The organism is Mesorhizobium sp. WSM4847 (assembly GCF_055811335.1).
Genome location: NZ_JBVVPY010000034.1, coordinates 1 through 57,671, shown reverse-complemented (window position 1 = coordinate 57,671; position 57,671 = coordinate 1). Strand labels below are relative to the sequence as shown.

Here is a 57,671-nt window from a genome sequence, read left to right as displayed (position 1 = left end):
ACTTGCGCTGCGGCCGGGCAAGGCCTGGGGCCGCAGCAGGTTCAAAGGACTGGACGATCTGCACGGCACGCTGGCAAAGGTAAGCGACAAGGCCCCTGTTATCCTGCTGGCACATGAGCCGGACATTTTCCCGAAGGTCCCGCCACGGGTATCGTTGACCCTTTCGGGTCATACCCATGGCGGACAGGTGCGGTTGCTCGGCTATTCTCCGGTCGTGCCGTCCCGCTTCGGCAACCGTTTTGCCTATGGCCATGTCGTGGAGGAGAACTGTAACCTGATCGTCTCCGGAGGCCTCGGTTTCAGCATCCTGCCGGTGCGTTTCGGGATGCGCCCAGAGATTCTTTCGATCGACCTGGGTTCAGCACTTCAATGAAGTGACCTGATCGCGTCCATCACATCCGGCTCGGCCTTGTCGCCATCAAAAGCGTCTACGATGCCGAAGGCGCCGCCATAGCTCCAGACCGACCATGCGAAGCCATGGGCTTCGGCGCGCGCGATCATGTCCCTGACATAAGCGGCACGGTATTCGGCCGGCATCACGTAGGGATTGCCGTATTCCTGGCGGATCATGCCGAATTCGCCGAGCGTGATGTTCTCCGGCTTTATCCCGTTGGCCTTTGCCCAGGCCTCGACCCTGGTGAACGGCGCCTCCATCGTCTCGCGCAGCTCCTCGTCCGTGTCCAGGCTGGCGACCTGCTCGTCGAGATAGGCAAGCAGGCCGCTCTGGCGCGCCCATGGCGCCTCGGCCTTGATCCTTGCGCGGATCGTATCGAGCGCAGCATCCAGCTGGGCGCGCGGGACGGCGCTGAGCGGATAGGGCAGGCCGGTGACATAGGGGATGAAGTCGCCGGCCCAGGTCGCGCCCTGATGGGTCAGCAGGAACGGGTCGTAGGAGTGAAAGGTCCAGATGATGTTGTCGTCGGGGATCGCCTTCGGATCGATCTTTGCCAGCGATACCGCCTTGGAATAGCAGGCGCCGGTCAGGATCAGGGTGAGCCTGGTGGCTGACGAACGCGCCGCCGCGAACAGTTTCTGCTGGCGCTCCGGCCACAGGCCGGTGCCGTCGGCGTCGCAGTCGATGACCGGCTCGTTCATCGGCTCGAAAGCGACTTGGCGCGGATCCTCATCGGCCAGCGTGCGCGCCATCTTGCGCACCATTTCGACATAGGCGTCGAACATTTGTGGATCGTGCATCACCTCGCCCATGCCGATCTTGCGGCTGCTGCCGCTGGGGATCAGGTGCATGTCGACGATCACCTTCAAGCCGGCGCGGTTGATCATGCGCACCGAGGCCAGCACGCTGGCATAGAGCTCGTCGCGCAGCGCCAGCGTCTCGCCGGACAGGAACGGCGACGGATCGACGGGCATGCGCAGGAAATCGAAGCCGGCGCTCTTCAGCGCCTTGAGGTCGTCGTCGTTGAGGAATTTGCGCCATTCCGGATAGGGCAGGATTGCCCGCCGGTCGCCCCATTTGTCCTCGCCCGGCCATGTCGTCCATTGGTCGAGATTGAGGCCGCGCTTCATCATAAAGCTCGCCGCCTGGCCCGGCGGCACCAGCGCGGCCAGCGCAAGCAGCGCTGCCATCGAGGTCTTGATCATCGCCGTCAACAGTGCCATCGGGTTCATGCGCCAAGTTAATGCGTGTCGCCCAAAACTGTGCAGCGGTTTTGCGACAACGACGCGCGCCCGCAAACATCACCTGAAGCGCGTCGCGCTTTAGGTGCCCGGCCAGGCCAAGAAAGGAAAGCGCGATGGACGATCATGGTGAATCGGCGGCGCTCTGCGCCGGGCTTTCCGGCGCGCTGACCGAATTCGGCCACCGGCTGATGGCGCGGGTCTACTATGCCGACACCGATTTCTCCGGCGTCGTCTATCACGCGCGCTATCTCGAATTCTTCGAGCGCGGCCGTTCCGATTATCTCAGGCTTGCCGGCGTCCACCACACCGAGCTTGCCGACGGCAAGCACGGCGAAAGAATAATCTGGGTGGTGCGGCGCATGGAGATCGACTTTCGCGGCTCCGCCCGCATGGACGATGTCTTGACCATCGAGACGCGCACCGAGGACATTTCGGGCGCCCGCATCTTTATGGCGCAGCAGCTGAAGCGCGGCGGCGAGGTGCTGGTCGAGGCGCGGGTCGAGGCGGCGATCATCGGCGAGAACGGCCGGCCAAGGCGCTTTCCGAAGGAATGGATCGCAACCTTCATGCCCAAGACAAATCGATAGTTCAAATCGGCAAGTTACCGATCCCAATGATCCGCTGACGATGCCAGGCGGCTCGCCCAAGGCGCGGCAATGCGCCGCGCTGTGCGTCCTAACCCATCCTTAACCATAACAGTTCATGAAGAGAGTGGTGAAGATTGGAGGAATCCAGCGCCTTCCTTTCACCAAGATTTGCCCTGAAAAGGCCGCCTACGGTGCATTTTGGGGTTATTCCGCAAGCTTTGCGCGAACGGATTATAAGGGATGCCTATGGGCCAGCCGCCAGCCGTGCCCGGAAAATTCTTAAGGACGTAACCATGGAAAATATCGCACTCGCCGAACCGGGCGCGCATTTGTCGATTTGGGCGCTGTTCACGCAGGCCGGCTGGGTGGTCAAGCTGGTCATGATCGGGCTGCTCTGCGCCTCGATCTGGACCTGGGCGATCATCGTCGACAAACTCGTCGCCTATGGCCGCATGCGGCTCGCGCTCAATCGCTTCGAACAGGTGTTCTGGTCCGGGCAGTCGCTGGAAGAGCTCTATCGCACGCTCGCCGACCGCAAGACGTCAGGCATGGGCGCCATCTTCGTCGCCGCCATGCGCGAATGGAAGAAGAGCTTCGAGAAGGGGGCGAAATCGCCGCTTGGCCTGCAGACCCGCATCGACAAGGCGATGGACCTGGCGCTGACCCGCGAAATGGAAAAACTGGAAGGACGGCTTGGCTTTCTCGCCACCACTGGCTCGGCGGCGCCGTTCATCGGCCTGTTCGGCACCGTGATCGGCATCATGACCTCGTTCCAGGCGATCGCGGCATCGAAGAACACCAGCCTGTCGGTGGTCGCACCCGGCATTGCCGAGGCGCTGCTGGCCACGGCAATTGGCCTGCTGGCGGCTATTCCCGCCGTCATCGCCTACAACAAGCTGTCGTCGGACGCGAGCAAGATCGCCGTGCGCATGGAAGGGTTCGCGGACGAGTTCTCCGCCATACTCTCGCGCCAAATCGATGAAAAAGTCGCGCAGAAGACCTGAGGAACAATCATGGGAATGTCTGTAGGCGCGGGTGGCGGGGGACGCGGTGGTCGCGGCCACAGGCGGCGCGGCCGCCATCACGCGATGATATCGGAAATCAACGTCACGCCGATGGTCGATGTGATGCTGGTGCTGTTGATCATCTTCATGGTCGCCGCGCCACTGCTGACGGTCGGCGTTCCGGTCGACCTGCCGGAAACACAGGCCAAGGCGATTGCGGCCGACACGCAACCGATCGAGGTATCCATCAACTCCGCCGGCCAGATTTACATCCAGAAGACCGAGATCCCGATCGAGGAACTGGTGGCAAAGCTGCAGGCGATCTCGAAGACCGGCTATGACGAGCGCATCTTCTTTCGCGCCGACAAGGCAACCAATTATGGAGCGGCTCTGCAGGTCATGGCCCGTGTCCAAGCCGCTGGCTACAAGAATATGAGTCTCATCTCGCTGCAGGAACAGGACCAGTAGACAAGAACATGCGGACCGGCCTCACCACATCGGTGATCTTGCATGCGACGGCGATCGCCTTCGGGCTGTTCACGCTGTCGGCGCCGGCTGCGCTTCCGTCGTCCGAAGTCGAGTCGGTCGCAGTCGAGATCGTGCCGATGGAAGCGATCGCGCAGATACAGAAAGGCGACAAGAAAGCTGCGGTGAGCGAAAAGCCGACTCCATTGCCGACCCAGCGTCCGGACATCGTGGCCGACGCAAAGACGGTCGGTGACAACACCATCGATACCGACAAGCCGCCGACGCCGGAACCCAAGCCCCAACCGGTCGATATGGCTGAGGCGCCGCCGCCCGCGCCGACGCCGAAAGAGAAGCCGAAGCCCGAGGACGTGCCGAAGCCGAAGGAAGAGCCGAAGCCTGTCCCGGCGACGGAGGTCGCTCCGGTGCCGCAGCCGAAGGAAGAGGTCAAGCCCGAACCGGTCAAGCAGGCGGAGCCAAAACCGACACCGGCCAAGGAACCGGCGCCGACGCCGCCGCAGGACAAGACCGCCGCCATCGACCCGAAGCCTGAGGTCAAGCCGGATGCCGTCGCCGAGGCCATTGCCCAGGAGCCGCCAACCGAGACGACGCAGCTTCCGGACTCGGCGCCCGCCCCGCAGGCACGGCCGAAGCCGCAGCCGGCCCAGGCCGAAAGCGCCAAGGCGCCCGAGCGCAAGGACGCCGACAAGCCGGTCAAGGAAGCCTCGTCCAAGCCGAAATCGGAAGACAAGCAGTTCAACGCCGACGAGATTTCGGCGCTGCTCGACAAGCGCAAGCCGTCAGGCGGCGGCGCCAAGCGCTCGACCCAGCAAGCATCGCTCGGCGGGGACAAGGATCAGGGCCAGAAGCTTTCGAGATCGGAACAGGGGGCGTTGGAGGCCCAGCTTGGTGGCTGCTGGACCTTGCCGGTAGGGCTTGAAGGCTCCGAGAACTTTGTCGTCGTCGTCCGGTTCAACCTCGACGCCTCCGGCAAGCTGGATGGACGGCCATCCGTCGAAACGTCGAGCGGCAACCGCCCGTTCGACGAAAGTGCCGTGCGCGCGGTTCAGAAATGCGATGTGGCCGGCCTGCAGGTTCCCGCGGGCAAACAAGACATCTGGGCCGACGTTCGGGTCACGTTCGATCCGAGGGAGATGCTGGGCCTGTAGGCTTGGCGCCCCGTAGAATCATTGAAGAGAAGCGAGAAGACATGAAATCCATCCTCAAGCCGCTCCTGATGATCGTAGCGATGGCGCTGGGCATGACTGCCGCCGCCACCTTGCCGGCGCGGGCGCTCGTTGAGCTCAACGTCAACAAAGGCAATGTCGAGCCGCTGCCGATCGCCATCACCGATTTCCAGGGCGGCGATGCGTTGGGCGCGGAGATTTCCGGCATCGTCAGCGCAGACCTGAAACGCTCCGGCCTGTTCGCGCCGATCGACAAGAGCGCCTTCATCGAAAAGATCTCGAACCCGGATGCCACGCCCCGCTTCGAGGACTGGAAGGTGATCAATGCCCAGGCGCTGGTCACCGGCAGCGTCAGCAAGGAGGCCGATGGCCGCGTCCGCGCCCAGTACCGGCTGTGGGACACCTTTGCCGGCCAGCAGATGTCGGGCGAGCAGTTCTTCGCCAACGACGCCAACACGAGGCGCGTCGCCCACATCATCGCCGACGCCATCTATGAGCGGCTGACCGGCGAGAAGGGCTATTTCGACACGCGCGTCGTCTTCATCGACGAATCGGGTGCAAAGAACGCGCGCAAGAAGCGCCTCGCCATCATGGACCAGGACGGCGCCAATATCCGCTACCTGTCGGACGGCAGGTCGATCGTGCTGACCCCGCGTTTCTCGCCAAACCGGCAGGAAATCACTTACATGTCCTATGAAAGCGGCCAGCCGAAGGTCTATCTGCTGCAGATCGAGACCGGGCAGCGCGAACTGGTCGGCGATTTTCCCGGCATGACCTTTGCACCGCGCTTCTCGCCCGACGGCCAGAAGGTGATCATGAGCCTGCTGCGCGACGACGGCAATTCCAACATCTTCGCCATGGATTTGAGAAGCCGCTCGACGACCAGGCTCACCAATTCGACGGCCATCGACACCTCGCCGTCCTATTCGCCGGATGGCAGCAAGGTGGTGTTCACCTCCGACCGCGGCGGCCGCGCGCAGATCTATGTGATGGGCGCCGACGGTTCTGGCCAGACCCGCATCTCCTTCGGCGACGGCGTCTATTCGACGCCGGTATGGTCGCCGCGCGGCGACCTCATCGCCTTCACCAAGCAGACCGCCGGCGAGTTCCAGATCGGCGTCATGCGCGTCGACGGTTCGGGTGAGCGCATCCTTTCAACCGGCTTCCAGCAGGAGGGGCCGACCTGGGCGCCCAACGGCCGGGTGCTGATGTTCTTCCGCGATTCTGCCGGCGGCCCGAAACTCGTTTCGGTCGATCTCACCGGCCGCAACGAACAGTCGATCCCGACCTCGAATTTCGCTTCGGACCCGGCCTGGTCGCCGCTGCTGGAATAGGCTGGAAGGGGAATTGAAGAATTGAGGAACTGACGAGTTGAAGAACTGAAGGATGGAGAAGGCAGCGGCCTATATCGAGCACGCGAGGGATTTGGAAGTCTATAAGCGTGCCTATGCAGTTTCCCTTGGGGTACACAGAGCCACGCTTGCTTTTCCGAAAATGGAGCAATACGCGCTCGCCGATCAACTACGTCGTTCCAGCAAGGCGATCTGCGCCAATTGGCTGAGGGTTTTGCCAAACAGACCCGCTCCAAGCCCGAATTCGCACGGTTCATTTCGATGGCGATAGGGTCATGCAGTGAAGTGGAGACGTGGATTTCGTATGCGTTCGATCTGGAGTATATCACCCAGGTGCAACGCGACGAGTGGTTGCAATCCTATGCCCGCATATACGGAATGCTGGTCAACCTCAGAGAGAAGCTGAGGTGACCTCTTTCCTCAATTCCTCAATTCCTCAGTTCTTCAACTCTTCAATTCGCTCTTTCCACGGCTTGGTCGCGTTTCAGCCGCATTTCTGCCTACGGTCCGCGCGCATTGTTGCCTCCTCGGATTCCCCTTGGGCAAAACGGCTGTGGACGGCAGCCGAAACCAAATTTTAACCGTGTTTCTTGAACGCCGGTTAACCCAAACGTGGTTACTGGACGATCAACGAAATCACTCGAATTGCGAAGGAGAGGCGGCATGGGCCGTATCGCAGCACTTACCAGAAACCCGGCGATGATCGCGCTGGTGGCGTTGCTCGCCATCGCCGGCTGCGCCTCGAAGAAGAACCTGAACAGCGCCGCCGATCTCGGTCTCAGCGGCGCCGGGGCGGCAACGCCCGGATCGGCCCAGGATTTTACCGTCAACATCGGCGACCGCATCTTCTTCGACACGGATTCGTCCTCGATCCGCGCCGACGCGCAGACGACGCTTTCGCGCCAGGCGCAATGGCTGAACCAGTACAGGCAGTATGCCATCGTCATCGAAGGCCATGCCGACGAGCGCGGCACGCGCGAATACAATCTGGCGCTCGGCGCCCGCCGTGCCGCCGCCACCCGCGACTTCCTCGTCGCCAGCGGTGTTTCCGCCCAGCGCCTGAAGACCATTTCCTACGGCAAGGAGCGTCCGGTCGCGGTTTGCGACGACATCTCCTGCTGGTCGCAGAACCGCCGCGCCGTCACCACGATCAGCGGCGCCGGTTCCTGATCGGCAATTTTCCGATCGGCAGAAATGCAACACCTACGTGTGAAAGGCGGCTGCGGCCGCCTTTTTCATGTCCGGCGCCCGGATGTGGGACTTGAAACAAAATTTGGCCGAAGTCCTGCGTCCTTGATAATAACCGAGGCGCCTGACGGTCCACTCCGATCGGAAGGCATGCAACAGGCAAACAATCCACGGCGAGAGGCACATGCATTTCAGATCGGTCTTGAGCGGCACGCTTGCGTTGCTGCTCGTATCAAGCGTCGCTGCCCCGGCAGTAGGCAATGAGCAAGGCACAGAAAAAAGCGGTTTTTCCTTCCGCCTGCCGACGCTCGGCATTTTCGGTGAAAAAAAGAAACCGGATCAGGTGCAATTTGCGCAGGATGGCACCGGCACTACGGGGCTGGAGGAACAACTCCGGCAAATGAACGGCAAGATCGAGGAGCTCAACTTCCAGGTGCTGCAGATGCAGGAGCAGATCCGCAAGCAGCAGGAAGATAACGAGTTCCGCTTCCAGCAGTTGGAAGGCGGCTCACAAGGTGCGCAGCAGCCACGCGAGCAGAAGAAGTCGGACGCCACCACCAACACCGACAGCAGCGTCGCCGAGGCTCCGGCGACGCATGCGCCGGCCGATGCGGGCACACCGCCCGCCGGCGGCCAGAGCGGCGAGGTCATCGTCGAATCACCGACAGGTGAACCCGGCGCGGTGATCCCGGGCACGCCGCCGAAGACGTTCGGCACCATCACCGTCGACAAGAACGGCAATGTGATCGACGCAGACGGCAAGACGCAGGCACATGCACCGGCGCAGAACACCGCGCCTGTCCCCGGCGACCAGGCCGCTGGCACGCAGGCCGGCAAGTCCGACGATACGGTGGTCGCGGCGCTGCCCGCCACCGACGACCCGGAGGAGCTTTACCGCAATTCCTATCAGTTCATCCTGTCGGGCGACTACGGCACTGCCGAACAGGGTTTTCGCGACCACATCGCCCGCTTCCCCAAGGACGCCAAGACGGCGGACGCGCATTACTGGCTGGGTGAGTCGCTGCTCGGCCAGCAGAAGTATCGCGACGCGGCCGAGACTTTCCTCGCCGCCAGCAAGGACTATCCGAAGGCCAAGAAGGCTCCCGACATGCTGCTGAAGCTCGGTGTGTCGCTGGTCGGATTGAACCAGCGCGACGTGGCCTGCGCCACTTTCGGCGAGATCGGCAAGCGCTATCCGAACGTTTCCGGCGCGCTCAAGGAACGCGTCAAGCAGGAAAGGGCGCTCGCGGCGTGTTAGTGTTTCTCTTGCATGTCGTTGTCCCAAGACTTGTTGCCCCAGATCCGGGGCCACTTCTGGGCGACATGCATTGACGCCCGAAACCGAGCCCGACCGTTCGGTTTTTTCGCAGATCGACTTTACCAGCGGCGCTGTTGCGGCCGTGTCCGGCGGCAGCGACTCGACCGCCCTTCTCCTTCTCCTCAAAGATCACCTCGACCGCACCGCGCCGGCAACGAAATTGCTGGCTGTGACGATCGATCACGGTCTGCGGCCGGGCTCGGCAGCGGAAGCGCAAGCCGTGGCCAGGCTTTGCGCCGGGCGCGGCATTGCCCACCGCATCCTGGTCTGGTCCGAACGCAAGCCGTCGACCGGCCTGCCGGCTGCCGCGCGAGAGGCACGCTACCGGTTGCTGGTCGAGGCGGCGCAGGCGGAAGGTATCGGCCTGATCCTGACCGGCCACACGGCCGACGACCAGGCCGAGACCGTGCTGATGCGGCAAGCTCGCCAGGAGGAGGTGCGAGAGCCAGGGCGTGGCCTAGCCGGCATGGCACCGGCCACCCTCTATGACTGGCGGATCTGGATCGCACGGCCGCTTCTCGGCACACAGCGTGCTGCGCTGCGCGAAGTCCTGCGGCGCGCGAATGTCGGCTGGACCGAAGACCCGACCAATGAAGACGAGGCTTTCGAGAGGCCACGTATCCGCGCAGCGCTTGCCGACCGCAATGGTGCGCGGGAAGACGCGTTGGCGCTGGCCGCGCGGGCTGCGGTGGAGCGCGAGCAGCTTGGCCATCGCGCCGCCGCGCTGATCCGTGGCTTTGCCAGCAGGCCCGCAGCCGGCCTTATCCGTCTCGATCCGGGCTTTGCGACAGCCGTCGACGAGGCGGCGGCCGTCTACGCGCTGCGCGTCCTGCTGGCGACTGTCGGCGGCGTTGCCTTTCTGCCCGAGCAGGCTCGCAGCGAGGCGCTGCTCAACCGGCTGAGGCCCGGACCACCTGGCACAACCTCATTTTTCGCTACCCCGTTTTGCGCCACATTGTCGCGGACGGTGGTCGATGCGCGGCGTGCCGGCATTTTTCTGCGTCGCGAAACCCGCAACCTGCCGCCCGCTGCGCCTGCCGTGAACAATGCCCTCTGGGACGGTCGCCGGAGGATCACATTGGCGGACAGACCGGGTGAATTTTTGATCGCGCCGCTCGGCGCGGCGCGTGCCGCAAGACAGGCAATTGCCGAAAATGGCACGCCGCCGAGCCTTGTCCGCGCGGCTCTGGCGGCCGAGCCGGTGCTGTGGCGCGCAAGCGAACATCCGGGCGACAGCCCGGTCTTGCCGGGAATGGCGGTATGCCCGGTCGTCGCGCCCTTTGCCCGCTTCCTGCCGTCCTTCGACCTGGCGCCGGCCGGAACTGTCGCCGCGCTGATCGGCGCGCCGCGACTTCCTGCCCCGCCTTTCGGCGGCCACACTGCCGGTTGATCATGGGCGAAAGCTTAACCGCGACGTGCTGTTCTGCTTGGCAATGAAGGGCGCCATCCCTATGTTAGACCCAAGTTTCCTCTCACGACGCGTGTCCGCTGGCGGACACCAACGGGACAATTGATGAATCCGAATTATCGCAATCTCGCGCTCTGGGCGATCATAGCGGTCCTGCTCATCGCTCTCTTCAATCTGTTCCAGACGCCGCAGACGCGCGGAGCAGCGAGTGACGTCCCCTATTCGCAGTTCCTGCAGGACGTCGCGGCCGGCCGGGTCAAGACGGTGACCATCGCGGGCGCCCGCATCTCGGGCACTTATACCGACACCTCTACCGGCTTCCAGACCTATTCGCCGGGTGATCCGTCGCTGGTTTCGAGACTCCAGGACAAGAACGTCACCATCAACGCGCGCCCCGAATCCGACGGTTCCAATTCGCTGTTCAGCTATCTCATCTCCTGGCTGCCGATGATTCTCATCCTTGGCGTCTGGATATTCTTCATGCGCCAGATGCAGTCCGGCTCCGGCCGTGCCATGGGCTTCGGCAAGTCCAAGGCCAAGCTTTTGACTGAAGCGCACGGCCGCGTCACCTTCCAGGATGTCGCCGGCGTCGACGAAGCCAAGCAGGATTTGGAAGAGATCGTCGAATTCCTGCGGGATCCGCAGAAGTTCCAGCGGCTTGGCGGCAAGATTCCGCGCGGCGTGCTGCTCGTCGGCCCTCCCGGGACCGGCAAGACGCTGCTTGCCCGTTCGGTCGCCGGTGAGGCCAACGTGCCGTTCTTCACCATTTCCGGCTCGGACTTTGTCGAGATGTTCGTCGGCGTTGGCGCCAGCCGCGTCCGCGACATGTTCGACCAGGCCAAGAAGAATGCGCCCTGCATCATCTTCATCGACGAAATCGACGCGGTCGGCCGCCATCGCGGCGCCGGCCTCGGCGGCGGCAACGACGAGCGCGAGCAGACGCTGAACCAGTTGCTGGTCGAAATGGACGGCTTCGAATCCAACGAAAGCATCATCCTGATCGCTGCCACCAACCGGCCGGACGTGCTCGATCCGGCGCTGCTCAGGCCCGGCCGTTTCGACCGCCAGGTGGTGGTGCCGAACCCCGACATCGTCGGCCGCGAGAAGATCCTGAAGGTGCATGTGCGCAACGTGCCGCTGGCCCCCAATGTCGACCTCAAGGTGATCGCACGGGGCACGCCGGGGTTTTCCGGCGCCGACCTGATGAACCTCGTCAACGAATCCGCCCTGATGGCGGCGCGGCGCAACAAGCGCCTTGTCACCATGGCCGAGTTCGAGGACGCCAAGGACAAGATCATGATGGGCGCCGAGCGCCGCTCGTCGGCGATGACCCAGGCCGAGAAGGAACTCACCGCCTATCACGAGGCCGGCCACGCCATCCTGGCGCTGAACGTGCCGTCGGCCGATCCGCTGCACAAGGCGACCATCATCCCGCGCGGCCGGGCGCTTGGCATGGTCATGCAGTTGCCGGAAGGCGACCGCTATTCGATGAGCTACAAATACATGATCTCGCGCCTTGCCATCATGATGGGTGGCCGCGTCGCCGAGGAGTTCAAGTTCGGCAAGGAGAACATCACCTCGGGTGCCTCCTCGGACATCGAGCAGGCAACCAAGCTGGCGCGCGCCATGGTCACACGCTGGGGTTTTTCCGACAAGCTTGGCCACGTCGCCTATGGCGACAACCAGGAGGAAGTGTTCCTCGGCCATTCGGTGGCGCGCACGCAGAACGTCTCGGAAGAGACGGCGCAGATCATCGACGCCGAAGTGCGTCGGCTGATCGACGAGGCCTATTCGACGGCGAAATCCATCCTGACCAAGAAGAAGAAGGAATGGATTGCGCTGGCGCAGGGGCTTTTGGAATATGAGACGCTGTCCGGCGACGAGATCAAGCAGCTGATCGCCGGCCACAAGCCGGCACGCGATCTCGGCGACGACACGCCGCCGAGCCGCGGCTCGGCCGTGCCGAAGTCCGGCAGCCGCCGCAAGAAGGGCCCGGAGCCCGAAGGCGGCATGGAGCCTCAGCCGTCAAGCTAGGGTCCGGCTCAGGAGATTGATTTCGAAAACGCCGCGGCTTGGACGCGGCGTTTTTGTTCAGGAGGTGCCGACAGCCGATCGCGGCCTGAAAAACTCAATCACTTCACCCAAGTGCCGGGGACTTCTCCACATGGGAAATAGACGTTGAAGGTTTGCGGATGCCGTGATGAGGGCTGATCTCCCCGCAAGGGGGAGATTGGCAGCGGCGCCGACAGCGCCTCGCTTGCAGCGCAGATACGGCATATCCTGGCCCTGCCTGCCACCGCCAGCAGCAAAAGGCCCGCGAACCTTCGCGAGCCTTGCTATCTTCGAATGTTAATGTCGATCAGCTCTTCAGCGCGGCATTGCAAAGACTGTAGAAGCCGCCACCGGTCTGGATCCACTTGAGGCCGCCCAGCGTCCCGGCCCCCTTGTTGGCTTGGTACTGGTCGCGGCAGGTGTACATGCGGGCCTTGGCCGGAGTTTCGCTGCTATATTTGTCCGAGATCGCCTTCGGAAACGTCACTCCCTGGGGAGCGGTCACGGTCGGCTTTTTCGGCTGGCTGGTGAGGCTTGCCTGATCGGCTGCCGGCTTGGTGTCGTCGTCGAAGGCACTGGCACCGCACTGGCTCATGCGGAAGTCGTTCCACTTCATGCCGTTCAGCGTGTTGCCGGCCTTGGCCGCCCGATATTTGGCGCCGCACTCCGCCCTGCTGAGGCCGCTGCCTGCATTGGCAGTTGCCGCTGCCTTGGTCGTCGCTGCGGCGGCCGCATCGGGCGTTGCAGCGCTGGTGCTGTTCGCCTTGGCTGGCGTGGCGTCGGTTGCGGCGGCGACGGTGGCGCATTCTGCCTTGCGGAACTGGTTCCAGTTCTGCCCGCCAAGTGTTCCGGCGTCCTTTGCCGCGTTATACTTGGTGCTGCATTCAGCCATGGTCAGCGCATTGGCGGGCGCTGCCAGGAATAAAGTCACGACGGCAAGACCCGTCAAAGTGGCAAGTCGATGGATGAGCATGTGTCTTTTCCCTCTGGATGTTCACGTTATGTCCCAAGTAAGCAATAACACTCAACGAATGGTTGCGCCAGAGGCTAAATGGCGTGAAAGCTGTCGGAAAGTGCATTATTTTTATGAAATGGGTGCCAGCCTCCGTTCGCCGGGCGATTTGCCCGCGCGCATTTGCACGGAAAACTTGTATAGGGCGGACCAGTATCAGGAACTGCCTCACATGGCGGGCCGATCGGGTCGGCCAGTGCGGCGGACCTGAATGCCCGGTCCAGAGCAACACGACGCGCGGGTTTCGAATTCAATGCCTATCGACGCGCACATGAAACAATCCAGATGCGGTCAGAAGTTCCTGAACGCTGTGCTGCAACCAGGGCAGGCAAAATCAAAGCACTGACGTGACACAAAACACACAAGACAACAGTTTTCTAAGGATTGGTGCCCTATAATCATGAATTGTGATGATAGGGCTCGGGCCAATGTGTGGCATGACGTGCCGGCAATGAACCATCGGGAAGCTGACTAGCATGGCAGGAAGTTATTTCGGAACGGACGGCATTCGCGGACGCGCTAACAGATTTCCAATGACGGCGGAGGTCGCCATGAGGGTCGGCATGGCCGCCGGCCTTTCGTTCCAGCGCGGCAACCATCGTCACCGCGTCGTGCTCGGCAAGGACACCAGACTTTCCGGCTACATGATCGAGAATGCGATGGTATCGGGCCTGTGCGCCGCCGGCATGGATGTGTTCCTGCTCGGCCCGATTCCGACGCCCGCGGTCGCCATGCTGGTGCGCTCATTGCGCGCCGACATCGGCGTGATGATCTCGGCCTCGCACAATCCTTACTACGACAACGGCATCAAGCTGTTCGGTCCCGATGGCTACAAGCTTTCCGATGAGATCGAGGAGCGCATCGAGGGCATGCTCGACAAGGATATCGAACTGGCGCTCGCCGACTCGGACGGGCTCGGCCGCGCCAAGCGCGTCGACGGCGTTCATGACCGCTACATCGAATTTGCCAAGCGCACGCTGCCGCGGTCGATGTCGCTGTCGGGCCTCCGCATCGTTGTCGATTGCGCCAACGGCGCTGCGTACAAGGTGGCGCCCGAGGCGCTGTGGGAACTCGGTGCCGAAGTTGTCGCCATCAACGTCGAGCCCAACGGCTTCAACATCAACAAGGAGTGTGGCTCGACCCATCCGGCCGGCCTGCAGAAGAAGGTGCACGAAGTGCGCGCCGATATCGGCATCGCGCTCGACGGCGACGCCGACCGCGTCGTCATCGTCGACGAGAATGGCGCGATCGTCGATGGCGACCAGATCATGGCGCTGATTGCCGAGTCCTGGCATCAGAGCGGACGGCTGGCCGGCGGTGGCATCGTCTCGACGGTGATGTCCAATCTCGGCCTCGAACGCTTCCTCGGCGACATGAACCTGCAGTTGCACCGTACCAAGGTCGGCGACCGCTATGTCGTCGAGCACATGCGTGCGCACGGCCTGAATGTCGGCGGCGAACAGTCGGGCCACATCGTGCTGTCCGATTTTTCCACCACCGGCGACGGCCTCGTCTCGGCACTCCAGGTGCTCGCCTGCATCAAGCGGCAGAACCGACCGGTCAGCGAACTGTCGAAGAAGTTCGCGCCGGTGCCGCAATTGCTGAAGAACGTTCATATTTCCGGCGGCAAGCCGCTCGAGGAAGCGCTGGTCAAGGCGGCGATCGAAGATGGACGCCACCGCCTGGGCCAGGCTGGCCGCCTGGTCATCCGGCCGTCCGGCACGGAACCGCTCATCCGCGTCATGGCGGAAGGCGACGATCAGCAACTGGTCGAGGCCGTCGTCAACGACATCGTCGAGGTCATTTCGGAAACCCGCAGCGCTGCCTGATCCCCCAGTTTTTGCCAGGTGAAAAGCCCGCCCTCCGGCGGGCTTTTTTCGTGTGTCCGCACGCCAAATCGTTGGCGGACAACGCGAAAATCCTGAAAGATTTAGAGATTCATGGTTAAGCGATAGGGTTAAACGGCTTTTAACTTTTCCAATTCATTATCCACGACTGAAACCAATCAGATTCGGACGCGTTCGCTGTGCCGAGGGTTCTCAGGGGTGACAAGCATGTTCAATACAGCAAGAATGGGCCTCTTTGCCGCGCTGCTCGCGGGCGTGGCCGGACCAGTGTTGGCCGCCGACTTCGTCGAGCCGCCCGTGGTCGAGCCGGCCCCGCCGCCGCCCGTCTACGAGCAGCCGGTCGAATATGGCGGCTGGTACATTCGCGGCGACATCGACTACCACTGGTCGAAGTTCCGCGGCGGCGACTACATCACCTACGGGGTGGTTCCAGGCACTGGCAGCTTTGACAGCGGCAAGCTGGATGGCGCCTTCTCGGCCGGCGCCGGCGTCGGCTACCAGATCAACCGGCACTTCCGCACCGACCTGACCGCGGACTGGTTGAGCAAATCCGATTTCCGCGGCTCGACCAGCGGCTTCTGCGGCGTTAATCAGACGCCCTGCACTTCGACCGACCACTCGTCCTATACGGCGCTGCTGCTGCTCGCCAATGCCTATGTCGATATCGGCACCTGGCACGGCGTCACGCCTTATGTCGGCGCCGGCATCGGCGGCGCCTGGGTCAAATGGGACACGCTGCAGAACAATGACATCGACGGCGAGTTCGAGCATCATGGCGGCAAGGGCTGGCGCTTTGCCTATGCGGCCATGGCGGGCGCCTCCTACTGCCTGACCGATCGCGTCAAGCTCGATCTCGGCTACCGCTTCAGCCATATCGAGGGCGGCAAGATGTTCGACTACGCTTCAGACAGCAATGTCGGTCCCGGCCGTGACAAGGGCATCAATGTGCACGAAGTGCGCGGCGGCCTGCGCTACCAGTTCGGCAACTCGGACTGCGCCCAGCCGGAGCCGATCGCCTACGAACCCGAACCGGTTTACACCAAGTAATCGCTTCGAGAGCAGGTTTGCGGACCGCCCGGCAAAAGCCGGGCGGTTTTTTCGTTGTGGCGGCAACGCGCATCAAAATCAATTCGCTAACGCCCTGTTATCCTTAACCGGCACTTAACCACTATGGTTAACAATGCCCTGAAACGGCGCTCGCGATCGCGAATGGCGCCACCTTCGGGAGCCGGGGATCATGACATTCAAATCGCGCATAGTACTGGCGCTTGCAGCAATCGCCCTGACGCCGTTGTCGCAGGCGCTTGGCGCCGACTACGATCCGCCGATCTATGTCGACCAGGCGCCGGACTATGTGCCGGTCGAAGTCGGTTCGGGATGGTATCTGCGCGGCGATGTCGCTTATCTGCCGGAAGAGAGCTACAGGAATGTGGACTTCGCTTTCACGCCTCCAGGTTTCAGCTATAAGGAAAGCGAGGATCCGGTTTTTGCCAGTATCGGCTTCGGATATCATCTGAACGACTACCTTCGAGCCGAAGTGAATCTCGGCTATCTGCCCGGCAACAAGATTAACGTCAGATACAACGATGGAACCGTTGCTGCTTCCGCGAATGTGAAAAATTCCGCCATGACAGGTATGGTGAACGGCTATGTCGACCTGGGAACCTATGTCGGCTTCACGCCCTATGTCGGCGCAGGTGTCGGCCTTTTTCGAAGCAAACGCAGCTTTTCGGCGAGTTATGCCGATGCTAACACCCCGGCAGACAACTTTGCCCTGCGTGACAACAAAACCCAGTATTCCTTTGCTTATTCGCTAAATGCCGGTGTTGCGTACCAAGTGTCCAAGAACGTCTTCGTTGACTTGGGCTACCAGTACCTGTCGTCGCCGGATGCCGAATATGCCACCCTGGCTGACCTGGATGACTCTCCAATCCGCAAAGGGATCGACTCACATCAGATCAAGGTCGGGCTGCGCTACGATCTCTGGTAGGCACGGCGAAAGCCTCGGGGATGCCAGCGGCGGTCTTCGGTCCGCCGTTCTGTTTTTGGTCTGGGATGCGACCAGTATCCCGTCAGCGACAAAAACTTTCCTCTTGACGCCGGAAGCCTGAACGCATATCGCCGTCTGTGGGCCACCCCTCCCCAACGAGGGGCCACTATCTGGAAGGATAGACCACGATGACGATCCATACGAAGCCCGGACTGCGCCCGGCAAATCCCAATTTTTCCTCAGGTCCCTGTGCAAAACGCCCCGGCTGGTCAGTCGAGGCGCTGGCCAATGCCGCGCTCGGACGCTCGCACCGCGCCAAGATCGGCAAGACCAAGCTCGAACAGGCGATCGAGCTGACGCGGGAAATTCTCCAAATTCCGGCGGATTATCGCATCGGCATCGTGCCGGCGTCGGACACCGGCGCGGTCGAGATGGCGCTGTGGTCGCTGCTCGGCGAACGCGGCGTCGACATGGTCGCCTGGGAGAGTTTCGGTTCCGGCTGGGTCACCGATGTGGTCAAGCAGCTGAAGCTCGCCGACGTGCGCAGGATCGAAGCCGGCTACGGCGAACTGCCGGATCTGACAAAAATCGACTTCGACCGCGACGTGGTCTTCACCTGGAACGGCACGACCTCAGGCGTGCGCGTGCCGAACGGCGATTTCATCCCGGCCGCCCGCAAGGGCCTGACCATTTGCGACGCCACGTCGGCGGCCTTTGCGCAAAAGCTCGATTTTGGCAAGCTCGACGTCGTCACCTTCTCCTGGCAGAAGGTGCTGGGCGGCGAAGGTGCGCATGGCATGCTGATCCTCAGCCCACGCGCCGTCGAGCGGCTGGAAAGCTACAAGCCTGGCTGGCCGCTGCCGAAAATCTTTCGCCTCACCTCGGGCGGCAAGCTCATCGAAGGCATTTTTAAGGGCGAAACCATCAACACGCCGTCGATGCTGTGCGTCGAGGATTATCTCGACGCGCTGCGTTGGGCGAAGTCGATCGGCGGTCTCGACGCATTGATTGCCCGCGCCGACGCCAACGCCGCCATTATCGACGGTTTCGTCGATAAATCCGCATGGCTCGGCCATCTGGCCACCGACCCGGCGACGCGGTCGAACACGTCCGTCTGTCTTTCCTTCACCGACCCGGACGTCGCCGCGCTCGATGCCGACGGACAAGCGGCGTTCGCCAAGGGCATCGTCTCGGCGCTCGACAAGGAAGGCGTCGCCTACGATATCGGCGCCTATCGCGATGCACCGCCGGGCCTGCGCATCTGGTGCGGCGCAACCGTCGAGACTTTCGACCTCGAAGCGCTGCTGCCGTGGCTCGACTGGGCCTTTGCCGCGCAAAAGGCGTCGCTCAAGGCGGCCGCCTGATCCCTCCCCTTCGAGGGGAGGGTGGCCCGAAGGGCCGGGTGGGGTCGCCTCCACCCAACTCAACGGTCCGCCGTCCAGAAGAAAAAGATTTCGGCCACGCCCGGCCGCAACCACCCCACCCCGGCACTTCGCGCCGACCCTCCCGTCAGGGGAGGGGCGCCAATCGCAAAGGATGAAGCCCATGCCCCGCGTTCTCGTCTCAGACAAACTCTCCACCACCGCCGTGCAGATCTTCAGGGATCGCGGCATCGAGGTCGACTACCTGCCCGATCTCGGCAAGGACAAGGAAAAGCTGCTCGAAGTGATCGGCCAGTATGACGGCCTCGCCATCCGTTCGGCGACCAAAGTCACCGAAAAGCTGATCGACGCCGCCACAAGGCTCAAGGTGGTCGGCCGCGCCGGCATCGGCGTCGACAATGTCGACATCCCGGCGGCGAGCCGCAAGGGCATCATCGTGATGAACACGCCCTTCGGCAATTCGATCACCACCGCCGAGCATGCCGTCGCCATGATCTTCGCGCTGGCCCGCCAGATACCGGAAGCTAATGCCTCGACCCATGCCGGCAAGTGGGAAAAGAACCGCTTCATGGGCACCGAGATCACCGGCAAGACGCTTGGCATCATCGGCTGCGGCAATATCGGCTCGATCGTCGCTACGCGCGGCGTTGGCCTGAAGATGCACGTCATCGCCTTCGATCCGTTCCTGTCGGACAGTCGCGCCGAGGAGCTCGGCGTCGAGAAGGTGGAACTCGACGAGCTGTTCGCCCGCGCCGATTTCATCACCCTGCACACGCCCTTGACCGACAAGACGCGCAACATCATCGACGCTTCGGCGATCGCCAAAATGAAGACCGGCGTGCGCATCATCAACTGCGCCCGTGGCGGGCTGATCGTCGAGGCCGACCTGATCGCGGCGTTGAAAAGCGGCAAGGTGGCAGGCGCCGGCATCGACGTGTTCGAGGTCGAGCCGGCGGAGAAAAGCGAGCTGTTCGGCATGGAGAATGTGGTGGCGACGCCGCATCTCGGCGCATCGACGATGGAGGCGCAGGAGAATGTCGCTCTGCAGGTCGCCGAGCAGATGGCCGACTACCTGATCAAGGGCGCCGTTTCCAACGCCATCAACATGCCGTCGATCACCGCCGAGGAAGCGCCGCGCCTAAAACCCTTCGTCAAGCTGGCCGAAGTGCTCGGCGCCTTTGTCGGCCAGGTCACCGAGGATCCGATCAAGGAGGTCGAGATCCTGTTCGACGGCTCGACCGCGACGATGAACACGCGCGCGCTGATCAGCGCCACACTTGCCGGGCTGATCCGGCCGCAGGTCTCCGACGTCAACATGGTTTCGGCGCCGATCATGGTCAAGGAGCGCGGCATCATCGTCGCCGAGGTCAAGCGCGACAAATCGGGCGTGTTCGACGGCTATATCAAGCTGACGGTCAAGACCGAGCACAAGACACGTGCGATCGCCGGCACCTGCTTCTCGGACGGCAAGCCGCGCTTCATCCAGATCAAGGGCATCAACCTCGACGCCGAGGTCGGTCAGCACATGCTGTACACGACGAATGCCGACGCGCCCGGCATCATCGGCCTGCTCGGCACGGTCTGCGGCGAGAACGGCGTCAACATCGCCAACTTCCAGCTCGGCCGCAACCGGCCTGGCGGCGATGCCATCGCGCTGCTCTATCTCGATGCGCCGTTCCCGGAGAAGGTGCTGGAACAGGTGCGGGCGCACAAGTCGATCGACTCCGCCAAGCGGCTGCATTTCGACGTCGGCGTCGCCTGAATCATGCGCGAGCGCCCCGCGGGCCTTGTAAGCCCACGGGGCGTTTCGACAATGGCGTCGAAATATCGACAGGGTTCTTTCACGGCCCGTCACAGGTTTCCGGCTGTCAAGTCGCCATTTTACGTCCGCTGTATTCGGCCAGGCTGATGCCGCCGAGCACCAGCACGAGGGCCACGCCCTGATAGAGCTGGAATGTCTCACCGACGATCAGCACCGACAGCAGCGTGCCGAAGATCGGCACCAGGTTGATGAACAGGCCGGCCCGGTTGGCGCCGATCAGTTCGATGCCCCTGATATAAAAAATCTGTGAGACGACCGAAGCGCCGATCGCAGTGTAGAACGCTATCGCCCAGCCGCGCGCATCGGGGATGATGACCTTGCCGGCAGCCACCTCCCAGAGGAAGAAAGGCAGCGAGGTCACCAGTGCGGCAATCGACAGCGCCAGCATCAGGCTTTGCCAGCGTATGGCCGGCTTCAGCCGCAACCCGACCGAGTAGAAGCTGTAGCAAAGCACCGCGATCAGCATGATGGCGTCGCCGAAGTTGAGGTCCAGCTTGAGAAGCTGGCGCAGATCGCCGTGGCTGGCGGTCAGGGCGACGCCGATGATCGTCAGCACGACACCGGCGATCTGCACCCGGTTCACACGCAGGCGAAACAGCACGAAATTGGCGAGGATGATGACGATCGGGATTGCCGCCTGCTCGATCGAGACGTTGATCGCCGTCGTGTAGTTGAGCGCCGTGTAGAAGATCGCGTTGAAAAAGGTGAAGCCGCAAGCGCCGAGCCCGCCAAGCAGCAACCAATGCCTGCGCACCACCGGCCAGTCCTCGCGCAGCGTTCGCCAGCCGATCGGCAGCATGATCAGAACGGCCAGGACCCAGCGCAGGAAGACCAGCGTCATCGGCGAAATATGGTCGACTGCCAGCTTGCCGGCCACGGAGTTGCCGCCCCACAGCAAGGTGGTGAACAGCAGGAACAGATAGGCGGTTCGATGCATCGCGAAATTCCAGCCGGGGTGGGCAGGGTCATTGCCGACCTATTGTGGTGGTTCGCCCAAGTAAATGATGTCAAACGCGAAAATTGTTGTGCCTGAGGGCGCTTTCGGCGGCAAAGAATGGTCGCGCTCGCCGGGTGTTGACGTTATAGAACGACGTACGTCCACCTGGACGCACAAAGTACGCGTCTCAAGGCTTTGAACGTTCGCGTCGTGCTATCCGAAAATCGATTCCGATTTTCTGGCCGATGCGATAGAAGCCTGTCGTTTCGAACCATTCAAGCCGCTCGGAGCGGCGCCTCAAGGGAAAAGAAACATGGCCAATGTGGTGGTCGTCGGCTCGCAATGGGGCGACGAGGGCAAAGGCAAGATCGTCGACTGGCTGTCGGAACGCGCCGACGTCGTCGTGCGCTTCCAGGGCGGCCACAATGCCGGCCATACGCTGGTCGTCGACGGCAAGGTCTACAAGCTGTCGCTGCTGCCGTCCGGCGTGGTGCGGCAAGGCAAGCTGTCCATCATCGGCAATGGCGTCGTCTTCGACCCGCATGCCTTCGTCGCGGAAGTAACGAAATTGAAGGCGCAAGGGGTCGAGGTGACGCCGGAGCGCCTGAAAATAGCCGAAAACACCGCGCTTATCCTGTCCTTGCACCGGGAGTTGGACGGATTCCGCGAAGACGCCGCCTCCAATTCGGGAACGAAAATCGGCACGACCCGTCGCGGCATCGGCCCCGCTTATGAGGATAAGGTGGGCCGGCGCGCAGTCAGGGTGATGGATTTGGCGGATTTGGAAACGCTGCCCTTGAAGGTCGACAGGCTGCTGACGCATCACAATGCGCTGCGCCGCGGGCTCGGCCACTCCGAAGTCACGCATGGCGCAATCATGAGTGAGCTGATTTCGGTCGCCGACGAGATCCTGCCCTATATGGACCGCGTCTGGAAGATCCTCGACGACAAGCGCCGTGCCGGCGAACGCATCCTGTTCGAGGGCGCGCAGGGCACGCTGCTCGACATCGACCACGGCACCTATCCGTTCGTCACCTCGTCCAACACGGTGGCTGGCCAAGCGGCCGCCGGATCCGGCGTCGGCCCGGGTGCCATCGGTTATGTGCTCGGCATCACCAAGGCCTATACGACGCGTGTCGGCGAAGGTCCGTTCCCGACCGAACAGAAGAACGAGATCGGCGAGTTCCTGGGCACGCGCGGCCACGAGTTCGGCGTCGTCACCGGCCGCAAGCGCCGCTGCGGCTGGTTCGATGCCGTGCTGGTTCGCCAAGCCGTCGCCGTAAACGGCATCAAGGGCATCGCCCTGACCAAGCTCGACGTGCTCGACGGGCTGGACGAGATCAAGGTCTGCACCGGCTACCGCCTCGATGGCGAGGCGATCGACTATCTGCCGGCCAGCCAGGGTGCGCAGGCGCGCGTCGAACCGGTCTACGAGACGCTGGAGGGCTGGAAAGGCACCAGCGCTGGCGCCAGAAGCTGGAACGATCTGCCGGCCCAGGCAGTCAAATATGTCCGTCACATCGAGGAACTGATCGGCGCGCCGGTCGCACTCCTTTCCACCAGCCCTGAACGGGACGACACAATACTTGTGACCGATCCGTTTCAAGACTAGATTCCAAGCTGTTCCGGGCATCGCGGCCGATTTGCGGGGGCCGGCCCAGAAACGAAATGCAGGTCGACTGAAGCATGGCAGATTTTGTTGGTGCTCTGAAAAAGACGCTCGACGGTCTTGGAAATCCGACGCCGGAGATACGCGCCAGGGTCTATGACAAGGCCCGTTCGACAATCGCGGACAAGCTTGCGAAGAACATGCCGCCGCTGGCGCCGTCGGTCGTTGCCCAGCATAAGCGCACTCTGGAAGATGCCATCGCCATCGTCGAGCGGGGCTACGCCAAGCCTGCGCCGGTATCCGATCCGCTGTCGGAGCTGGAGGACATCTTCTCCTCCATCGACCGCAACAAGAACCAACCCAGCCATGTCCGACAGCCGGCAAAGGCCGAGCCGGCATGGCAGCCGGCCAAGACCGAGCCGGAATGGCAGCCGGCACCTGCCGCCAAAGCCTCGCTGAATTGGCAAAAACCGCCTCCAGAGGGCACCGATGCGGAGCCTTCGGACGCGGATCTTCCAGCGGCGTACGAGAACAGCGATAGCTTTAGAGACGATGTCTTCCCCAACGACGAGGAGCCGGCGCCGGACACTTTTCAGCGTCAGCATCCTGCCGAGCGCAGGCGCAGCTATGGCGGGCTGATCGCCGCTGTCATCGCCTTGCTCGTCATCGCGGGCGGCGGCTACGGCATCTGGCTGAACAAGGACGCGTTCAGCAACATGCTGGGTCTCAACAGCACGACGGTCGCAACCGTAGAACCGCTGGTGAAGCCGAGCCCGGCCGAGCGGCCGGCTGCCGATGCTGCGGCAAGGGCCCCGGCCGCAGCGGCTCCAGCCGATGCCGAGGGCACAAAGTTCACCCAGCGGCTGACACCGGAGGGCGGTGAGGTCGATCCCGGCCCCGCTTCAGGACAAGGCGGCATCGGAGAGGGCGAATCCGTCGCAGCACTGACCACGCCGCCGCCGGCCGCACCTGCGCCTGCAGCGCCGGCCGGTGATCCGCCAGCCACGACTGTGCCCGCAACGCCGGGTGCGGCGCCCGCAACACCGCCTGCCGACGGCACGCCGCCGGCGCCGGCGGCGCCGACCGATAGCGCAGCCGCGCCGGCAGCGCCGGCCCCGGGTGCCGCGCCGGGTGCTGCACCGACAGCCGCGCCTGCGGAAACCGCGCTGGCGGTCGGCCAGAAGGCGATCTTCTACGAGGAGCGCACCAGCACCGCGCAAGGCTCGGCCGAGCCCGGCAGCATCGTCTGGTCGCTGGTGCAGGAATCGCCCGGCGGCAATCTGCCGCCCGAGCCGGCAATCCGCGCCGAGGCGAGCATTCCGGGCAAGGACGTGCAGTTGCGCATGACCATCCGCCGCAACACCGACCAGACGCTGCCGGCCAGCCACATCATCGAGATGATTTTCCTGACGCCCGATGGTTTCGACGGCGGCGGTGTCGACAACATCCTGCGCGTCGCCATGAAGGGCTCTGAACAGGATGCCGGCAGTCCACTGATCGGCATCCCGGCCAAGATCGCCGACGGCTTCTTCCTGGTGGCTCTCAACGACACAAAGCCGGACGAAGACGCCAATCTGACCCTGCTGCGGGGCCAGAAATGGATCGACGTGCCGGTCGTCTACAAGACCGGACGGCGGGCGCTGCTCACCATGGAAAAGGGCATTCCCGGCGAGAAGGTGTTCGACGAGGCGCTGAAGGCCTGGCAAACAAAAGAGGCGGGCTGAGGCCGGCTCACCAGCCTCTCTTCGGCTCAGAAGCCCTGGAACAGCATGTCGAGCGCGGCCACGATGTCGTCTTGATGCCTGGAGATATTCAGTCGACTTTCGCCCAATTCCTTTGCCGGAACCGTGGCGATCAGATGGGTGGCCACAACCAATTTTCGCCCATTGATCTCGACGAGGGGATGGAGCTTTCGCATCGGCGGCGGCGTCATTGTTGTCGGAAGCAGCGGGATCACCACCCGTGTTTTAAAATCGTCGAGCAGGTCGGATTGGACGTCCAGCAAATAGCTGCCTTCGACCCGACCCGCGAAGACATCATAGCGTGCCATCAGAACTGCCGATGTTCTTCCAACGGAATACCGTGCTTTTCGACGTATTCGTTCCACGCTTCTATTGTGGCGCGATTCTCAAGTTTCCATAGTCGGGCTTTTTCGGCAGCCACCGCCTCTGCGATACCGGCTTCGGCGGCGCGCGAGACATTCACATCGAGTCCCTTGGCTTCCTTCATGAGCTTTGAGTCGATCGACAGATTTGCCGGCTGACGAACCGCATTCATAGCTATCTTTCGCATGATAACCTCCGCAGAATGCGCATAATGTATGCGCATTGTCGTGTTGGAGCAACGGCGAAGCGTCTACCCCTCCATCTCCTCGCGCAGCAATTCAAGTTCCAGCCATTCCGACTCGAGCGCTGCCAGCGTGGCGCGCTCCTTGTCGAGCGCGGCGATGGTCTTCTGGAATGAGGCCGGGTCGCGCTCGTAATAGGCCGGGTCGGCGATATTGTCCTCCAGCCGTGATATCGAGGCGGTCACCGCGTCGATCTTCTTGGGCAGCGATTCCAGCGCGAATTTCTGCTTGAACGACAGTTTTTTCGCCGGGCCCTTCGGCGCAGTTGCCTCGGTCCTGGCTGCCGCCGCCACTTCACTCGTCTCGGCCTTCGGCCGTGCCTTGCGGTCGTCCAGCCTGGTGCCGCCGCGCTGCGCCAGCATGTCGGAATAGCCGCCTGCATATTCGATCCAGCGGCCGCCGCCTTCCGGCGCGATCAGGCTGGTCACCGTGCGGTCGAGGAAATCGCGGTCGTGGCTGACCAGGATGACGGTGCCGGCAAAACCGGCGACCAGTTCCTGCAGCAGTTCCAGCGTCTCCATGTCGAGATCGTTGGTCGGCTCGTCCAGCACCAAAAGATTTGCCGGCCGCGCCAGCACACGGGCGAGTAGCAGCCGCGCCCGCTCGCCGCCCGAAAGCTCGCGCACCGGCGTGCGCGCCTGTTCCGGCTTGAACAGGAAGTCCTTCATGTAGGAGACGACGTGGCGCTGCTCGCCGTTGATGACAAGGTTCTCGCCGCGGCCGTCGGTGAGATACTGCGCCAGCGTCTCTTGCGGGTCGACCGCCTCGCGTTTCTGGTCGAGCGTGGCGATCTCCAGATTGGTGCCGAGTCGCACCGTGCCTGAGTCCGGCTTCAATTCGCCGGTCAGCATCTTCAGCAGCGTCGTCTTGCCGACGCCGTTCGGGCCGACCAGGCCAACGCGGTCACCGCGCTGGATGCGGGTCGAGAAACCCCTGACCACGGTGAGGTCGCCAAAGCTCTTCTCGATGTTCCTGGCCTCGATCACCAGCTTGCCGGATTCGGCGGCGTCGCTGGCCACCATGGTCGCCGCACCCTCGGCGCCGCGATGGCCGCGAAAGCGCTGGCGCATGGTCTGCAGTTCGCCGAGCCGGCGCATGTTGCGCTTGCGCCTTGCCGTCACGCCATAGCGCAACCAGTGCTCCTCGCGAACGATCTGGCGGCCAAGCTTGTGCTGCTCGCGCTCTTCTTCTTCCAGCACGGTGTCGCGCCATTCCTCGAAATGGCCAAAACCCTTGTCCAGCCTGCGGGTCTGGCCACGATCGAGCCAGACGGTGGCGCGCGACACGCGCTCGAGGAAGCGGCGGTCGTGCGAGATGACGATCAGCGCCGAAGAGGTGCGGGCAAGCTCCTCCTCCAGCCATTCGATGACCGACAGGTCGAGATGGTTGGTCGGCTCATCGAGGAGGAGAATGTCGGGCTCCGGCGCCATGACGCGTGCCAGGGCAGCACGGCGGGCTTCACCGCCGGAGAGATCGTTCGGCCGTTCCTCGCCGGACAGGCCGAGATGCTCCATCAGATAGGTGGCGCGGTAGGGATCGTCGGCGGGTCCGAGCCCCGCCTCGACATAGGCGCGGACGCTGGCGAAACCATCCATGTCGGGCATTTGCGGCAGGTAGCGCACTGTTGCCGAAGGCTGGCGGAACACCTCGCCATCCTGCGGCTCGATCAATCCCGCAGCGATCTTCAGCAACGTCGACTTGCCCGAGCCGTTGCGGCCGACCAGAGCGATCTTGTCGCCCGCCGACGCCGTCAGTTCCGTCCCGTCGAGCAGCGGCGTGCCACCGAAGGTCAGTTTTATCCCGTCGAGATTGAGAAGCAGCGGCGCCATGTCAGCTTTCAGGTAGGGGGAATGGATGGGCGAGCAACAGCGCGCGGCCGCTGCCCAGCGCGACTTCGAGCCGGCCCTTGACCTCGTTGGAAATGGTCAGCGACGAGCCGAACGCCACCTCGACATGGTTCAGCGGCCATTTGGCGCCGGTCACGGTCAGACCGGCAAGGTCGGAGAAGCCGAGAATCGAAAACAGCGTGCCGTCGGCGTAGTCGAAGCCGGCCTTTCCGGGAAGCAAGGGGACGCCTTCCTGTGCGCCACTGGTCAAAAGCACCTCTGTCTCTGCCTCGGCCAGCCGGACGCCGAGCGCCAGGTGCAGGAAGGCGTGGTCGGTGCGCTTGCCGCCGAACGCGCCGGCGAGCACGAGGCTGGTCGCGCCGCGTTCGAGCGCGGCGGCGATAGCCAGTTCGCCGTCGGTCTTGTCCTTTTCTGCCGGAAACACCTGGCGCGGCACGGCGGCGAGCTCGTCCGGCAAATCCGCCGGCACCGAATCGAAGTCGCCGACCCAGAGTTCCGGCGTCAGGCGCAGAGTCCGGGCATGGCTGATGCCGGCGTCGGCGGCGATGACACGCGTGCCTTCGACCTGGCGGTCGAGCAGCGGCGTGCGGATAAGGTCGCCGCCAAGCAGGATGGTGAATTTGCTCATATGCGTGGCCCTTACCAGCCCTGCTTGCGAAACGGAAGGCCGCGGTCTGGATGCCCGGCAAACTTCCGCTTGCGCCGCAGATGGGCCGGGCCTATGTGTCGAAGCGCTCTAACGGGGTGCTGGACGCGATCTTCGCGGACCGGCTGAGAGGCAACCTGCCAACCCGCTGAACCTGATCCGGTTTGTACCGGCGGAGGGATTAGACGTTTCGGACAACCCGACGCCTCAATTCCCTTCAACGCCAACGAAGGAGGCGCCGATGCGCACGTTTTTATACACACTTGTTTCGGCAGTGCTGCTCGCGGCGACCGTTCTCGCCGGCACCGGGCCGGCATCCGCGCAGGAAAAACTCACCGTCTATACCTATGAGAGCTTCACCGCCGAATGGGGTCCAGGCCCGGCGGTCAAGAAGGCGTTCGAGGCCGAATGCGGCTGTATTCTCGAATTCGTCGCGGTCGCCGACGGCGTCGCCCTGCTCAACCGCGTCAGGCTGGAAGGGGCCACGACCAAGGCCGACATCGTGCTCGGCCTCGACACCAATCTGACGGCGGAAGCCAAGGCCACCGGCCTGTTTTCGCCGCATGGTGCCGTCATCGACGTCAAGGTGCCGGGCGGCTGGAGCGACGATATTTTCGTGCCGTTCGACTATGGTTATTTCGCCGTCGTCTACGACACCGAAAAGCTGAAGACGCCGCCGAAGAGCCTGAAGGAATTGGTCGAGGGCAATGCCGATGAAAAGATCGTCATTCAGGATCCGCGCACCTCGACGCCCGGTCTCGGCCTGCTGTTGTGGGTGAAGTCGGTTTATGGCGACAAGGCGCCCGAAGCCTGGGCCAAGCTTAAGGCAAAGGTGCTCACCGTGACGCCGGGCTGGAGCGAGGCCTACGGCCTGTTCACCAAGGGCGAGGCGCCGATGGTGCTGTCCTATACCACGTCGCCGGCCTATCACATGGTCGCCGAAAACACCCAACGCTATCAGGCAGCGTCCTTCGACGAGGGCGCGTATCTGCAGATCGAGGTTGCCGGCATCACCAAATCAGGTGCGAAGAACCCGTTGGCGAAACAGTTCCTGACTTTCATGACCGGGCCGAAATTCCAGGATGTCATTCCCGAGACCAACTGGATGTTCCCTGCCGGCAAGACCGAGAAGCCGCTCAATCCGGCTTTCGACAAGCTCGTCAAGCCGACCAAGACGTTGCTGTTAAGCCCCGAAGAGGTCGCCGCCAACCGCAAGGCCTGGGTCGACGAATGGCTGTCGGTGATGAGCAAGTAGGACTTAGATTTCTGCATGGTGTTCGCTCCACGCCACCCCCCTCTGGCCTGCCGGCCATCTCCCCCTCCAGGGGGGAGATCGGATGTCACTTCCGCTTTCGCCAATCGCAACAGTCGAAGGATTGAGGCGAGGGTGAAGCTTCTAATCTCCCCCCTTGTGGGGGAGATGGCCGGCAGGCCAGAGGGGGGTGGGCGGGAACTCGACCTCAGCCACATCCCATCTTTCAGCGCCCGCCGTTAAGTTGGGCAGCGCGGAATGCACACTGGCCATCGTAGAGATCCCCGCATCACCGCCGGCACCATCGCGCTTGCCGCTGTTGCGCTGCTGATCGGCGGCGCGTTCGCCGGGCTCATCGTCGAAGGCGCCCGCGATCCGTCCGGCGCCGCGTCGGCCTTCGATTCCTACCTCTTCCGCGTCGCCCGATTCACGTTGTGGCAGGCATTGCTGTCGACGCTGCTCTCCGTCGTGCCGGCGCTGTTCGTGGCGCGGGCGCTGTCGCGGCATCCGCGCTTCTTTGGTCGCGGCCTGATCCTGCAGCTCTTCGCCGTGCCGCTCGCGCTGCCGGCCATCGTCGCAGCACTCGGGATTCTGGCACTCTATGGCCGTGCCGGCTATTTCGCCGGCGTGCTCAGCGCGAACGGCGGTCAGGGCTGGCCGGGCATATACGGCCTGTCCGGCATACTCGTCGCCCATGTCTTCTTCAATCTGCCGCTGGCGACGCGGCTGTTCCTCGAAGCGCTTGCGACAGTGCCGGCCGACCAGTGGCGGCTGGCGAGCCAACTTGGCATGGGCGCCAGGCCCGCCTTCCGGCTGATCGAATGGCCGACGCTGCGCGCGGCGCTGCCGGGCGTCGCCGGGCTTGTCTTCATGCTCTGCATCACATCCTTTACCATCGTACTCACGCTGGGCGGCGGGCCGCGTGCGACAACGCTGGAGGTCGCCATCTACCAGGCGCTGCGTTTCGATTTCGATCCTGCCCGAGCGGTGACGCTGACAGTGCTGCAGATCGCGCTGACCTTCGTCGTCGTGCTGGCATTGATGCGGCTCGGCGCCAATACCGTCGGCGACGCCAACCTGCCGGTGGCTTCGCGCCGCTATCTTTCGGCCGGCGCCGCCGAGACCGTGCTGAACGCAGCATTGATCATCCTCGCTTTGCTGTTCGTCGCCGGGCCGATGGCGGCCACGGTGACGTCAGGCCTTGGCGCCGATCTCGGCCGGCTGGCGGGCGAGAGCGCGGTGCGGCAAGCGGCGCTGACCAGCGCCGTGCTCGCCTTGCTGGCGGCGCTGCTCGCAGTGGCGCTGTCGCTGTCGCTGGTCATGGCACGACGGGCGCTGGCCTTGAGGCGTCGCGTCGGCGCCGGGACGCTGCTCGAACACGCCACCGATACCGGCGCCGGCTTCGTCCTCGTCGTGCCGCCCGTCGTCATAGGCGCCGGCTGGTTCCTGCTGCTGCGTTCGGTCAGCGACGTCTTTGCCATCGCCCCTGTCATGGTCGTCGCCGTCAATGCGGTGATGGCGATGCCGTTTGCCATCCGCGCCATTCGCCCCGGCTATGATGCGGCGAGTGAACGTCACGAACGGCTCTGTCTGCTGCTTGGCATTTCGGGCTGGAGCCGTTTCCGGCTGGTCGACTGGCCGTCGCTGCGGCGGCCGCTCGCCACCGGCTTCGCGTTCGCGATGGCTTTGTCGCTCGGCGATCTCGGCGTCATTGCCCTGTTTGGCAGCGACTCCCTGCAGACGCTGCCTTATCTCTTGCTGGCCCGCATGGGCAGCTACCGCACGATGGACGCGGCCGGCCTGGCATTGCTGCTCGGCCTGGTCTGTCTCGCGCTTGTCCTGGCCGCGGACTGGCTGGGACGGGGAGAAAAATCATGATGCTCAACAGCGAAAACGGTACGGCTGTGCGGCTGGAAAAGGTCTCGTTCAGCTATGGCGAAGCGCCGTTTTTATTCGATGTCGAGTTCGCCGCCTCGAAGATCACCGCCATCATGGGGCCGAGCGGCTCGGGAAAATCGACGCTGCTCAACCTGGTGGCCGGCTTCGAGACGCCGCAATCGGGCCGCGTGCTGATCGGTGGCGGCGACGTCGGCGGTAAACCACCTTCGGCGCGGCCAGTGTCGATGGTGTTCCAGGAAAACAATCTCTTCGCCCATCTTTCGGTCGAACGAAATGTCGGCCTTGGCCGCTCGCCGTCGCTCAGGCTGACCGAGGCCGACCACGCTGCAATCGCCGCGGCGCTCAAGCGCGTCGGCCTTGCCGGCAAGCAACAGCGCCTGCCGCGCGAACTCTCCGGCGGCGAGCGGCAGCGCGTCGCACTCGCCCGCGTCCTGGTGCGCGACCGGCCGGTGCTCTTGCTCGACGAACCGTTCGCCTCGCTCGGACCGGCGTTGCGCGACGACATGCTCGATCTGGTAGCCGACGTCCATGCGGAGCGGCGCATGACGGTGCTGTTCGTCACCCATCAGCCGGAGGACGCCCACCGTATCGGCCAGGACATGGTGTTCCTGGACAATGGCACGGTTGCCGCAACCGGGACTGTCGCCGATTTTTTTACCAAGGCTGGACCGGAAGCCTTCCGGCGCTATATCGGTGCAGGTCCGTTTGGCGCAGGATCACGAGATGTTGCCCGGAAGCGGACATAATTTACGGCCAAACCGGCTTCAGGCGATGTGGCGTTTGCTTGCCATGGTCAAAGTAGTGTGGCTAGGTCCTCCGATACTGGTCCGGCATAGGTTGTGATTTGCCACTACGGTGCCATCCGCGCTCGTGGGCTCGAAGGACGCTGTGGCAGTTGATTTTGCGCATGATCTGAAAATCGATGCCCGATTTTCGGGCCATGTGCTGAGAGCCGAAAGGAAGCTGTTCTGCCGACCGGCACAGACAGAGTGAGAAGGAAACCGCTGGCGCGCTTCCTGGCGCTGGCCGGCTTTGCCATGGCGTTGGCAAGCTGCCAGATGTTCACGCCTCCGGACGTTCAGGAATCCGGCTTCCAGCCTTCCAGCAAACCGGTCACCGTCGACAATGTTGCCGCCAACAGCAAGGTCGCCGAAATGGCCAAGGCGCAGCATCCGCGCATCCTCGCGACCTATGGCGGCGAATATTCCGATCCCAAGCTCGAGCGCATGGTCGCCAAAGTCGTCGGCAGCCTGACGGTGGTTTCGGCCAACCCGAGCCAGACCTACCGCATCACGATCCTCAATTCGCCCAACGTCAACGCTTTCGCATTGCCTGGCGGCTATCTCTACATCACGCGCGGCCTGTTGGCGCTGGCCAACGATTCGGCCGAGCTCGCCGCGGTCATCGCGCATGAGATGGGCCATGTCACTGCAAACCACGGCTTGCAGCGCCAGCAGCTCGAGGCCGAGGAAGGCTTTGCGACAAAAGTCGTCTCGGATGTGCTCGGCGACAGCCCGACCGCCAAGGCGGCACTGATCCGCGGCAAGCTGCGGCTTGCCCAGTTCTCGCGCAATCAGGAGCTGGAGGCCGACGGCATCGGCATCAAGTCGATCGGCGAGGCGGGCTTCGATCCGTTTGCCGCCGGCCGCTTCCTGCAGTCCATGTCGGCCTACACCGATTTCCGCTCGATCAGCGGCGCCACCGATGCCAGCCTCGACTTCCTGGCAACGCACCCGAACACGCCGCAACGCATCGATCTGGCGCAGCGCCATGCCCGCCAGTTCGGCGCGCCCGGCGTCGGCACGCGCGACCGCGACGCCTTCCTCGCCGGCATAGACGGGCTGCTCTACGGCGATACGCCGGAGGAAGGCTATGTGCGTGGCGAAACCTTCCTGCATCCGGGGCTCGGCGTGTCGTTCTCGGTGCCCGACGGCTTCATCATCGACAACTCGGCCGCGGCGGTGACGGCAACCGGGCCGGGCGACATAGCGATCCGCTTCGACGGCGTCTCGATCGACAGGAACCGATCGCTGACCGACTACCTCCGCAGCGGCTGGGTGGCCGGTCTCGACGAAAGCAGCGTGCGCCAGGAAACAATCAACGGCAACGAGGCGGCGACGGCGCATGCCAGCGCCGAGGGCTGGCAGTTCGGCATCGCGGTGATCCGCGCCGGCGGCCAGGTCTACCGGCTGCTGACGGCAGCCCCCTCCGCCAGCACCTCGCTGGACGCGGTGGCGCGCTCGGTCAGCGGCTCGTTCCGGATCTTGAGCGCAGCCGAAAAAGCAGAGCTGAAGCCGCTGCATATCCGCGTCGTCACGGTCCGGCCCGGACAGACCATGGGTTCGCTCGCGGCGCAGATGGTCGGCGTCGACCGCAAGCTCGACCTGTTCAGGGTGCTCAATGCAATGTCGCCCGGCGCAGCCGTTTCGGCCGGCGACAAGGTCAAGATCATCACCGACAGATAAGGTGTGTCGATATTCAGGTGATGCCGGCCCGCAAACGGCAATTTCCTGTCCTGCGCTTCCGACCTTCGCCGGCCGGAGCACTCATGAGCGGTCGCGGCAGTTAAGGCTCCGGCCGGCGTAGGCCGGTGCTCACGTACTTTATGTACGCTCCGCTCCGGTTCTCGGAAACCACCTGGTTTGGTCGCTTCGCGCCCGTCTTCGACTCCGACTCGTCCTGACTTGAATCTCAACACACCCTAGGCGGCGGTCGCCAGAAACTCGGGGTTTTGCTTCACCAGCGCTATCTTGAGCTTTTCCATGGCGCGTGCCTCGATCTGGCGGACGCGTTCCTTGGAGATGCCAAGCGCCTCGCCGAGGGCTTCGAGCGTCGCGCCCTCGTCGCTCAGCCGGCGTTCCTCGATGATCCTGAGCTCGCGGGCATTGAGCGCGCCGAGCGCGGTTTTCAGCCAGATAGAGCGGCGTTCGACATCGATCGTGTCGCCCACGACTTCGTCCGGCAAAGGATCGTCCGAAACCAGGAAATCCATTCGCTCGGTGGCGCCCGCATCGTCGGCGAGCGGCTGGTTGAGCGAACTGTCCGGGGCCGAAAGGCGCGAGTCCATCATCGCCACATCCGCCTCGGAGACGCCGAGCGCCACCGACACCTCGCGGTAGAGCGAGGTGTTCGAGATCGGCTCGGCACCGTTCGCCAAGCGGGCGCGCAGGCGCCGCAAATTGAAGAACAGCGCCTTTTGCGCCGAACTGGTGCCGCCGCGCACGATCGACCAGTTGCGCAGGATATAGTCCTGCATCGAGGCACGGATCCACCATGTCGCATAGGTCGAAAACCGCACCTCGCGCTCCGGTTCGAAACGGGCCGCTGCCTCCAGCAGGCCGACATGGCCTTCCTGCACCAGGTCGCCCAGGGGCAGGCCATAGTGGCGGAACTTCGAGGCCATGGAAATAACCAGCCGCATATGCGCCATGGCGATTTGGTGCAGTGCCTGCTGGTCGTTGTTTTCCTTCCAGCGCAGCGCGAGAACATGCTCCTCGTCGCGCTCGAGATAGGGGGCTTTCATCGCCGCGCGGACCATGATTCGCCCTGCCGTATCTTCCATCATGCCACGCTCCCTGTTCCGGGCGTTGCGGTGCGATCGCTCGCCCTGAGCTGGCATCGTGGTTGAATTGGCGACGCCGCGCCCTACAACAGCCAACAAACGTGCCACCCGCGCGAATGGTTCCGCCGCTGATGTCGCGTGGATTGCACTGTTCGAAAGCTCGATGCGGCGGTCGCTCCTCGGCCGGTTGGCGTGAGTCGATGTGGTTTTGAGAATTGGATTTCGAAAGTGTCTCATTTTTGAAATCTGGTTCCTTATTTCGCCAGGCTGCATCTGTCAGTTTCCGGCGCTCACAATGCGCCGGACGCCGGCCCCGGACGCCGGCCAATGACGGGATCACAGAAAAATGAAATGGCTCAAATCGCTTATCGTCGCCGCAACACTGCAGGTACTGGCAGGCACATCAGGCCATGCCGGCGCCAATCTCGATCAGATCAAGCAGGCCGGTGTCTTCAAGGTCGGCACGGAAGGTGCCTATGCCCCCTTCACCTATCATGATGCCTCGGGCGCACTGGTCGGCTTCGACGTCGAGATTGCCAAGGCGATCGCCGAGCGACTCGGCGTCAAGGCCGAATTCCTCGAAGGCAAATGGGATGGGCTGATCGCCGGCCTCGACGCCGAGCGCTATGACGCCGTTATCAACCAGGTCGGCATCACCGAGGAGCGCAAGGCCAAGTATGATTTCTCCGATCCCTATATTGCTTCCAAGGCGGTGCTGATCGTGCGCGGCGACAATACCGACATCAAGAGCTTTGCCGACCTGAAGGGCAAGAAGGCGGCGCAGTCGCTGACCTCGAATTTCGGCAAGCTCGCCGAAGCGAACGGCGCCGAACTCGTCGGTACCGATGGTTTCGACCAATCGATCCAGCTGCTTCTTACCGGCCGCGCCGATGCCACCATCAACGACAGCCTGTCCTTCCTCGATTTCAAGAAGCACAAACCCGGCGCCAACGTGAAGATCGCCGCGCAGGAAGAAAATGCCGACTATTCCGGCGTCCTCGTGCGCAAGGGCGATCCGGAACTGGTCGCCGCCATCAATCGGGCGCTGGCCGATATCAAGTCCGACGGCACCTACCAGAAGATCGCCGACACTTACTTCGGCCAGGACGTTTCGAAGTAAGCGCATTTCCCGGAGCGGGCCGGTTGCCGGCCCGCATGGCAAAGTATCGCGGCGAGCCGTCTTTGACGGCCGCCGCTTTTGGCGTGATATGACGACACTATGGTCGCGCCTCGATGCTGCCGGGCCGATTTTTGGGCGGCAATCTCGCAAGGAGAGTTTTCGTGCCGCACTGGCTGCAATTGATGCTGGATTCGTTGCCCACGCTGCTATGGGCCGCGCTGATCTTCACCGTGCCGCTAACGCTGCTGTCGTTCGCATTCGGTCTCTTCGTAGGACTGGTCGCAGCGCTCGTCCGGCTGTTCGGCCCGAAGCCGCTGGTCGCCGTGGTCCGCTTCTATGTCTGGATCTTCCGTGGCACGCCGCTTCTGGTGCAGCTCTTCCTGATCTTCTACGGCCTGCCCTCGGTCGGCATCCTGCTCGACGCCTTTTCAGCCGCGTTGATCGGCTTCACACTTAATATCGGCGCCTATACGTCGGAGATCATCCGCGCCGTCATAGGCTCGGTGCCGAAGGGGCAGTGGGAGGCGGCCTATTCGATCGGCATGACCTGGGGCCAGGCGATGCGACGCACTATCCTTCCACAAGCGGGCCGCGTCGCGGTGCCGCCGCTGTCCAACACTTTCATCTCGTTGGTCAAGGACACATCGCTGGCCGCAGCCATCACGGTGCCGGAGATGTTCCAGGCGGCGCAGCGCATCGTCGCCACCACCTATGAGCCGCTGATCCTCTATGTCGAGGCGGCGGCTCTCTATCTGGCGCTGAGCTCGGTGCTGTCGGCGTTGCAGACGCGCCTGGAAAAGCGGCTCAACCGCTATGGCGGCTTCCTCGAGGCGCGCGCATGATCGGCCTCACCGACATCGAGAAGCGTTTTGGTGACAATCTCGTGCTGAAGGGCGTGACCGTCACCATCGAGGAAGGCAGCGTCACCGCCCTTGTCGGCCCCTCGGGCGGTGGGAAAAGCACGCTTCTGCGCTGCATCAACCTGCTCGAGATCCCGACCTCGGGCACGGTGCGCATCGGCGACGACGCGCTCGAATTCCATCCCGGCGGCAAGGTTCCCGGCACGGCTATCCAGCGCCTGCGGCTGCAGACCGGCATGGTGTTCCAGAATTTCCAGCTGTTTCCGCACCGCACGGCGATCGAAAACGTCATGGAGGGGCTGGTGACGGTGTTGAAATGGCCGGCCGGGCGAGCGCGCGAGCGGGCGCTCGCCCTGCTCGAAAAGGTTGGAATGGCGCACAAGGCCGACGCCTGGCCGGCGACGTTGTCAGGCGGCCAGCAGCAACGCGTGGCGATCGCCCGGGCGCTGGCGCCATCGCCGAAAGTGCTGCTGTGCGACGAGCCGACTTCGGCGCTCGATCCGGAACTGGCGCAGGAGGTGGTCGACGTGCTCGGCCAGCTCGCCAGCGAGGGCACCACCATGGTGATGGCGACGCATGATTTGCGCCTCGCCTCCAAAATCGCGCACGAGGTGGTGTTCCTCGACGCCGGCAGCGTCGTCGAGAAAGGCCCCGCCGCGGTTTTGTTCAGCAATCCGGAGCGCCAGCGAACCAAGCGGTTCATCGCGACGCTGAAGCAGGAGGCGGAGAAGGAAGGCGGCGGCGAAGGTTAATGCATGTCGCCCAAAACGGCGTAGCGGTTTTGGGGTGACCATCACAAACAACAAAAAAACCCGGCGCGAGGCCGGGTTTTTCCAAATTCGAAGGCGAGAAGCGCTCAGGCTGCTTCTTCCTGCTCGGCTTCTTCGTTGTCGGCCTTGGCGCCGCGCTTCGGACCCTTGTTGAGGTTCACCTCGATGAGGCGCACCGCTTCGGTTTCCGACATGCGGTTGACGGCCGCGATCTCGCGCGCCATGCGGTCGAGTGCCGCCTCATAAAGCTGGCGTTCGGAATAGGACTGCTCCGGCTGATTGTCGGCGCGGTAGAGGTCGCGCACAACTTCCGAGATCGAGATCAGGTCGCCGGAATTGATCTTCGCATCATATTCCTGGGCGCGGCGCGACCACATGGTGCGCTTGACGCGGGCGCGGCCCTGCACGACCTTCAGCGCGCGATCGACGTAATCCTCTTCCGACAGCTTGCGCATGCCGATGGAGGTCGCCTTGGCGACCGGGACCTTCAGACGCATCTTGTCCTTCTGGAAGTCGATGACGAACAGTTCCAGTTTGTGGCCCGCAACTTCCTGCTCGTCGATCGAGACGATCTGGCCGACGCCATGCGCCGGATAGACGATGTACTCGCCCGTCTTAAAACCGTGACGCGCTGCGCTGGACTTCTTCTGCGGGGTGATTGTTGCCATTACGCCATGAACTCCTTGGTGTGGAACCGGCATTCTGCCGGTCGAACTCGCGCGATCGGGTACCGATCGTTAGCCGCACAACTACGAACCCACCGGAAAAGCCGAGGGCGGCAAATCGCATAGTCGCGACTGCCTGCCCCAGATCACTCTGGTCCGGATTGAAAAATTCACCTTTCAGTGATTTGGGGCGTTTGCGCCATAAATCGACGTTGTGTCACCGGCATGTTTGGTTCGTGTAGCACAAAAAGTCGGAAGAATCAAGGTTTTGCTGCACGCGCGAAGGTCAAGCGCGATCTCCGCCTGTCAAGGCAGTTAACGTGCGGTGCCTGTCAGCACGCGTGACGCCGATCAAACCAGCGTCGCCATTACGGTGCCACGCGCTCGTTTTGGACGCGCAAGGACGCTGTGACACTTTGATCTGGCGCATAGTCCTTCCGAAAATCGATTTCGATTTTCGCGGTCGAGCGCTAGTCACCCTGGCCGGGCTCGGGAGAAAAATATTTTTCGAACTTGCCGGCCTCGCCATCGAAGGACTTGGCGTCGGCCGGAGGCTCCTTCTTGGCGGTGATATTGGGCCATTTATCGGCGTATTCGGTGTTGATCTGCAGCCATTTGTCGAGCCCTGGCTCGGTGTCCGGCTTGATCGCGTCGGCCGGGCATTCCGGTTCACAGACGCCACAGTCGATGCACTCGTCGGGATGAATGACGAGCATGTTCTCGCCCTCATAAAAACAGTCGACCGGACAGACCTCGATGCAGTCCATGTATTTGCATTTTATGCAATTATCGGTCACGACATAGGTCATCGGTCGGCTCCGGGACGTCCCGTTTTATCAGGGCGACGTGGCGTCCAATCGGACGCATAAGGTACGCTCTAACACTTTGAATCCACGCATCGTGCTCTTGGAAAATCGATATCGATTTGTGGGCCGATGCGGTAGGCTTTCTTGGTGAGGTAACGTCTTTGCCTGCCGCTTGCAAGGGCAGCCATTGCGCGTGATGCCGGTGTTTCCGGAATGGATTTCCTGCCGGTGATGCGACGAAAGCCGGTTATGCGTCAGTCGTCGCCGAACAACCGGTCGGTTTCCCGGCGTTCCTTCTTGGTCGGGCGGCCGCTGCCGGCATCACGCAGTGCGGGGATCGCATCGCGAACGGCCTCGCCCTTTGGTGCCGGCGGCGGCGAGATATCCTCGTAGAGCAAGCGCGCTTCCTCGGCGGGACCGCGCCGGCTGCCGGTGCCGAGCACCTTCCAGACGAAGATGCGCCGCTCGAGAGTGATGGTCAGGACGTCGCCGAGGCGGACCAGATCGGAGGCCTGCGCTGCTTTGTCGCGATTGATGCGAACGCGTCCGGCCACCACCAGCTTCGCCGCCAGCGAGCGCGATTTCACCGCACGCGAAAAGAACAGCCATTTGTCGATGCGCTGGCGGGCATCAGTGACCATCGGAGCGAACGAACTTACTTCTTCAGCTGGTCGCGCAACGCGGCGAGCTTGGCGAAGGGGGAATCCGGGTCGAAGCGCACCGGACGCTCCTCGCGAGGCTTCGGCTGGAACGCGGGCTTTCCACCAGGCGCGCCGCCCTTGCCGTCCGGCCTGCCGCCTTTCCAGTCGGGCCGGCTTTCGCGACGATCGGGGCGCTCGCCCTGCGGCTTGCCGTCGCGCCGTTCGCCTGGCTCGCCCTGGGGCTTGGGCTTGAACTTGCTGCGGTCGAAGCGCGGCTTGCCGGCGCCGTCGCCGTCGCGGCGTCCTTCACGGGCGGGCCGGTCGCCTGGAGCGCCGGCCTGCTGCCCGGCCTCTGCCGGCGCGTTGCTGCGGCCATCGCGCGCTGCTTGTCCGCTGCGCGGGCGATTGTCCCTGTCACGGGGCCGGTTGTCGTGGTGGCGGTGGCGTGGGCGCTGGTCGAAGCGGCCCTGCCGCCACAACAGGATGGGTTTTGGTTCCTCTGCCTCTTTCTCGGCCTCTGGAGCAGCCTCGCCGGTGGCGGCTTCCGCCGCCGCGGCAGGTTCGGCCGAGACTGCTGCCGTTGCGGGCGAGGCTTCGGAAGCCGGCTCCGCCGGTGCGACCTCAAGCACGGCGGTTTCGGGTGCTGCCTCTCGAGCTGCGGCTTCAGCTGCAGGCAGTCCCTCTACCGTGACCTCAGGCGGACTTTGCAGCTGAGCTTCTGCGACAGGTTCCGCTTCGGCAGCGGGTTCCGCGAGAGCCTCCGCCGTGGCTTCTGCCACTGCATCCGGCTCTGGACTGTCGGCCGGCGCCTCGGCGGCTGCGTCGGCAATCGCGGTTTCCGCTGCCTTGGCCTGCTCGGCTTGTGCCTCCGCCGCCTGCTTGGCCGCGGCGGCTTCGCGCGCGGCATTGTCCTGTGCCTCGAGCCGTGCCTTCACCTCGACAGCCGGCTTCGGCTCGGCCCGGTAGCCGAGGCCTTTCAGAATCTCTTCCATGTCGTCGGCCGTGGCGCCGAGAATCGACATCATCGGCGGCGTCACCATGAAGGACTGACCGTCATAGGCGCCGTCGGGGCGCTGGCCGAGGCCCGGCTTCCAGTTGGTTGCGGGCCGGATCAGGTCGGCCAGCCGTTCGAGGATGTCGACGCGCACCGCACGACGGCCGAGATTGCGGTAGCCGGCCAGCTTGTAGAAGGTCTTGTCGAAGGTGGGATCGATGACCACCGAGGTGCGGCCGGAGGCCAGCGCGTGAACCACGTCGCCAAAGCCAGGCTTGTCCTTGCCGTCGTTCTGCAGCGCCCACAACAACGTCACCAGTCCGGCCGGGGCCGGCTTGATCAGCGCCGGCACGAAGACGTGGTAGGCGCCGAAGCGCACGCCGAGCCGGCGCAGGGCGGCGCGGCCTTCCTGGTCGAGCGACTTCATCTCCTCGGCGATGTCGCGGCGGTTGATGAGGCCGAAATTCTCGACGAGCTGGAAGGCGATGCCGCGGCCGATGCCGGTTATCTGCTCGGCGTTCTTGAGGTCGACCAGCGGCTTCAGCAGCGACTCGATCTGGAAATTGACGAAGCGCTCGGCGCGCGCCGCGACCTTGTCGCGGGCGGGACCGGTGAGCTGCTCGTCGGCCAGCAGCACCAGGCGTGGCTTCAACGGCTCGTCGCCTGCGACCAGCGTGCCGATCGGCGCGCCGATCCAGCGCAGCGTGCCGTCGGAGCCGAGCGCGATGTCGCCATTGGCCGAGGCGCCGAAGCGTTCGGCCCGCGCCTCGAATTCGGCTGCAAGCGCCTTCTGGGCTGCTGTGCGCACCGCCTTGGCGTCCTCGCCGCCGGCGCTCTGGTCGGCGGTGAAGCGGAACCCCTGCAACTCGCCGACATGGTGGCCTTCGACGAGGACGGTTCCGGTTGGGCTGATTTCGGCTTCAGGCATGGTATTTTCTCTAAGGCGCCGCATGAGGACGGAAGTCCTGCGGTCTACGAAGCGTTTCGTCAACCGCTCATGCAGCGCATCCGACAATCTGTCTTCGATTTCGCGCGTCTTTTCCTGCCAGTGTGCCTGATCGGCCAGCCAGCCGGGCCGGTTGGAAACGAAAGTCCAGGTGCGGATCTGGGCGATCCGGTGCGACAGCGTGTCGATATCGCCCTCGGTGGTGTCGGCGCGGCGCACCTGCTCGGCCATGTAATTCTCATCGACATGGCCATGCCTGGCAAGGTCCATGTAGATCGAGGCGATCAGGTCGGCATGCTGAGCCGGGGCGATCTTCCTGTAATCGGGAAGGGCGCAGGCTTCCCACAACAGCGCGACGCGCCTGGCGTCGGTGGCAAGCGCCCGGATGTCCTCGTCGCGGGACAGATGTTCGAGCGCCTGCGCATCGACCGCCGGCAGCGCGCGCGTCAGGCCTTCAACCGGCGCGTTGGTCTCGATCGAGCGCTTCAGCGCGTCGAGGTTGGCGAAATCGAAACGCGCGGTGCGCCATTGCAGCACCTTCACCGGGTCGAAATCATGCGCCTCGATCTTCTTGACCAGTTCCTCGTCCAGTGGATCGACCTGGCCGGTGACGCCAAAAGTTCCGTCGCGCAAGTGGCGGCCGGCGCGGCCGGCGATCTGGCCGAGCTCGGCCGCCGTCAGGTTGCGATACTGGTAGCCATCGAACTTGCGGTTCTGGGCGAAGGCGACGTGATCGAGATCGAGGTTGAGGCCCATGCCGATCGCATCGGTGGCAATCAGATAATCGACATCACCCGACTGGAACAGCTCCACCTGCGCGTTGCGGGTGCGCGGCGATAGCGCGCCGAGCACGACTGCCGCACCGCCCTGCTGGCGGCGGATCAGTTCGGCGATGGCATAGACCTCGTCGGCGGAGAAGGCGACGATCGCCGTACGTCGCGGCAGGCGGGTCAGCTTCTTGGAGCCGGCATAGGCGAGATGCGACAGCCGTGGCCGCGTCACCACCGACACCCCCTTCAGCAGACGCTGGAGGATGCCGTGCATGGTCGCTGCGCCGAGCAGCAGCGTCTCCTGGCGGCCGCGCAGATGCAGGATGCGGTCGGTGAAGATGTGGCCGCGCTCGAGATCGCCGGCCAGCTGGACCTCGTCGACGGCAACGAAGGCGGCGTCGGTCTCGCGCGGCATGGCTTCCACGGTGCAGACCGAATATCTGGCGCCGTCGGGCTGGATCTTCTCCTCACCGGTGATGAGGGCCACCTTGTGAGCGCCGACTTTTTCGCAGACGCGCGAGTAGACCTCGCGGGCGAGCAGCCTGAGCGGCAGGCCGATAATGCCGCTTTCATGCGCCACCATGCGCTCGATGGCGAGATGGGTCTTGCCGGTGTTGGTTGGCCCGAGCACAGCGGTCACGTCGCGGCCTGACAGGATCAGTGGCTCAGTGTGTTTCGGCTGGATGTTCATCGACCTGGAAATTAAGGCTCTCTGCCTCGCGTTGTCGGGAGCGCGCCCCGTGGTGGCGCGGGTGACAGCCGACACATAGGGATTTTGGGCGTGAAGCGAAAGCAGAATATTCCGATGGCAGCTCGAAGCCTTCCGTCGCCGTCGACAATCCGTTCCGCCGTTCCGATTTAACAGTTGGAACGAGTCTGGAACGAATCGGCTACGAATCGCTGACTCGCGCATATTCATGGTTTGTTCACGGCTACATCTGGATTTCTCGCCTGCGAGTCTCACCACATGCTGAATCGCCGAACTGGCCCGTTTCATGCAGGGCTGACGTCGCCGTTAACTTTTGCCGCTGAACGATCGACGCAGGTCGGCCGGCGTCATCCAACATTTTGAAATAATTAGTCTTTCCTAACGCGCCTTAACCATTTGGGGATGTTTTTCAGTCTTTGTCGTTTAACACTGCGCTCAAAGCCGGAACGAAACGGCGACGAATCGGCGCCGGAGCATGTTTCCCGGTATGTTCACCCCCATATGTAGTATCGTGAACAGGTATTCCACCTGTTATCCACAGGCGGGCAACAGGGTTTTGCACAGGCCGCACGGCCGCCGTTAACCCTTTGCGTGCCGCTTCGGCACAAATCGGCGTCACGCCCGTCGGTCGGCGCAGTCGCTGCACGAGGACCAGACTGCCAGCCCGGCTTGTTCAAGGCGCATCCTCTCCCACGGCATAGCGCTGCAAAGTAGGGCCGACGTTCTGGATAATTTCGTCGTGCGACAGGGCGACGACGGGCGGAAGCCGCAACAGGTATCGGCACATCGCCAGACCCAGCAACTGGCTCGAAACGAGCCCGGCCCGTCGACCCGCATCGGCGGGGTCAGCGACCGCCGCAATCACCGGCCTGACCTGGTTGCCAAATACGTCGCGCAATTTTTCCGCGGCGAATTCGTTCGACGTCGCCGAACGCAGCAGAATTGCCATGCCAGGGCCGCTGGTCGGGCCCTCCCAGACTTCAAGAAAACGCCTGATCAGCGTTTCGCCGATGGCATTTCGGTCGATCACCCGCAGTGCCGGCAATTGCAGGTCGACGACCGCCGCCCTGGCGAACAGCTCGTCCTTGCTGCGGAAATAGCGGATCACCATGGCCGGATCGATCGAGGCATGCGCCGCGACGTCACGGATCGAGGCGCCCTCATAGCCGTGCTCGGCGAACAGGAGCTTCGCGGCCTCCAGGATTTTGGCGCGCGTGCGGTCCGACTTGCCGGGTTTTTTCGGCTGATTCTCGGTCATGAAATGCTTATGACAACAGCCGTTGACAAATGCAATGGCTTCGCCTAGAAAGTCAACGATCGTTGATAAATGGAGAGAGAGATGTTGCCCGAAACCACGGAAGTCCTGATCGTTGGCGCCGGCCCGACCGGCATGGCGCTGTCCATCGTGCTGCACCAGGCCGGTGTCGATCACGTCCTGATCGACAGGCTGGAGGAGGGCCTTCAGACCTCGCGGGCTGGCGTCATCCACGCGCAGACGCTGGAAACGCTGGAGCCTCTCGGCGTTACGCAGCGGCTGAGCGAACTTGCCCTGAAGCTGCAGAATTTCACCATCCGCGACCGCAACCGGGCGCTGCTCAATCTCGATTTCAGCAAGCTTCCTTCGAGGCATCCCTATCTGATGATGCTGCCTCAGAACCTGACCGAGCAGGTGTTCGCCGAACGGATCGCTGCCCTGGGCGGCGTGATTCATCGCTCGATCGAGGCCAAGGCAGTCGTTCAGGACGCTGACGGCGCACACGTGACGGTGATCGAGAACGGCCGCCAGAAACTGATATCGGCACGCTACGTCGTTGGTGCCGACGGCATGCACAGCCTGGTGCGCAGGTCGACCGGCATCGAGTTCGACGGCGCCGCCTATGACGCGTCGTTCGTGCTCGCCGATGTTCGTCTCGACTGGCCGGTTGGCCCGACGGAAGTGTCGCTGTTCTTTGCACCGGCCGGGCTGGTGGTGGTGGCACCGCTCCCGGACGGTTCGTACCGGGTCGTCGCGACAATGGATGACGCACCGGAAAACCCCGCGGTCACCGACATCCAGGCGCTGCTCGACAGCCGTGGTCCGACCAAGAAAAGAACCCGGGTGCTCGAACTGGTGTGGAGCTCGCGTTTTCGCGTGCATCACCGCCTGGTCCGCTCGTATCGCAAGGACCGGTTGTTCCTCATCGGCGATGCCGCGCACGTGCACAGCCCGGCGGGAGGGCAAGGCATGAACACCGGCATCATCGACGCGGTCGTGTTTGGCCAGTTGCTTGGCGACGTGGTGAACGGCGTGCGCCCGGAAACCGCGCTCGACCTCTACGAAACGCTGCGCCGCCCGGCGGCCCAGGAGGTGCTTGAACTGGCGGGCATGATGACCGAGATGGCGCTTTCCCGCAATTCGGTGAAGCGGTTCGTCCGCAATCTCGTGCTTTCGGCGCTGAATCTCACTCCATTTCTGAAGCGTCGCATCGCCTTGAAACTGTCGGGCCTCAGCCGGGCGTCGCTTGCCCGCCTGCCGGCACCTTCGCGCCAGCCGGGTCCAGCCGCCCAGACCAAGCCGGCAGCCGAACCAGGGCTGAAGCGTGTCGCCTGACGGCCGGAGTAATCCGGATCCCGGCCTCGAACTCGGCCGTGTGGGCGGTTAGACCCGTGCAACAGTCGCCGGCAACAGGCCGACGCCTCAGGTGACATAACGCCTCACGTGATATACTGGCCGCCATTGGCTGATATGGTCGAGCCGGTGATGAAACCGGCATCGTCTGACGCGAGGAAGACGACGCAGCGTGCGATCTCTTCCGGCTCGCCGAGTCGGCCGACCGGGATCTGCGGGATGACGCGCTCATTGAGCACCTTCTCGTCCATCGCCCTGACCATCTCGGTGGCGATGTAGCCGGGGCAGATGACATTGACGGTGATGCCGACCCGCGCCCCTTCCTGGGCGAGCGCCTTGGTAAAGCCGATATCGCCGGCCTTCGACGCCGAATAATTGACCTGGCCGGTTTGGCCTTTCTGGCCATTGATCGAGGAGATGGTGATGACGCGGCCGAACTTGCGGTCGCGCATGCCGACCCACAGTGGGTGCGTCATGTTGAAGACGCCGGAAAGATTGGTGTCGACGACCTCTTTCCACTGCTCGCGCGTCATCTTGTGGAACATGGCGTCGCGGGTGATGCCGGCATTGTTGACCAGAACGGAAACCGGGCCGAGATCGGTCTCGATCTGCTTGATGCCGGCGGCGCAGGCATCGTAGTCGGCGACCGACCATTTGTAGACGGGGATGCCGGTCTCTGCCTTGAATTTCTGCGCCGCTTCGTCATTGCCGGCGTAGTTCGCGGCGACCTGATAGCCGGCGGTTTTCAGGCCGATCGAGATCGCGGCGCCAATGCCGCGCGACCCACCGGTGACGAGTGCTACCTTTGTCATAATATCCTCCCTTTTTCTCGATCGGCGGGCGGCGAACGGAAACGCTCTAACGGCGGAGCCTGTTCGCCACCGACTGTTTCACGGCTTGCTCGCTCCGTCCTCACGGCGCTTTGCAGATGACTTCACAGCGCTTCCACGCACATGGCGACCCCCATGCCGCCGCCGATGCACAGCGTGGCAAGGCCTTTCCTGGCACTTCTGCGGCGCATCTCGTAAACCAGCGTGTTGAAGATGCGGGCCCCGGAGGCGCCGATCGGATGGCCGATGGCGATGGCACCGCCATTGACATTGACGATCGACGGATCCCAGCCCATGTCCTTGTTGACGGCGCAGGCCTGGGCGGCGAAGGCTTCGTTGGCCTCGATCAGGTCGAGATCGCCGACCGACCAGCCGGCCTTGGCCAGCGCCTTGCGCGAGGCGGGAATAGGCCCGGTGCCCATGATCTGCGGATCGACACCCGCGGTCGCCCAGGACACGATGCGCGCCAGCGGCGTGATGCCGCGCTTTGCGGCTTCCGCTTCGGTCATCAGCAGCACGGCGGCGGCGCCGTCATTGATGCCGGAGGCATTGGCGGCGGTCACCGTGCCGTCCTTGTCGAAGGCCGGTCTCAGCTTGGTCATGGCCTCGATCGTGGCGCCGTGGCGGATATATTCGTCCTGGTCGACAATGGTGTCGCCCTTCTTGCCCTTGACGGTGAAGGCCACGATCTCGTCCTTGAATTTGCCGGCCTTCTGCGCGGCCTCTGCCTTGTTCTGGGAGGCCAATGCGAGCTGGTCCTGGTCCTCGCGGGTAATCTGGAACTGGCGAGCGACGTTTTCGGCCGTGTTGCCCATGTGGTAGCCATTGAAGGCATCCCACAGCCCATCCTTGATCATGATGTCGATCATCTTGTAGTCGCCCATCTTGACGCCGGCACGCAGGTGTTGAGCGTGCGGGGCCAGCGACATCGATTCCTGCCCGCCGGCGACGATCACCTTGGCATCGCCTGTCGCGATCTGCTGCATACCGAGAGCAATAGCGCGCAGACCTGAGCCGCAAACCTGGTTGAGGCCCCAGGCGGTGGTTTCCTTCGGCAGGCCGGCTTCGATAGATGCCTGGCGGGCGGGGTTCTGGCCCTGAGCCGCGGTCAGCACCTGGCCGAGGATGACCTCGTCGACCTCCGCCGGCTCGACACCGGTACGGGACAGCAACTCCTTGATGACGACGGCACCAAGCTCATGCGCGGGCGTGGCGGCGAAGGCGCCGTTGAAGGAACCGACGGGCGTGCGCGCCGCACTGGCGACAACGATGGCAGCGGACATGTTCTTCTCCACACTTCGAGGTATCGAGGTTTTGGTATCGCAGTTTGTATCGTCAGGGCTTTTCTTGCCCTTTCAATGATCCAAGTCAAACCGGAAATGGGCATACCGGCCATGCAGGTTGCGCATCGTGGTGGATACAGCCGGCCCATTGCTGCGCAGCATTTCTAGCCCGCCGTGCAGCATTAATTGATGCCGCACTGCACAAACCGCTTGGAATTGTGACGCTTTTGCGCATATCCTTGAAAAGGCGCAATCGTTACCGGCAGCTTACCTCAAGTGCGCCGGTGTCCCGGGAGGATGCTGATGGCCGCGAAAGACGAACCGATTATCATCAAGAAATATGCCAATCGCCGCCTCTACAACACCGGCACCAGCACCTATGTGACGCTCGAGGACCTTGCCGAAATGGTCAAGAAGGGCGTGGAGTTCACCGTCCAGGACGCCAAGACCGGCGACGACATCACCCATCCGGTGCTGACCCAGATCATCTTCGAACTGGAGAACAAGGAAGGGCAGAACATGCTGCCGATTCCGTTCCTGCGCCAGTTGATCGCTTTTTACGGCGACCAGATGCAGATGATCGTGCCGAGCTTCCTCGAACAGTCGATGATCGCCTTCTCGAAGGAACAGGAACGCTTCCGCGAGCAGATGAAGGGTGCGTTGGGCAAGTCGCCGCTGGACATGATGAAGATCGCCACGCCGATCAAGGCGCTGGAAGAGCAGACGCGCCGCAACATGGAGATGTTCCAGAACGCCATGCGCCTGTTCACGCCCTTCCCACCGGCAGGCTCGAATGGCACTTCCGCAGCGCCGGCGGAGCCGACCAGGAAAGAGACGTCGGAAAAGCCCGACGACCTTCAGGAACTGAAGGAACAGATCGCCGCCATGCAGCGCAAGCTCGACACGATGTCGTGATCGCCGGCCGGACCAAGCCCGGCCGAAATCTCTCATCAGCAGGCCGTGTCAGAAAATCTCCGCCTCGAATGAGGCTGGGTCCCGCCCGATCCGCGCTATTTCGTCGTCACCGTCACCAGAGCCGTAACGGGTTTGCCGTCGACGAGAATGGGCTTGTGATGATCATCGGCAAGTAGGACGCCGATCACATGCTTGCCGGCGGCATCCGGGCAATGGCCGAAACGAGCCTTGACAAGATCGCCGCCAAAGTCGCTGTTCATGCTGTTGTACGGCTTGCCGGGGATGTTGCAGGTATCTCCGGCGGGATCGATCTTCATATGCAAATGGCCGCATTGGCTGACGCCGTCGCATTCACCCGCTGGCAGAAGCGCGAAGTTGCTGCTGACGACGACGCCTATCGCCTTCTCTGGGTCATTGCCGAGTTCGATGAACGAACCGGCCGCCGGCCAGACGATTTGCAGGGTTGGCCGATCTTCGGCCTGGGCAGACCCGAGCGACAGTAAAGAGAAAGCAAGGGCAGTCGTTGCGATGATGCGAAGCATGGTAACCTCCATTGATGTTGTAAGCACTGATTACATATGAAACGCCTGGACACAGGAAAATAATCAGTGATTACATGTCGGCGTTGTGCTATTTCGCAGGCATGACCAGCCCCACGGATACCGGCGAAGCCGCCCACCCCAAGCGCTATCATCACGGCAATCTGGTCGAGGCCTTGATCGCTGCCACCGTAGAGATCATCGAAGAGCGCGGAGCAGAGCATGTCTCGGTGCGCGAGGCGGCAAAACGTGCCGGCGTTTCGCCCGGCGCGCCATTCCGGCATTTCCGCTCGAAATCAGCACTGCTGACCGCCGTCGCCGAACAGGCGATGAACCGGCTGACCGAGGCCGTTGCCGATGCACAGTCCAAAGTCGGCAGCGCAGATCCCATTGTGGCCTTCGAAGCGATCGGGCAAGGCTATCTGGAGTGGGCGATCAGCAATCCCACGCATTTCCAGATCATCAGTTCTCGGACGCTGATCGATTTCGACGCGTCGGACAGTCTTCGTGATCAGAATGAAGCCGTTCGCCGGAAAATGATCGACCTGCTGACCCAAGCGCAACAACAAGGTCGGCTTGCCCCGGACACCGACTTCGATCATCTGGTGCTTGCCGCCCGCGCATTTGTCTATGGCCTGGCACGCATGGCGATCGATGGTCATTTCCCGGAGTGGCATCCGTCCGAGCCGCCATCGCTCGCCGTACGGAAAGCTCTGCGTCTTTTCATCAGCCAGATGACAAATCCCGAAACGCAATCTTACGAGCGCCCTGAAGTGGCTTCCGGGGATCGCTGACAAAACTATCTTCGCACTGCAAAACCTGTCTTCGCACTGGTGTCAGGCGTACAGCTTTGAGTAAGGGTGTCCTCTTTCATAACAAAAATTTCATATCATCGCCACTGAGTGCCGCTGTTTTTGCGCCACACGAGGCATATATGCTGCACTGCAATATGGTCCGTTAGCGCCGTAATGAAGGATTTCGCCTTGCCCAGCAGAAAAACCGCCATCGTCACCGGTTCCACCTCGGGCATCGGCCTGGCAATCGCCCATGCCCTCGCGGCCGATGGCTGCAACATCGTCGTCAATTCCTTTTCAGACACGGCCGACGACCAGGCCGTCACCGATGCGATGGCCAAGCATCACGGCGTGAAGACTGTCTACATCAAGGCAGATATGTCGAAGCCGGCCGAATGCCGGGCGCTGGTCGCAAAGGCAGCCGAGAGCTTCGGCTCGGTCGACATCCTGGTCAACAATGCCGGCATCCAGCATGTCGCGCCGGTGGAAGAATTTCCCGTCGAGAAGTGGGACGCCATCATCGCCATCAATTTGTCGTCGGCCTTTCACACCATCGCCGCCGCCATCCCGCTGATGAGAGAAGCCGGCGGCGGCAGGATCGTCAACATCGCCTCGGCCCATGGGCTGGTCGCCTCGCCGTTCAAATCGGCCTATGTCGCGGCCAAGCACGGCATCATGGGACTGACCAAGACGGTCGCTTTGGAACTGGCGCGCGACAAGATCACCTGCAACGCCATCTGTCCCGGCTATGTGCTGACGCCGCTGGTCGAGGCGCAGATCCCCGACCAGATGAAGGCGAACAAGATGGACCGCGACACGGTGGTCCGCGAGGTCATGCTCGACAGGCAGCCGACCAAGGAATTCGTCACGGTCGAGCAAGTTGCCGCTGCCGCGGTATTCCTGTGCTCGGATGCGGCAGCGCAGATCAACGGCACGCAAATCTCGGTCGACGGCGGCTGGACCGCGCAGTGATCCATCCAATGGCTCTCTACAGATCAAGGACAACGCCATGACGACAAACGGCAAGGCGGAGGAGCCCAAGAAGATCAACGTCGCGCTGCAGGGCGGCGGCTCGCACGGCGCCTTTTCCTGGGGCGTTCTCGACCAGCTGCTGGAGGACGGACGGCTCGACATCGCGGCGGTTTCGGGCACCAGCGCCGGCGCCATGAACGCGGTGGCGCTGGCCGACGGCTTCGTCCGCGGCGGCGTCGAGGGCGCGCGGCAGAAGCTCGACGATTTCTGGCGCGCGGTGGCGCGGAAGGGCCGGTTCAGCCCGGTGCAGCGCATGCCGTGGGACGTCGCCTGGGGCAACTGGTCGATCGAGAACACGCCGGGCTATCTGTTTTTCGACACGATGTCGCGGGTGTTTTCGCCCTATGTCGCCAACCCGCTCGGCCTCAACCCGCTGCGCGACGTGATCGAACAGGAGATCGATTTCGGCAATGTGCGCGCCTGCAAATCGATGGAGCTGTTCATCTCCGCGACCAATGTCGAGACCGGGCAGTTACGCGTCTTTTCCGATGGCGAGATCGATCTTGACACGGTGATGGCGTCGGCTTGCCTGCCGCAGCTGTTCCGCGCCGTCGAGATCAAGGGCGTGCCCTACTGGGATGGCGGCTATGGCGGCAATCCGGCGCTGTTCCCGTTCTTCAAGACGACTGCCACCGAGGACGTGCTTTTGGTGCAGATCAATCCGGTGGTCCGCGAGGGGACGCCGAAGAGCGCCAACGAAATCCAGAATCGCATCGACGAGATCACCTTCAACGCCGGACTCTTGCGCGAATTCCGCTCGATCGCCTTCATCACGGAGCTGATTGCCGCCGGCCGGCTGCCGCATGGCGAATACCGCGACATCCGCATGCACCGCATCGATGCCGACGAGGCATTCAAGGACCTGTCGGCATCGTCCAAGGTCAATGCCGAATGGGCCTTCCTGACCTATCTGCGCGACCTTGGCCGCACCGCCGCCAGCGACTGGCTGGAGGAGAATTACGACGCCGTCGGCAAGCAGCCGACGCTTGACCTCTCAGGCGAGCTCGACGACGGCTTCAAGCCGATGCGTGGTCCGGCACCGGGCCGGCGGGTCAAGGAGTTCCTTGCAGCACGCAAGAAGCCCGAGGCAGCGCGTCGCCGAGCCTGAGTCGTTTTGTTTGTCAGTTTTTTTGCAAGGCTAGATCGATCACCTTGATCAGCGCGGCCGCAGCCCGCCGCTGCTCGTCCGGATCGCTGATGCGCATCTTCATGCCTTCCAGCCCGTCGAGCAGCATGTCGGCCAGCAATTTTGCCGACAAGCCCTTGGCGGTGAGATCGACGCCATTGCGTCCGGCTTCGCTCTGGATCGCTGCGGCAATATGCTCGGCAAACCGGCTGCGCCAGCAGCCGATCAGGTCGGCGAGACTCGATTTCATGTCAAGGAGTTCGGCGCCATGCGGCGAGGCGTGGACGGTGCGCGTCATCGAGATCAGCGCTTCGTCGATGGCCCGCATCGTGCGCTCGGCAAATGGTTCTTCGGCGGCGAGTGCCGTTTTCGCCTGCTCGAGCGAGCGGGAGAGCAGCATCAACGCAATGGCGCGATAAATATCGGTCTTGTTCTTGAACTGGAGATAAAGCGCCGGCCGCGACATGTCGGCGGCACGCGCAATGTCGTCCATGGTGGTGCGGGCGAAACCATAGGCCAGAAACACCTTCATCGCGCTGTCCAGAATGCGGGCGCGCTTGGGGTCGGTGGCGATGTCCTCGATCTCGATCATGGCGCGACTTTATCCTGCAAAAGCTCTATTGACAAAATGACGTAATTTGTCAAGATGTATAAGGGCGAATGGCCGACCGGCCTGCCCGGGCTGTGGACGACAACAAAGGGTATCCCCATGCGCCTCACCGTCGACGGGCAGGCATTCGACGTCAATGCCGATCCCGAAATGCCGCTGCTGTGGGCGCTGCGCGATCTCATGGGCAAGACCGGGCCGAAGTTCGGCTGCGGCATCGCCGCCTGCGGCGCCTGCACGGTGCATGTCGACGGCCAGCCGGTGCGCTCCTGTTCATTGCCGGTCGGTGAGGTCACCGGCGCGGTCACCACGATCGAAGGCATCGGCACCGAAGGCAGATTGCATCCGGTACAGCAGGCATGGCTGGAAGAGCAGGTCGCCCAGTGCGGCTACTGCCAAGCCGGCCAGATCATGAGCGCGGTGGCGCTGCTCGACCAGGTCGACGATCCGACCGATGCCGATATCGACGATGCCATGGGCGGCAATCTCTGCCGCTGCGGCACCTACCCGAAGATCCGTGCGGCGATCAAACGGGCGGTCGTGCTCAAGACGGCGGGGATCTGACCATGGCCAGTGTCGGAAAGATCGCCCGCCGCACGTTTCTCATCGGCACCGCTGCCATCGCGGGCGGCGTCGCCGTCGGCTATTACTACTATCGCAAGCCTTTTCCGAATCCGCTGGAAGGCGACCTCGCGGCTGATGAAGCGACCTTCAACCCCTATGTGAAAATCGGCGCCGACAACACCATCACCATCGTCGCGCCGCGCGCCGAGATGGGCCAAGGCATATCGACGACGCTTGCTGCCATGGTTGCCGAAGAGCTCGATGTCGGGCTCGACCAGATCAAGGTCGAGCACGGCCCGGCCTCCTACGCCTATTTCAATGCGGCGATCCTGGAAGAGGGCGGTCCGTTCGCCTTCTTCGATGAAAGCATGACCGCGGAAATAGTGCGCGCCGGCATGGGCGTGGCCGGAAAATTCCTCGCTCTGCAAGGCACCGGCGGTTCGACATCGACGCTCGATGGTTTCGGCAAGATGCGGCAGGCAGGCGCCGCCGCGCGGCAGATGCTGATTGCAGCGGCCGCGCAAAAGCTCGGTATAGCTGCCGCCGATCTGGAAACGGCCAGCGGCTCGATCCTGCACAAGGCATCGGGCAAGTCGCTGACCTATGGCGCGGTCGCTGCGACCGCTGGGACGATGGCGCCGCCCGCGGAAATCAGGCTCAAAGACAAAGCCGACTGGAAACTGCTCGGCAAACCGCAAAGACGCATCGACATGCTGGCCAAGGTCACCGGGGCGCCGATCTTCGGCATCGACGTGACGCTGCCGGAGATGCTGTACGGCACGGTCAAGATGAGCCCGCGCTTCTGGGCCAAGCCGGTCAAGGCGGATTTCTCCAACGCCGAGAAAATGCCTGGCGTGATCAAGATCGTGCCGATCGACACGAATTACGGCCACGGCTTCGGCATCATCGCCGAAAACACCTGGGCGGCGTTCAAGGCGGCGGAGGCGATCGACGCCGAATGGGCCGATCCCGAATATCCGCTGGACAGCGCCGGCATTTCCGAGGTGCTGAAGCAGGCGCTCGGCACAAAAGGGTCGATGATGCGCGACGATGGTGATGTCGATACCGCCTTCGCCGACGCGCCGCGCGAAAGGATCGTCGAGGCCGACTATGCCGTGCCTTATCTGGCACATGCGACGATGGAGCCGATGAACGCCACGGGGCGGCTGAAGGACGGCGTCCTCGACATCTGGTGCGGCAACCAGGCGCCGACCTTGGTGCGGCAGCTTTGCGCCAAGGCTGTCGGCATTGAGCAGGACAAGGTCAGGGTCCACACCACCTTCATGGGCGGCGGCTTCGGCCGACGTATCGAGGTGGATTATGCGCTCTGTGCCGCGCTGATGGCGAAAGAAACGGCAGGCCGGCCAATCAAGGTGATTTGGACGCGCGAGGAGGACATGCGCCACGACGCCTACCGGCCGGCTTCGGTCGGCAAATTCCAGGCGCGGCTTGGCAACGCCGGCATACCGGTCGCCGTCGACATGACAATCGCCTCGCCATCGCCGATAGCCAGCACCTTGCGCCGGCTGTTTCCCTCGATCCCGCCGCTTGGCCCCGACAAGTCCATTGTCGATGGGGCCTACGACCAGCCCTACACCATCCCGAATTACCGGGTCAGCGGCATTGCTGCGCCCGCCTCCATCCCGGTCGGCTTCTGGCGATCGGTCGGCTGCTCGATCAACGGCTTCTTTCATGAGGGCTTCATGGACGAGATCGCCACCGCCGGGAAAACCGATCCGGTCGAACTGCGCAAGACGCTGATGGCTGCCTATCCGGCAGCGGTGAAGGTGGTCGAGAAGGTCGCCGAAATGGCGAAGTGGGGCGAGGCGCTGCCCGCCGGCAAGGCCAAGGGCATGGCGTTCACGCTGTCCTTCGGCAGTTGGGTCGGCGAGATCGTCCAGGTCGCCGACACGCCGTCCGGGATCCGCATCGAGAAGATGTGGATCGCCGCCGATGTCGGCACCGCGCTCGATCCTGCTATCATCGAGGCGCAACTCATCTCCGCCGCCATCTACGGCCTGTCGGCAGCGATGGGTCAGGAGATTACTTTCGCCGACGGCATGGTCGAGCAGTCGAATTTTCATGACTACGACGCCATGCGCATCTCCCAGTGTCCGGCGTTCGAAGTCGCCATCCTGGAGAATTTTCACAAGATGGGCGGCGTTGGCGAAGTCGGCACGCCGCCGGCGGCACCGGCACTCGCCAACGCCATCTTCGCACTGACGGGCAAGCGCATCCGGACACTGCCCTTGTCGAAGGAGGTGACCTTTGCATGAAATATTCCCATCATGCTGACAGCTGCTGCCATGCTGTTTTGCTGGCGCCTACCAACGGCACTGGCAAGCCGGGCACGGCACCGATGATGGTCGATGCAGCCAAGACTTGCCCGAGGACGCGGTCTGGCGGTTGCTTTCGCATCCGCGCTGCGCCGAGTGTTATGTCGCAGATAAAAGGCCGCGCTGGTCCGGCGCGCTTCACGGCGGCCGCACCCTGCCCATCGAAGTATTACCCATCAACATTTCTGACTATATTGCGGTGCAACTTTGATGTAGAAGCTCGTTCGCCGATCACGGCAAGTTGAACACGGCCTTGCGCGCACCCATATCGGCGACGCGCCCGAGTTAGAAGACGCGGCCTGGCCGAATCCCGCGCACTGGAAAAATGACGATGCCGAAGTACAGGTTTCACAAGCTTGCAGCCATTGTTGTGCTTGTCGGATTCGCTGCGTGGATGGCGACGGGCGAGTTCTCGTCCGTCGGCAGCGCGGCCGCCGACAAACCCAAAGCGGGGGAGGTCGAGCAGCCAAAGGCGCCTGACGCCGGCAAGGCCAAGCCCGCTGAGGCAGAGCAGCCCAAGGCGCCGTTGCGCACCGTCGCGATCTTAACCCCGCCCAGGCGTACCTATGCGCGCGCCATCCGCATTTCCGGACTGACCGAAGCCGACAAGCGCGCGGTGCTGGCGACCCGGGTCGACGGCATCATCGACAAGCTGCCGGTCAAGCAAGGACAGCACGTCAAGACGGGCGACCTCGTGCTGATGCTTGCCACCGAGGAAAAGCTTTCGGCGCTCAGCAACGCCAAGCAGCTTGTCGCGCAGCGTCAGGCCGAACTCGATGCGGCCTCGCGGCTGGCGAAAACCGGCAATCTGCCCAAGCTGCAGCTCGACAACGCTCGCTCCACCCTGACCTTAGCGCAGTCGATGCTGGAAGCGATGCAAGCCCAGCTTGATCGCAATGAGGTGAGGGCTCCGTTCGACGGCGTCATCGACCGGGTGCCGGTGGAGCTTGGCAGTTCCGTGATGCAGGGCGGCGAGGTGGCAACCATTCTGAGCCTCGACCCTGTGATCGCCCGCGGCGAGGTCAGCGAGCGTGATCTCGGCTATCTGAAGATCGGCGACAAGGCGAAGGTACGGTTGGTCAGCGGCCAGAATGTCGAGGGCACCGTGCGCTATATCAGCCGCGACGCCTCGTCCGCCACCCGCACCTTCCGGGTCGAGATCGCAATCCCCAACCCCGAGGGCACCATTCCGGCCGGGATGACCGCCGAGATCGCGCTGAGCGCGCAGCCGACCGACGCAGTCATGCTGCCGCGCTCCGTGGTCACGCTCGGCGACAAGGGCGATCTCGGCATCCGCGCCGTCGACAAGGATAACAAGGTCGTGTTCTTCCCGATCGATCTGGTCGACGATACGCCAACCGGCCTGGTGCTCGGCGGCATCCCTGCCGATGCGCGCATCATCGTCGCCGGCCAGGAACTGGTGAAGGAAGGCGAAGTGGTCAAGCCGGTCGAGGCCGACCAGGCGACCATTCAGAAGCTGCTGGGCGAAGCGACGGCCGGGACGCAGTAATCATGGATATCGTCAAACTCGCAATCAGCAATGCCAGGCTGACCATTTCGGTGCTGGTGTTCCTCATCCTTGCCGGTGCGGTCGCCTATCAGTCGACACCGAAGGAAGCGGAACCCGACGTTCCGATTCCGATGATGTATGTCAGCCTGATCTATCAGGGCATCTCGCCCGAGGATTCGGAACGCCTTCTGCTGCGGCCGATGGAAGCCAAGCTGAAGAGCCTGAAGGGGCTCAAGGAGATGCGTTCGGCCGCCTTCCAGGGCGGCGGTTATGTGCTGGTCGAATTCCACCCGCAGACGGATCTGGCGACGGCGCTGCAGGACACGCGCAGCAAGGTCCAGGACGGCAAGGCCGACCTGCCGCAGGCAGCCGAGGAGCCTGTGGTCTCCGAGGTCAACGTCTCCGAGTTCCCCGTCCTTGTCGTGACGCTGTCGGGCGAGGTGCCCGAGCGCGTTCTGACGACGGCTGCGCGCGAGTTGCGCGACCGCATCGAGGAAGTGCCTGGCGTGCTGGAAGGCTCGCTGCAGGGCGCCCGCGACGATCTCGTCGAAGTCGTCATCGATCCGATGAAACTGTCGTCATACGGGCTGCAGCTCGAGCAGCTGATCGGTGCGGTCGGCGATTCCAACAGTCTTGTCGCCGCCGGCAACATTGAAGGGTCCGAGGGCAAATACGCCGTCAAGGTGCCGTCGCTGATCGAAACGCCACAGGACGTGGCGGCGCTTCCGATCGTCGCCGGCCCCAATGCCGTGGTGCAGGCCCAGGATATCGCCACCGTCCGCTCCACCTTCAAGGACGCTGAGACGGTGACCCGTCTCGACGGCAAGCCGGCGATCGCCATCGAGGTGAAGAAGCGCATCGGCTCCAACCTGATCGACACGATCGCCCAGGTGAG

At 63.2% G+C, this 57,671-nt stretch carries 50 protein-coding genes, 1 pseudogene and 1 riboswitch (1 of these 52 running past the window's edge); of the genes and pseudogenes, 34 read left to right on the top strand and 17 right to left on the bottom strand.

The features are described 5' to 3' along the window. Positions 1–373: the 3' portion of a metallophosphoesterase gene (locus tag AC0L28_RS31645; protein ID WP_473482314.1), read on the top strand. 542 nt of this gene lie to the left of the window's left edge; only the last 373 of its 915 coding nucleotides appear in the window; the start codon falls outside the window, past its left edge; its stop codon occupies positions 371–373. On the opposite strand, the gene AC0L28_RS31640 is transcribed toward AC0L28_RS31645, so the two are convergent. Continuing rightward, positions 367–1,617, bottom strand: a complete 1,251-nt coding sequence (locus AC0L28_RS31640; protein ID WP_473482312.1) for a glycoside hydrolase family 5 protein — start codon at positions 1,615–1,617, stop codon at positions 367–369. The genes AC0L28_RS31645 and AC0L28_RS31640 overlap by 7 nt on opposite strands. Before the next feature lie 134 nt (positions 1,618–1,751). Here AC0L28_RS31640 and ybgC point away from each other — a divergent pair, with 134 nt between their 5' ends. From ybgC to ftsH, 10 genes and pseudogenes are all read left to right on the top strand, one after another. Further along, on the top strand, positions 1,752–2,225 hold the full coding sequence (gene ybgC, locus AC0L28_RS31635) for a tol-pal system-associated acyl-CoA thioesterase (protein ID WP_023799989.1): 474 nt from the start codon (positions 1,752–1,754) through the stop codon (positions 2,223–2,225). Positions 2,226–2,518: 293 nt separating this feature from the next. Next, positions 2,519–3,229, top strand: coding sequence for a protein TolQ (tolQ, locus tag AC0L28_RS31630; RefSeq protein ID WP_023799988.1), 711 nt, complete (start codon positions 2,519–2,521; stop codon positions 3,227–3,229). 9 nt (positions 3,230–3,238) lie between these two features. After that, positions 3,239–3,697, top strand: a complete 459-nt coding sequence (locus AC0L28_RS31625) for an ExbD/TolR family protein (RefSeq protein ID WP_077375321.1) — start codon at positions 3,239–3,241, stop codon at positions 3,695–3,697. Between the two features lie 8 nt (positions 3,698–3,705). Further along, positions 3,706–4,863, top strand: coding sequence for an energy transducer TonB family protein (locus tag AC0L28_RS31620; protein ID WP_473482309.1), 1,158 nt, complete (start codon positions 3,706–3,708; stop codon positions 4,861–4,863). 68 nt (positions 4,864–4,931) lie between these two features. Beyond that, positions 4,932–6,215, top strand: coding sequence for a Tol-Pal system beta propeller repeat protein TolB (gene tolB, locus AC0L28_RS31615; RefSeq protein ID WP_245268562.1), 1,284 nt, complete (start codon positions 4,932–4,934; stop codon positions 6,213–6,215). A 52-nt stretch (positions 6,216–6,267) separates the two neighbouring features. Further along, positions 6,268–6,644 (top strand): annotated as a pseudogene (locus AC0L28_RS31610) (four helix bundle protein). 252 nt (positions 6,645–6,896) lie between these two features. Next, complete coding sequence (pal, locus tag AC0L28_RS31605; RefSeq protein ID WP_473482307.1) at positions 6,897–7,403, top strand: peptidoglycan-associated lipoprotein Pal; 507 nt, start codon at positions 6,897–6,899, stop codon at positions 7,401–7,403. Between the two features lie 202 nt (positions 7,404–7,605). Beyond that, complete coding sequence (gene ybgF, locus AC0L28_RS31600; protein WP_473482305.1) at positions 7,606–8,679, top strand: tol-pal system protein YbgF; 1,074 nt, start codon at positions 7,606–7,608, stop codon at positions 8,677–8,679. Positions 8,680–8,749: 70 nt separating this feature from the next. After that, complete coding sequence (gene tilS, locus AC0L28_RS31595; protein ID WP_287230022.1) at positions 8,750–10,129, top strand: tRNA lysidine(34) synthetase TilS; 1,380 nt, start codon at positions 8,750–8,752, stop codon at positions 10,127–10,129. 123 nt (positions 10,130–10,252) lie between these two features. Further along, complete coding sequence (gene ftsH, locus AC0L28_RS31590) at positions 10,253–12,181, top strand: ATP-dependent zinc metalloprotease FtsH (RefSeq protein WP_023799979.1); 1,929 nt, start codon at positions 10,253–10,255, stop codon at positions 12,179–12,181. 325 nt (positions 12,182–12,506) lie between these two features. Here ftsH and AC0L28_RS31585 read toward each other — a convergent pair whose 3' ends face one another. Then, complete coding sequence (locus AC0L28_RS31585) at positions 12,507–13,172, bottom strand: hypothetical protein (protein ID WP_023799978.1); 666 nt, start codon at positions 13,170–13,172, stop codon at positions 12,507–12,509. Positions 13,173–13,687: 515 nt separating this feature from the next. On the opposite strand from AC0L28_RS31585, the gene glmM reads away from it, so the two are divergent. From glmM to serA, 5 genes are all read left to right on the top strand, one after another. After that, positions 13,688–15,040, top strand: coding sequence for a phosphoglucosamine mutase (glmM, locus tag AC0L28_RS31580; RefSeq protein WP_473482302.1), 1,353 nt, complete (start codon positions 13,688–13,690; stop codon positions 15,038–15,040). Positions 15,041–15,265: 225 nt separating this feature from the next. Beyond that, positions 15,266–16,105, top strand: a complete 840-nt coding sequence (locus tag AC0L28_RS31575) for an outer membrane protein (protein WP_473482300.1) — start codon at positions 15,266–15,268, stop codon at positions 16,103–16,105. A gap of 190 nt (positions 16,106–16,295) precedes the next feature. Continuing rightward, entirely contained in the window at positions 16,296–17,048 is a 753-nt protein-coding gene (locus tag AC0L28_RS31570; RefSeq protein WP_473482298.1) for an outer membrane protein, read from the top strand. A gap of 188 nt (positions 17,049–17,236) precedes the next feature. Next, positions 17,237–18,412, top strand: coding sequence for a phosphoserine transaminase (locus AC0L28_RS31565; protein WP_473482296.1), 1,176 nt, complete (start codon positions 17,237–17,239; stop codon positions 18,410–18,412). A 181-nt stretch (positions 18,413–18,593) separates the two neighbouring features. Further along, complete coding sequence (serA, locus tag AC0L28_RS31560; protein ID WP_031255292.1) at positions 18,594–20,192, top strand: phosphoglycerate dehydrogenase; 1,599 nt, start codon at positions 18,594–18,596, stop codon at positions 20,190–20,192. A 106-nt stretch (positions 20,193–20,298) separates the two neighbouring features. Here serA and AC0L28_RS31555 read toward each other — a convergent pair whose 3' ends face one another. After that, positions 20,299–21,189 (bottom strand): DMT family transporter, encoded by an 891-nt coding sequence (locus AC0L28_RS31555; RefSeq protein WP_128245962.1) that lies wholly within the window; start codon positions 21,187–21,189, stop codon positions 20,299–20,301. 313 nt (positions 21,190–21,502) lie between these two features. On the opposite strand from AC0L28_RS31555, the gene AC0L28_RS31550 reads away from it, so the two are divergent. Beyond that, entirely contained in the window at positions 21,503–22,801 is a 1,299-nt protein-coding gene (locus AC0L28_RS31550; protein WP_128245963.1) for an adenylosuccinate synthase, read from the top strand. Between the two features lie 74 nt (positions 22,802–22,875). Beyond that, the gene (locus AC0L28_RS31545; RefSeq protein ID WP_473482293.1) at positions 22,876–24,522 is read left to right on the top strand and encodes a hypothetical protein; all 1,647 of its coding nucleotides are present in this window, start codon (positions 22,876–22,878) and stop codon (positions 24,520–24,522) included. A 26-nt stretch (positions 24,523–24,548) separates the two neighbouring features. On the opposite strand, the gene AC0L28_RS31540 is transcribed toward AC0L28_RS31545, so the two are convergent. The 4 genes from AC0L28_RS31540 to AC0L28_RS31525 form a co-directional block, all read right to left on the bottom strand. After that, positions 24,549–24,848: a CcdB family protein gene (locus tag AC0L28_RS31540; protein ID WP_473482291.1), complete on the bottom strand. Its 300-nt coding sequence runs from the start codon at positions 24,846–24,848 to the stop codon at positions 24,549–24,551. Continuing rightward, a complete protein-coding gene (locus tag AC0L28_RS31535) occupies positions 24,848–25,090 on the bottom strand; it encodes a type II toxin-antitoxin system CcdA family antitoxin (protein WP_091593381.1) in 243 nt (80 codons plus the stop codon). Before AC0L28_RS31535 ends, AC0L28_RS31540 begins: the two co-directional genes overlap by 1 nt. 63 nt (positions 25,091–25,153) lie before the next feature. Beyond that, positions 25,154–26,974, bottom strand: coding sequence for an ABC-F family ATP-binding cassette domain-containing protein (locus AC0L28_RS31530; RefSeq protein ID WP_287259291.1), 1,821 nt, complete (start codon positions 26,972–26,974; stop codon positions 25,154–25,156). A 1-nt stretch (position 26,975) separates the two neighbouring features. Further along, positions 26,976–27,620: a thiamine diphosphokinase gene (locus AC0L28_RS31525; protein ID WP_128170977.1), complete on the bottom strand. Its 645-nt coding sequence runs from the start codon at positions 27,618–27,620 to the stop codon at positions 26,976–26,978. Between the two features lie 102 nt (positions 27,621–27,722). Next, positions 27,723–27,836: riboswitch (TPP riboswitch) on the top strand. Positions 27,837–27,879: 43 nt separating this feature from the next. Between AC0L28_RS31525 and thiB the strand changes: the two genes are divergently transcribed. From thiB to AC0L28_RS31505, 4 genes are all read left to right on the top strand, one after another. After that, positions 27,880–28,893, top strand: coding sequence for a thiamine ABC transporter substrate binding subunit (thiB, locus tag AC0L28_RS31520; RefSeq protein ID WP_473482288.1), 1,014 nt, complete (start codon positions 27,880–27,882; stop codon positions 28,891–28,893). Between the two features lie 255 nt (positions 28,894–29,148). Beyond that, positions 29,149–30,768, top strand: a complete 1,620-nt coding sequence (thiP, locus tag AC0L28_RS31515) for a thiamine/thiamine pyrophosphate ABC transporter permease (RefSeq protein WP_128170979.1) — start codon at positions 29,149–29,151, stop codon at positions 30,766–30,768. Then, the gene (gene thiQ / locus AC0L28_RS31510) at positions 30,765–31,535 is read left to right on the top strand and encodes a thiamine ABC transporter ATP-binding protein (RefSeq protein ID WP_128170980.1); all 771 of its coding nucleotides are present in this window, start codon (positions 30,765–30,767) and stop codon (positions 31,533–31,535) included. Before thiP ends, thiQ begins: the two co-directional genes overlap by 4 nt. Positions 31,536–31,826: 291 nt before the next feature. Next, complete coding sequence (locus AC0L28_RS31505; RefSeq protein WP_051505606.1) at positions 31,827–33,254, top strand: M48 family metalloprotease; 1,428 nt, start codon at positions 31,827–31,829, stop codon at positions 33,252–33,254. Between the two features lie 236 nt (positions 33,255–33,490). On the opposite strand, the gene AC0L28_RS31500 is transcribed toward AC0L28_RS31505, so the two are convergent. Beyond that, positions 33,491–34,354 (bottom strand): RNA polymerase factor sigma-32, encoded by an 864-nt coding sequence (locus AC0L28_RS31500; RefSeq protein ID WP_473482286.1) that lies wholly within the window; start codon positions 34,352–34,354, stop codon positions 33,491–33,493. A 343-nt stretch (positions 34,355–34,697) separates the two neighbouring features. Between AC0L28_RS31500 and AC0L28_RS31495 the strand changes: the two genes are divergently transcribed. The 3 genes from AC0L28_RS31495 (at position 34,698) to AC0L28_RS31485 (ending at position 37,083) form a co-directional block, all read left to right on the top strand. Continuing rightward, a complete protein-coding gene (locus AC0L28_RS31495; RefSeq protein ID WP_473482284.1) occupies positions 34,698–35,471 on the top strand; it encodes an amino acid ABC transporter substrate-binding protein in 774 nt (257 codons plus the stop codon). Between the two features lie 161 nt (positions 35,472–35,632). Next, a complete protein-coding gene (locus AC0L28_RS31490; RefSeq protein WP_128170983.1) occupies positions 35,633–36,313 on the top strand; it encodes an amino acid ABC transporter permease in 681 nt (226 codons plus the stop codon). Next, a complete protein-coding gene (locus AC0L28_RS31485) occupies positions 36,310–37,083 on the top strand; it encodes an amino acid ABC transporter ATP-binding protein (protein WP_473482282.1) in 774 nt (257 codons plus the stop codon). The genes AC0L28_RS31490 and AC0L28_RS31485 overlap by 4 nt, the downstream gene beginning before the upstream one ends. A 104-nt stretch (positions 37,084–37,187) precedes the next feature. On the opposite strand, the gene AC0L28_RS31480 is transcribed toward AC0L28_RS31485, so the two are convergent. The 5 genes from AC0L28_RS31480 to AC0L28_RS31460 all read right to left on the bottom strand — a co-directional run bounded on the left by AC0L28_RS31480 (position 37,188) and on the right by AC0L28_RS31460 (position 44,064). After that, positions 37,188–37,769: a CarD family transcriptional regulator gene (locus tag AC0L28_RS31480; protein ID WP_027152934.1), complete on the bottom strand. Its 582-nt coding sequence runs from the start codon at positions 37,767–37,769 to the stop codon at positions 37,188–37,190. Positions 37,770–38,236: 467 nt separating this feature from the next. Then, positions 38,237–38,575 carry a ferredoxin FdxA gene (fdxA, locus tag AC0L28_RS31475; protein ID WP_023803892.1) on the bottom strand — a complete coding sequence of 113 codons (339 nt, stop codon included), beginning with the start codon at positions 38,573–38,575 and terminating at the stop codon, positions 38,237–38,239. Between the two features lie 251 nt (positions 38,576–38,826). Next, positions 38,827–39,213: an RNA-binding S4 domain-containing protein gene (locus tag AC0L28_RS31470; RefSeq protein ID WP_027152935.1), complete on the bottom strand. Its 387-nt coding sequence runs from the start codon at positions 39,211–39,213 to the stop codon at positions 38,827–38,829. A 14-nt stretch (positions 39,214–39,227) separates the two neighbouring features. Beyond that, complete coding sequence (locus AC0L28_RS31465) at positions 39,228–42,614, bottom strand: helicase-related protein (protein WP_473482279.1); 3,387 nt, start codon at positions 42,612–42,614, stop codon at positions 39,228–39,230. Positions 42,615–43,305: 691 nt separating this feature from the next. Then, positions 43,306–44,064 carry a TetR/AcrR family transcriptional regulator gene (locus AC0L28_RS31460; protein WP_288142003.1) on the bottom strand — a complete coding sequence of 253 codons (759 nt, stop codon included), beginning with the start codon at positions 44,062–44,064 and terminating at the stop codon, positions 43,306–43,308. Between AC0L28_RS31460 and AC0L28_RS31455 the strand changes: the two genes are divergently transcribed. Beyond that, a complete protein-coding gene (locus tag AC0L28_RS31455; RefSeq protein WP_473482277.1) occupies positions 44,023–45,222 on the top strand; it encodes an FAD-dependent oxidoreductase in 1,200 nt (399 codons plus the stop codon). The genes AC0L28_RS31460 and AC0L28_RS31455 overlap by 42 nt on opposite strands. A 104-nt stretch (positions 45,223–45,326) precedes the next feature. Here the strand turns inward: AC0L28_RS31455 and phbB are convergent, their stop codons facing one another. Together phbB and AC0L28_RS31445 are read right to left on the bottom strand one after the other, a co-directional pair. Continuing rightward, entirely contained in the window at positions 45,327–46,052 is a 726-nt protein-coding gene (gene phbB, locus AC0L28_RS31450; protein ID WP_287230008.1) for an acetoacetyl-CoA reductase, read from the bottom strand. Positions 46,053–46,174: 122 nt separating this feature from the next. After that, positions 46,175–47,353 carry an acetyl-CoA C-acetyltransferase gene (locus AC0L28_RS31445; RefSeq protein ID WP_287234304.1) on the bottom strand — a complete coding sequence of 393 codons (1,179 nt, stop codon included), beginning with the start codon at positions 47,351–47,353 and terminating at the stop codon, positions 46,175–46,177. Positions 47,354–47,656: 303 nt separating this feature from the next. On the opposite strand from AC0L28_RS31445, the gene phaR reads away from it, so the two are divergent. Continuing rightward, entirely contained in the window at positions 47,657–48,268 is a 612-nt protein-coding gene (phaR, locus tag AC0L28_RS31440; RefSeq protein ID WP_287230006.1) for a polyhydroxyalkanoate synthesis repressor PhaR, read from the top strand. A gap of 95 nt (positions 48,269–48,363) precedes the next feature. Here phaR and AC0L28_RS31435 read toward each other — a convergent pair whose 3' ends face one another. After that, a complete protein-coding gene (locus AC0L28_RS31435) occupies positions 48,364–48,810 on the bottom strand; it encodes a hypothetical protein (RefSeq protein ID WP_473482274.1) in 447 nt (148 codons plus the stop codon). A gap of 101 nt (positions 48,811–48,911) precedes the next feature. Here AC0L28_RS31435 and AC0L28_RS31430 point away from each other — a divergent pair, with 101 nt between their 5' ends. From AC0L28_RS31430 to AC0L28_RS31420, 3 genes are all read left to right on the top strand, one after another. After that, positions 48,912–49,601, top strand: coding sequence for a TetR/AcrR family transcriptional regulator (locus AC0L28_RS31430; RefSeq protein WP_473482273.1), 690 nt, complete (start codon positions 48,912–48,914; stop codon positions 49,599–49,601). Between the two features lie 189 nt (positions 49,602–49,790). Further along, on the top strand, positions 49,791–50,573 hold the full coding sequence (locus AC0L28_RS31425) for a 3-hydroxybutyrate dehydrogenase (RefSeq protein WP_473482271.1): 783 nt from the start codon (positions 49,791–49,793) through the stop codon (positions 50,571–50,573). Between the two features lie 37 nt (positions 50,574–50,610). Continuing rightward, a complete protein-coding gene (locus tag AC0L28_RS31420; RefSeq protein ID WP_473482269.1) occupies positions 50,611–51,741 on the top strand; it encodes a patatin-like phospholipase family protein in 1,131 nt (376 codons plus the stop codon). A 13-nt stretch (positions 51,742–51,754) separates the two neighbouring features. On the opposite strand, the gene AC0L28_RS31415 is transcribed toward AC0L28_RS31420, so the two are convergent. After that, positions 51,755–52,351: a TetR/AcrR family transcriptional regulator gene (locus AC0L28_RS31415; protein WP_473482267.1), complete on the bottom strand. Its 597-nt coding sequence runs from the start codon at positions 52,349–52,351 to the stop codon at positions 51,755–51,757. Between the two features lie 117 nt (positions 52,352–52,468). Between AC0L28_RS31415 and AC0L28_RS31410 the strand changes: the two genes are divergently transcribed. From AC0L28_RS31410 to AC0L28_RS31395, 4 genes are all read left to right on the top strand, one after another. Then, positions 52,469–52,930, top strand: a complete 462-nt coding sequence (locus AC0L28_RS31410; RefSeq protein WP_023797013.1) for a (2Fe-2S)-binding protein — start codon at positions 52,469–52,471, stop codon at positions 52,928–52,930. Between the two features lie 2 nt (positions 52,931–52,932). Then, positions 52,933–55,206 (top strand): xanthine dehydrogenase family protein molybdopterin-binding subunit, encoded by a 2,274-nt coding sequence (locus AC0L28_RS31405; protein WP_473482265.1) that lies wholly within the window; start codon positions 52,933–52,935, stop codon positions 55,204–55,206. A gap of 391 nt (positions 55,207–55,597) precedes the next feature. After that, positions 55,598–56,776, top strand: coding sequence for an efflux RND transporter periplasmic adaptor subunit (locus AC0L28_RS31400; RefSeq protein WP_023797016.1), 1,179 nt, complete (start codon positions 55,598–55,600; stop codon positions 56,774–56,776). A 2-nt stretch (positions 56,777–56,778) separates the two neighbouring features. Further along, positions 56,779–57,671, top strand: an 893-nt coding sequence (locus tag AC0L28_RS31395) for an efflux RND transporter permease subunit (protein WP_473482263.1), incomplete at its 3' end; no start/stop codon positions are given.

Bases quoted from the DNA above. Each gene is read 5' to 3' on its own strand.
- AC0L28_RS31525 (WP_128170977.1), bottom strand. From the start codon at position 27,620: ATGAGCAAATTCACCATCCTGCTTGGCGGCGACCTTATCCGCACGCCG.
- AC0L28_RS31620 (WP_473482309.1), top strand. From the start codon at position 3,706: ATGCGGACCGGCCTCACCACATCGGTGATCTTGCATGCGACGGCGATC.
- ftsH (WP_023799979.1), top strand. From the start codon at position 10,253: ATGAATCCGAATTATCGCAATCTCGCGCTCTGGGCGATCATAGCGGTC.
- tolB (WP_245268562.1), top strand. From the start codon at position 4,932: ATGATCGTAGCGATGGCGCTGGGCATGACTGCCGCCGCCACCTTGCCG.
- AC0L28_RS31400 (WP_023797016.1), top strand. From the start codon at position 55,598: ATGCCGAAGTACAGGTTTCACAAGCTTGCAGCCATTGTTGTGCTTGTC.
- ybgF (WP_473482305.1), top strand. From the start codon at position 7,606: ATGCATTTCAGATCGGTCTTGAGCGGCACGCTTGCGTTGCTGCTCGTA.
- phbB (WP_287230008.1), bottom strand. From the start codon at position 46,052: ATGACAAAGGTAGCACTCGTCACCGGTGGGTCGCGCGGCATTGGCGCC.
- AC0L28_RS31455 (WP_473482277.1), top strand. From the start codon at position 44,023: ATGGCGCTGTCCATCGTGCTGCACCAGGCCGGTGTCGATCACGTCCTG.
- AC0L28_RS31485 (WP_473482282.1), top strand. From the start codon at position 36,310: ATGATCGGCCTCACCGACATCGAGAAGCGTTTTGGTGACAATCTCGTG.
- AC0L28_RS31530 (WP_287259291.1), bottom strand. From the start codon at position 26,974: ATGGCGCCGCTGCTTCTCAATCTCGACGGGATAAAACTGACCTTCGGT.
- AC0L28_RS31415 (WP_473482267.1), bottom strand. From the start codon at position 52,351: ATGATCGAGATCGAGGACATCGCCACCGACCCCAAGCGCGCCCGCATT.
- phaR (WP_287230006.1), top strand. From the start codon at position 47,657: ATGGCCGCGAAAGACGAACCGATTATCATCAAGAAATATGCCAATCGC.
- AC0L28_RS31540 (WP_473482291.1), bottom strand. From the start codon at position 24,848: ATGGCACGCTATGATGTCTTCGCGGGTCGGGTCGAAGGCAGCTATTTG.
- pal (WP_473482307.1), top strand. From the start codon at position 6,897: ATGGGCCGTATCGCAGCACTTACCAGAAACCCGGCGATGATCGCGCTG.
- AC0L28_RS31575 (WP_473482300.1), top strand. From the start codon at position 15,266: ATGTTCAATACAGCAAGAATGGGCCTCTTTGCCGCGCTGCTCGCGGGC.
- AC0L28_RS31535 (WP_091593381.1), bottom strand. From the start codon at position 25,090: ATGCGAAAGATAGCTATGAATGCGGTTCGTCAGCCGGCAAATCTGTCG.
- AC0L28_RS31500 (WP_473482286.1), bottom strand. From the start codon at position 34,354: ATGATGGAAGATACGGCAGGGCGAATCATGGTCCGCGCGGCGATGAAA.
- thiQ (WP_128170980.1), top strand. From the start codon at position 30,765: ATGATGCTCAACAGCGAAAACGGTACGGCTGTGCGGCTGGAAAAGGTC.
- AC0L28_RS31555 (WP_128245962.1), bottom strand. From the start codon at position 21,189: ATGCATCGAACCGCCTATCTGTTCCTGCTGTTCACCACCTTGCTGTGG.
- thiB (WP_473482288.1), top strand. From the start codon at position 27,880: ATGCGCACGTTTTTATACACACTTGTTTCGGCAGTGCTGCTCGCGGCG.
- ybgC (WP_023799989.1), top strand. From the start codon at position 1,752: ATGGACGATCATGGTGAATCGGCGGCGCTCTGCGCCGGGCTTTCCGGC.
- tolQ (WP_023799988.1), top strand. From the start codon at position 2,519: ATGGAAAATATCGCACTCGCCGAACCGGGCGCGCATTTGTCGATTTGG.
- thiP (WP_128170979.1), top strand. From the start codon at position 29,149: ATGCACACTGGCCATCGTAGAGATCCCCGCATCACCGCCGGCACCATC.
- AC0L28_RS31420 (WP_473482269.1), top strand. From the start codon at position 50,611: ATGACGACAAACGGCAAGGCGGAGGAGCCCAAGAAGATCAACGTCGCG.
- glmM (WP_473482302.1), top strand. From the start codon at position 13,688: ATGGCAGGAAGTTATTTCGGAACGGACGGCATTCGCGGACGCGCTAAC.
- AC0L28_RS31410 (WP_023797013.1), top strand. From the start codon at position 52,469: ATGCGCCTCACCGTCGACGGGCAGGCATTCGACGTCAATGCCGATCCC.
- AC0L28_RS31470 (WP_027152935.1), bottom strand. From the start codon at position 39,213: ATGGTCACTGATGCCCGCCAGCGCATCGACAAATGGCTGTTCTTTTCG.
- AC0L28_RS31545 (WP_473482293.1), top strand. From the start codon at position 22,876: ATGGCAGATTTTGTTGGTGCTCTGAAAAAGACGCTCGACGGTCTTGGA.
- AC0L28_RS31550 (WP_128245963.1), top strand. From the start codon at position 21,503: ATGGCCAATGTGGTGGTCGTCGGCTCGCAATGGGGCGACGAGGGCAAA.
- AC0L28_RS31405 (WP_473482265.1), top strand. From the start codon at position 52,933: ATGGCCAGTGTCGGAAAGATCGCCCGCCGCACGTTTCTCATCGGCACC.
- AC0L28_RS31445 (WP_287234304.1), bottom strand. From the start codon at position 47,353: ATGTCCGCTGCCATCGTTGTCGCCAGTGCGGCGCGCACGCCCGTCGGT.
- AC0L28_RS31465 (WP_473482279.1), bottom strand. From the start codon at position 42,614: ATGAACATCCAGCCGAAACACACTGAGCCACTGATCCTGTCAGGCCGC.
- AC0L28_RS31640 (WP_473482312.1), bottom strand. From the start codon at position 1,617: ATGGCACTGTTGACGGCGATGATCAAGACCTCGATGGCAGCGCTGCTT.
- AC0L28_RS31430 (WP_473482273.1), top strand. From the start codon at position 48,912: ATGACCAGCCCCACGGATACCGGCGAAGCCGCCCACCCCAAGCGCTAT.
- AC0L28_RS31435 (WP_473482274.1), bottom strand. From the start codon at position 48,810: ATGCTTCGCATCATCGCAACGACTGCCCTTGCTTTCTCTTTACTGTCG.
- AC0L28_RS31625 (WP_077375321.1), top strand. From the start codon at position 3,239: ATGGGAATGTCTGTAGGCGCGGGTGGCGGGGGACGCGGTGGTCGCGGC.
- AC0L28_RS31480 (WP_027152934.1), bottom strand. From the start codon at position 37,769: ATGGCAACAATCACCCCGCAGAAGAAGTCCAGCGCAGCGCGTCACGGT.
- fdxA (WP_023803892.1), bottom strand. From the start codon at position 38,575: ATGACCTATGTCGTGACCGATAATTGCATAAAATGCAAATACATGGAC.
- AC0L28_RS31565 (WP_473482296.1), top strand. From the start codon at position 17,237: ATGACGATCCATACGAAGCCCGGACTGCGCCCGGCAAATCCCAATTTT.
- AC0L28_RS31570 (WP_473482298.1), top strand. From the start codon at position 16,296: ATGACATTCAAATCGCGCATAGTACTGGCGCTTGCAGCAATCGCCCTG.
- AC0L28_RS31495 (WP_473482284.1), top strand. From the start codon at position 34,698: ATGAAATGGCTCAAATCGCTTATCGTCGCCGCAACACTGCAGGTACTG.
- AC0L28_RS31585 (WP_023799978.1), bottom strand. From the start codon at position 13,172: ATGCTCATCCATCGACTTGCCACTTTGACGGGTCTTGCCGTCGTGACT.
- serA (WP_031255292.1), top strand. From the start codon at position 18,594: ATGCCCCGCGTTCTCGTCTCAGACAAACTCTCCACCACCGCCGTGCAG.
- AC0L28_RS31505 (WP_051505606.1), top strand. From the start codon at position 31,827: ATGGCGTTGGCAAGCTGCCAGATGTTCACGCCTCCGGACGTTCAGGAA.